Source organism: Mesorhizobium sp. M0968, from assembly GCF_040319065.1.
Taxonomy (GTDB): Bacteria; Pseudomonadota; Alphaproteobacteria; order Rhizobiales; family Rhizobiaceae; genus Mesorhizobium.
In genome coordinates this window covers 1-55,584 of the sequence record NZ_JAMYNL010000012.1, presented here as the reverse complement: position 1 = coordinate 55,584, position 55,584 = coordinate 1, and the positions used below count along the sequence as shown (strand labels likewise).

At 62.2% G+C, this 55,584-nt stretch carries 54 protein-coding genes and 1 tRNA gene; 27 read left to right on the top strand and 28 right to left on the bottom strand.

What is annotated here, in order from left to right; genetic code table 11:
- Positions 1 to 17: 17 nt before the first annotated feature.
- Positions 18 to 356, bottom strand: a complete 339-nt coding sequence (locus tag NKH67_RS20695; protein WP_352471004.1) for a co-chaperone GroES — start codon at positions 354 to 356, stop codon at positions 18 to 20.
- Between the two features lie 242 nt (positions 357 to 598).
- On the opposite strand from NKH67_RS20695, the gene NKH67_RS20690 reads away from it, so the two are divergent.
- On the top strand, positions 599 to 871 hold the full coding sequence (locus NKH67_RS20690) for a hypothetical protein (RefSeq protein ID WP_352471005.1): 273 nt from the start codon (positions 599 to 601) through the stop codon (positions 869 to 871).
- Positions 868 to 1,134, top strand: coding sequence for a DUF1488 family protein (locus tag NKH67_RS20685; RefSeq protein ID WP_254819951.1), 267 nt, complete (start codon positions 868 to 870; stop codon positions 1,132 to 1,134). The genes NKH67_RS20690 and NKH67_RS20685 overlap by 4 nt, the downstream gene beginning before the upstream one ends.
- Before the next feature lie 30 nt (positions 1,135 to 1,164).
- Here the strand turns inward: NKH67_RS20685 and NKH67_RS20680 are convergent, their stop codons facing one another.
- Positions 1,165 to 1,356 carry a hypothetical protein gene (locus tag NKH67_RS20680; protein WP_352501784.1) on the bottom strand — a complete coding sequence of 64 codons (192 nt, stop codon included), beginning with the start codon at positions 1,354 to 1,356 and terminating at the stop codon, positions 1,165 to 1,167.
- A 43-nt stretch (positions 1,357 to 1,399) separates the two neighbouring features.
- Entirely contained in the window at positions 1,400 to 1,615 is a 216-nt protein-coding gene (locus NKH67_RS20675; RefSeq protein ID WP_352471007.1) for a hypothetical protein, read from the bottom strand.
- Positions 1,616 to 1,891: 276 nt separating this feature from the next.
- Here NKH67_RS20675 and NKH67_RS20670 point away from each other — a divergent pair, with 276 nt between their 5' ends.
- The 14 genes from NKH67_RS20670 to NKH67_RS20605 all read left to right on the top strand — a co-directional run bounded on the left by NKH67_RS20670 (position 1,892) and on the right by NKH67_RS20605 (position 17,847).
- Positions 1,892 to 2,302 (top strand): DUF3168 domain-containing protein, encoded by a 411-nt coding sequence (locus NKH67_RS20670; protein WP_352471008.1) that lies wholly within the window; start codon positions 1,892 to 1,894, stop codon positions 2,300 to 2,302.
- 380 nt (positions 2,303 to 2,682) lie between these two features.
- Positions 2,683 to 2,982 (top strand): hypothetical protein, encoded by a 300-nt coding sequence (locus NKH67_RS20665; protein ID WP_352471009.1) that lies wholly within the window; start codon positions 2,683 to 2,685, stop codon positions 2,980 to 2,982.
- Positions 2,983 to 3,046: 64 nt separating this feature from the next.
- The gene (locus NKH67_RS20660) at positions 3,047 to 3,712 is read left to right on the top strand and encodes a response regulator transcription factor (protein WP_023718390.1); all 666 of its coding nucleotides are present in this window, start codon (positions 3,047 to 3,049) and stop codon (positions 3,710 to 3,712) included.
- A gap of 10 nt (positions 3,713 to 3,722) precedes the next feature.
- Entirely contained in the window at positions 3,723 to 5,150 is a 1,428-nt protein-coding gene (locus NKH67_RS20655; protein ID WP_352471109.1) for an ATP-binding protein, read from the top strand.
- 121 nt (positions 5,151 to 5,271) lie between these two features.
- Positions 5,272 to 5,706 carry an RT0821/Lpp0805 family surface protein gene (locus NKH67_RS20650; protein WP_352471010.1) on the top strand — a complete coding sequence of 145 codons (435 nt, stop codon included), beginning with the start codon at positions 5,272 to 5,274 and terminating at the stop codon, positions 5,704 to 5,706.
- Between the two features lie 279 nt (positions 5,707 to 5,985).
- Positions 5,986 to 7,122, top strand: a complete 1,137-nt coding sequence (gene ccmI, locus NKH67_RS20645; RefSeq protein ID WP_352471011.1) for a c-type cytochrome biogenesis protein CcmI — start codon at positions 5,986 to 5,988, stop codon at positions 7,120 to 7,122.
- 3 nt (positions 7,123 to 7,125) lie between these two features.
- Positions 7,126 to 7,569, top strand: a complete 444-nt coding sequence (gene ccmE / locus NKH67_RS20640; RefSeq protein WP_352471012.1) for a cytochrome c maturation protein CcmE — start codon at positions 7,126 to 7,128, stop codon at positions 7,567 to 7,569.
- 14 nt (positions 7,570 to 7,583) lie between these two features.
- Positions 7,584 to 9,572, top strand: a complete 1,989-nt coding sequence (locus tag NKH67_RS20635) for a heme lyase CcmF/NrfE family subunit (RefSeq protein WP_352501785.1) — start codon at positions 7,584 to 7,586, stop codon at positions 9,570 to 9,572.
- Positions 9,569 to 10,033 (top strand): cytochrome c-type biogenesis protein, encoded by a 465-nt coding sequence (locus NKH67_RS20630; RefSeq protein ID WP_352501786.1) that lies wholly within the window; start codon positions 9,569 to 9,571, stop codon positions 10,031 to 10,033. Before NKH67_RS20635 ends, NKH67_RS20630 begins: the two co-directional genes overlap by 4 nt.
- Positions 10,034 to 10,149: 116 nt before the next feature.
- A complete protein-coding gene (locus NKH67_RS20625) occupies positions 10,150 to 11,706 on the top strand; it encodes a Do family serine endopeptidase (protein ID WP_352501787.1) in 1,557 nt (518 codons plus the stop codon).
- A 399-nt stretch (positions 11,707 to 12,105) separates the two neighbouring features.
- On the top strand, positions 12,106 to 12,780 hold the full coding sequence (locus NKH67_RS20620) for a response regulator transcription factor (protein WP_254819962.1): 675 nt from the start codon (positions 12,106 to 12,108) through the stop codon (positions 12,778 to 12,780).
- Between the two features lie 6 nt (positions 12,781 to 12,786).
- The gene (locus tag NKH67_RS20615) at positions 12,787 to 14,256 is read left to right on the top strand and encodes a sensor histidine kinase (RefSeq protein WP_352501788.1); all 1,470 of its coding nucleotides are present in this window, start codon (positions 12,787 to 12,789) and stop codon (positions 14,254 to 14,256) included.
- Complete coding sequence (locus NKH67_RS20610) at positions 14,256 to 17,222, top strand: bifunctional [glutamine synthetase] adenylyltransferase/[glutamine synthetase]-adenylyl-L-tyrosine phosphorylase (RefSeq protein WP_352501789.1); 2,967 nt, start codon at positions 14,256 to 14,258, stop codon at positions 17,220 to 17,222. Before NKH67_RS20615 ends, NKH67_RS20610 begins: the two co-directional genes overlap by 1 nt.
- Positions 17,223 to 17,367: 145 nt before the next feature.
- The gene (locus tag NKH67_RS20605; protein WP_352501790.1) at positions 17,368 to 17,847 is read left to right on the top strand and encodes an EF-hand domain-containing protein; all 480 of its coding nucleotides are present in this window, start codon (positions 17,368 to 17,370) and stop codon (positions 17,845 to 17,847) included.
- Positions 17,848 to 17,897: 50 nt separating this feature from the next.
- Here NKH67_RS20605 and NKH67_RS20600 read toward each other — a convergent pair whose 3' ends face one another.
- Together NKH67_RS20600 and pepN are read right to left on the bottom strand one after the other, a co-directional pair.
- Entirely contained in the window at positions 17,898 to 20,225 is a 2,328-nt protein-coding gene (locus tag NKH67_RS20600) for a PAS domain-containing sensor histidine kinase (protein WP_352501791.1), read from the bottom strand.
- Between the two features lie 189 nt (positions 20,226 to 20,414).
- Positions 20,415 to 23,060, bottom strand: coding sequence for an aminopeptidase N (gene pepN, locus NKH67_RS20595; RefSeq protein WP_352501792.1), 2,646 nt, complete (start codon positions 23,058 to 23,060; stop codon positions 20,415 to 20,417).
- Between the two features lie 154 nt (positions 23,061 to 23,214).
- On the opposite strand from pepN, the gene NKH67_RS20590 reads away from it, so the two are divergent.
- Both NKH67_RS20590 and NKH67_RS20585 read left to right on the top strand, forming a co-directional pair.
- Positions 23,215 to 23,439 (top strand): hypothetical protein, encoded by a 225-nt coding sequence (locus tag NKH67_RS20590; protein WP_352501915.1) that lies wholly within the window; start codon positions 23,215 to 23,217, stop codon positions 23,437 to 23,439.
- A complete protein-coding gene (locus NKH67_RS20585) occupies positions 23,436 to 24,413 on the top strand; it encodes a DMT family transporter (RefSeq protein ID WP_502893780.1) in 978 nt (325 codons plus the stop codon). Before NKH67_RS20590 ends, NKH67_RS20585 begins: the two co-directional genes overlap by 4 nt.
- Here the strand turns inward: NKH67_RS20585 and NKH67_RS20580 are convergent, their stop codons facing one another.
- From NKH67_RS20580 to NKH67_RS20570, 3 genes are all read right to left on the bottom strand, one after another.
- Positions 24,414 to 25,229, bottom strand: a complete 816-nt coding sequence (locus NKH67_RS20580) for a helix-turn-helix domain-containing protein (protein WP_352471021.1) — start codon at positions 25,227 to 25,229, stop codon at positions 24,414 to 24,416. It lies immediately after the preceding gene.
- Between the two features lie 105 nt (positions 25,230 to 25,334).
- Positions 25,335 to 26,216 (bottom strand): uracil-DNA glycosylase, encoded by an 882-nt coding sequence (locus NKH67_RS20575; RefSeq protein ID WP_352501793.1) that lies wholly within the window; start codon positions 26,214 to 26,216, stop codon positions 25,335 to 25,337.
- Between the two features lie 37 nt (positions 26,217 to 26,253).
- Entirely contained in the window at positions 26,254 to 26,898 is a 645-nt protein-coding gene (locus NKH67_RS20570; RefSeq protein ID WP_352501794.1) for a hypothetical protein, read from the bottom strand.
- On the opposite strand from NKH67_RS20570, the gene NKH67_RS20565 reads away from it, so the two are divergent.
- The 3 genes from NKH67_RS20565 (at position 26,849) to NKH67_RS20555 (ending at position 29,524) form a co-directional block, all read left to right on the top strand.
- Positions 26,849 to 27,031, top strand: coding sequence for a hypothetical protein (locus NKH67_RS20565; RefSeq protein WP_198023574.1), 183 nt, complete (start codon positions 26,849 to 26,851; stop codon positions 27,029 to 27,031). The two genes, NKH67_RS20570 and NKH67_RS20565, sit on opposite strands and share 50 nt — an antisense overlap.
- Positions 27,032 to 27,136: 105 nt before the next feature.
- A complete protein-coding gene (locus tag NKH67_RS20560) occupies positions 27,137 to 28,816 on the top strand; it encodes an electron transfer flavoprotein-ubiquinone oxidoreductase (protein WP_352471023.1) in 1,680 nt (559 codons plus the stop codon).
- Positions 28,817 to 28,927: 111 nt separating this feature from the next.
- Complete coding sequence (locus NKH67_RS20555) at positions 28,928 to 29,524, top strand: DUF922 domain-containing protein (RefSeq protein WP_352501795.1); 597 nt, start codon at positions 28,928 to 28,930, stop codon at positions 29,522 to 29,524.
- A 30-nt stretch (positions 29,525 to 29,554) separates the two neighbouring features.
- Here the strand turns inward: NKH67_RS20555 and NKH67_RS20550 are convergent, their stop codons facing one another.
- The 5 genes from NKH67_RS20550 to NKH67_RS20530 form a co-directional block, all read right to left on the bottom strand.
- Positions 29,555 to 30,592 carry an endonuclease/exonuclease/phosphatase family protein gene (locus tag NKH67_RS20550; RefSeq protein ID WP_352501796.1) on the bottom strand — a complete coding sequence of 346 codons (1,038 nt, stop codon included), beginning with the start codon at positions 30,590 to 30,592 and terminating at the stop codon, positions 29,555 to 29,557.
- Between the two features lie 80 nt (positions 30,593 to 30,672).
- Complete coding sequence (locus tag NKH67_RS20545) at positions 30,673 to 32,175, bottom strand: AMP nucleosidase (protein WP_352501797.1); 1,503 nt, start codon at positions 32,173 to 32,175, stop codon at positions 30,673 to 30,675.
- 81 nt (positions 32,176 to 32,256) lie between these two features.
- Entirely contained in the window at positions 32,257 to 32,451 is a 195-nt protein-coding gene (locus tag NKH67_RS20540; RefSeq protein ID WP_352454349.1) for a hypothetical protein, read from the bottom strand.
- A 41-nt stretch (positions 32,452 to 32,492) separates the two neighbouring features.
- Entirely contained in the window at positions 32,493 to 32,645 is a 153-nt protein-coding gene (locus NKH67_RS20535; RefSeq protein ID WP_352501798.1) for a hypothetical protein, read from the bottom strand.
- A 210-nt stretch (positions 32,646 to 32,855) separates the two neighbouring features.
- Positions 32,856 to 33,200, bottom strand: coding sequence for a DUF2147 domain-containing protein (locus NKH67_RS20530; RefSeq protein WP_352501799.1), 345 nt, complete (start codon positions 33,198 to 33,200; stop codon positions 32,856 to 32,858).
- 459 nt (positions 33,201 to 33,659) lie between these two features.
- Between NKH67_RS20530 and NKH67_RS20525 the strand changes: the two genes are divergently transcribed.
- Both NKH67_RS20525 and NKH67_RS20520 read left to right on the top strand, forming a co-directional pair.
- On the top strand, positions 33,660 to 33,926 hold the full coding sequence (locus tag NKH67_RS20525) for an SEL1-like repeat protein (RefSeq protein WP_010915070.1): 267 nt from the start codon (positions 33,660 to 33,662) through the stop codon (positions 33,924 to 33,926).
- 391 nt (positions 33,927 to 34,317) lie between these two features.
- The gene (locus NKH67_RS20520; RefSeq protein WP_352471026.1) at positions 34,318 to 35,439 is read left to right on the top strand and encodes a branched-chain amino acid ABC transporter substrate-binding protein; all 1,122 of its coding nucleotides are present in this window, start codon (positions 34,318 to 34,320) and stop codon (positions 35,437 to 35,439) included.
- A gap of 99 nt (positions 35,440 to 35,538) precedes the next feature.
- Here the strand turns inward: NKH67_RS20520 and NKH67_RS20515 are convergent, their stop codons facing one another.
- The 11 genes from NKH67_RS20515 to NKH67_RS20465 all read right to left on the bottom strand — a co-directional run bounded on the left by NKH67_RS20515 (position 35,539) and on the right by NKH67_RS20465 (position 45,458).
- On the bottom strand, positions 35,539 to 37,524 hold the full coding sequence (locus NKH67_RS20515) for an acetyl/propionyl/methylcrotonyl-CoA carboxylase subunit alpha (RefSeq protein WP_352501800.1): 1,986 nt from the start codon (positions 37,522 to 37,524) through the stop codon (positions 35,539 to 35,541).
- A 529-nt stretch (positions 37,525 to 38,053) separates the two neighbouring features.
- Positions 38,054 to 38,434 (bottom strand): hypothetical protein, encoded by a 381-nt coding sequence (locus NKH67_RS20510; RefSeq protein ID WP_245274740.1) that lies wholly within the window; start codon positions 38,432 to 38,434, stop codon positions 38,054 to 38,056.
- Between the two features lie 29 nt (positions 38,435 to 38,463).
- On the bottom strand, positions 38,464 to 38,838 hold the full coding sequence (locus NKH67_RS20505; protein ID WP_352501909.1) for a hypothetical protein: 375 nt from the start codon (positions 38,836 to 38,838) through the stop codon (positions 38,464 to 38,466).
- A gap of 115 nt (positions 38,839 to 38,953) precedes the next feature.
- Positions 38,954 to 39,484: an O-acetyl-ADP-ribose deacetylase gene (locus NKH67_RS20500; RefSeq protein WP_352501801.1), complete on the bottom strand. Its 531-nt coding sequence runs from the start codon at positions 39,482 to 39,484 to the stop codon at positions 38,954 to 38,956.
- Between the two features lies 1 nt (position 39,485).
- Positions 39,486 to 41,093: a carboxyl transferase domain-containing protein gene (locus tag NKH67_RS20495; RefSeq protein ID WP_352501802.1), complete on the bottom strand. Its 1,608-nt coding sequence runs from the start codon at positions 41,091 to 41,093 to the stop codon at positions 39,486 to 39,488.
- A 4-nt stretch (positions 41,094 to 41,097) separates the two neighbouring features.
- The gene (locus tag NKH67_RS20490; protein WP_023677795.1) at positions 41,098 to 41,481 is read right to left on the bottom strand and encodes a type II toxin-antitoxin system VapC family toxin; all 384 of its coding nucleotides are present in this window, start codon (positions 41,479 to 41,481) and stop codon (positions 41,098 to 41,100) included.
- Positions 41,478 to 41,870: an AbrB/MazE/SpoVT family DNA-binding domain-containing protein gene (locus NKH67_RS20485; RefSeq protein ID WP_352501803.1), complete on the bottom strand. Its 393-nt coding sequence runs from the start codon at positions 41,868 to 41,870 to the stop codon at positions 41,478 to 41,480. Before NKH67_RS20485 ends, NKH67_RS20490 begins: the two co-directional genes overlap by 4 nt.
- Before the next feature lie 82 nt (positions 41,871 to 41,952).
- Positions 41,953 to 43,116, bottom strand: coding sequence for an isovaleryl-CoA dehydrogenase (locus NKH67_RS20480; RefSeq protein WP_352501804.1), 1,164 nt, complete (start codon positions 43,114 to 43,116; stop codon positions 41,953 to 41,955).
- Between the two features lie 47 nt (positions 43,117 to 43,163).
- Positions 43,164 to 43,826 carry a TetR/AcrR family transcriptional regulator gene (locus tag NKH67_RS20475; RefSeq protein WP_352501805.1) on the bottom strand — a complete coding sequence of 221 codons (663 nt, stop codon included), beginning with the start codon at positions 43,824 to 43,826 and terminating at the stop codon, positions 43,164 to 43,166.
- 150 nt (positions 43,827 to 43,976) lie between these two features.
- Entirely contained in the window at positions 43,977 to 44,255 is a 279-nt protein-coding gene (locus tag NKH67_RS20470; protein ID WP_352501806.1) for an acylphosphatase, read from the bottom strand.
- Between the two features lie 90 nt (positions 44,256 to 44,345).
- Positions 44,346 to 45,458 carry a pyridoxal phosphate-dependent aminotransferase gene (locus NKH67_RS20465; RefSeq protein ID WP_352501807.1) on the bottom strand — a complete coding sequence of 371 codons (1,113 nt, stop codon included), beginning with the start codon at positions 45,456 to 45,458 and terminating at the stop codon, positions 44,346 to 44,348.
- Between the two features lie 119 nt (positions 45,459 to 45,577).
- Here NKH67_RS20465 and NKH67_RS20460 point away from each other — a divergent pair, with 119 nt between their 5' ends.
- Both NKH67_RS20460 and NKH67_RS20455 read left to right on the top strand, forming a co-directional pair.
- Positions 45,578 to 47,230: a tetratricopeptide repeat-containing sulfotransferase family protein gene (locus NKH67_RS20460; RefSeq protein ID WP_352501808.1), complete on the top strand. Its 1,653-nt coding sequence runs from the start codon at positions 45,578 to 45,580 to the stop codon at positions 47,228 to 47,230.
- A gap of 80 nt (positions 47,231 to 47,310) precedes the next feature.
- A complete protein-coding gene (locus NKH67_RS20455; protein WP_352501809.1) occupies positions 47,311 to 48,963 on the top strand; it encodes a tetratricopeptide repeat-containing sulfotransferase family protein in 1,653 nt (550 codons plus the stop codon).
- 263 nt (positions 48,964 to 49,226) lie between these two features.
- Here NKH67_RS20455 and NKH67_RS20450 read toward each other — a convergent pair whose 3' ends face one another.
- From NKH67_RS20450 to NKH67_RS20440, 3 genes are all read right to left on the bottom strand, one after another.
- On the bottom strand, positions 49,227 to 50,378 hold the full coding sequence (locus tag NKH67_RS20450; protein ID WP_352471037.1) for a porin: 1,152 nt from the start codon (positions 50,376 to 50,378) through the stop codon (positions 49,227 to 49,229).
- 134 nt (positions 50,379 to 50,512) lie between these two features.
- Positions 50,513 to 50,755, bottom strand: coding sequence for a GIY-YIG nuclease family protein (locus tag NKH67_RS20445; RefSeq protein WP_023677785.1), 243 nt, complete (start codon positions 50,753 to 50,755; stop codon positions 50,513 to 50,515).
- A 262-nt stretch (positions 50,756 to 51,017) separates the two neighbouring features.
- A tRNA-Ser gene (locus NKH67_RS20440) sits at positions 51,018 to 51,108 on the bottom strand.
- A gap of 449 nt (positions 51,109 to 51,557) precedes the next feature.
- Here NKH67_RS20440 and NKH67_RS20435 point away from each other — a divergent pair.
- Both NKH67_RS20435 and NKH67_RS20430 read left to right on the top strand, forming a co-directional pair.
- A complete protein-coding gene (locus NKH67_RS20435; protein WP_352501810.1) occupies positions 51,558 to 52,766 on the top strand; it encodes a porin in 1,209 nt (402 codons plus the stop codon).
- A gap of 237 nt (positions 52,767 to 53,003) precedes the next feature.
- Entirely contained in the window at positions 53,004 to 54,062 is a 1,059-nt protein-coding gene (locus NKH67_RS20430) for a tyrosine-type recombinase/integrase (RefSeq protein WP_502893784.1), read from the top strand.
- Between the two features lie 313 nt (positions 54,063 to 54,375).
- Here NKH67_RS20430 and NKH67_RS20425 read toward each other — a convergent pair whose 3' ends face one another.
- Complete coding sequence (locus NKH67_RS20425) at positions 54,376 to 55,263, bottom strand: alpha/beta fold hydrolase (protein WP_352501811.1); 888 nt, start codon at positions 55,261 to 55,263, stop codon at positions 54,376 to 54,378.
- Between the last annotated feature and the right edge of the window lie 321 nt (positions 55,264 to 55,584).

Sequence of the window (55,584 nt, the reverse complement as noted above, 5' to 3'; positions counted from 1 at the left end):
GGCGCGCGGCCTTCCAATCAGGCGGCCTTCTTGGCAGCCACGGTCTTGTCGATGATGCCCGTCTCGCTTTTTTCGATGATGCCCATGATATCGGCCTCCTTCATGATCAGAAGGTCCTCGCCGTCTATCTTGACCTCGGTGCCGGACCATTTGCCGAACAGAATGAGGTCGCCGGCCTTGACGTCGAGCGGGATCAGCGCGCCGCTTTCGTCCCGCGCGCCCGGCCCGACAGCGATCACTTCGCCTTCCTGCGGTTTTTCTTTGGCATTGTCGGGGATGATGATGCCGCCCTTGGATTTGGTGTCGCTTTCGGCGCGCCGAATGACGACGCGATCGTGGAGTGGCCGGAATTTCATGGGGACTCTTTCTGGGGCCAGCTTAGGCGGCCGCCCCTCTCTATAGGCGCCCTGGCACTCGATTGATAGGAGCGCCAAAAAATATTCATAGGGCACATTAAATATTGAACGTATTATCTTGCCTGGTTATCCCCTGGTGTTCGGGCCTTGCCGAATATTAATGAAATTGAATTTCTATCTTTGAACACCTATTTTATGGTGAATTCACATTCACGACTTTCGCTGCAAGGGAGATTTTACCGATGGCCGAAGGCAATCAGAACATCATGGAAAAAGCTCAGGCCCGCTTCATGGAAAATCAAAAGAAGACGGCGGAGCGGAACAAAGCAACTGCCGAATATCTCTCGGAAGCCAAGGCGAGGAGCATCAAAACGGCAAGGCTGAGGGAATTGCGACTGGCCAAGGAAGAGGCGGACCGCGCGGCGGAAGCTCTGAATCCGGTCGCACCAAAGAAGAAGCGGGCGTCACGGGCAGTCAAGAAGGCCGTATCTGCATCGACGGAGGCGAAATCATGAGCCTGACATTTCCCAATCCCAGCCGCAGCTACGACGAGGCAAGCAAACGCATCCGCTTCGTCGGCCATGACGGGATGTTCCAGATTTCCTTCTCTGTCGCAACCGATGCCATCTCCAAGATGCAGCCGGGAACGGCGGCCTCAGAAGCTACCTACCTGGCAGCCTTCGACACGGCTTCCAACTCGATCCACGATGTCGCCAGGAATGCCTATGCCCGCACCCGCAGGAGCATATATGTGCTGACTGCGGCCGATTTTCGCTAGTCCGTCGCGATCCGTCCACAAGACGCTTTGTCAGGGCTTCCGGTCCGCCTTCGCTCGCCGCTTGACGTCGCGACCGTTCAGCCGGTCGACCATCGCGTCCGCATCGCGCGTGTTCAAACTGGCCGTGAGTTGCTGCTTGAGCTCGACCGGCTGGCCGGTGAAGACGTCGAAGACGGTCCAGCTGTGAGGATGTTCCATACGGAGCGCGTAGCGCTTTGCCATCTTGGGTCCTTTCGTTTCCGCCCAATCAATGAATGTCGCTCGATCAGGCCTGGGCGATGAAGAATACTGCCGCCACGACAAGCACCGTCCACAAAACGACGGACAGCTTCAGGGCCAGGCTACCGTACGCCGAGAGCACCTCCCGAGTGTGGTTGACCAGACTCTTGACGGTCATCGACATGGTCGACGCCGCAATCGCGACCGGCGGCGCCTTGGCCCCAAGCTTTCCGAAGACAGGCAGCAGCGACGGCTCGCGCACGAAAAACGACCTCGAATGTCTGGAAACCAGACATCGTCATAGCATCCTTTTTTCGAACTCCTGCATGCCAAATGACTTCGCGCAGGTTGGCATCACCCTCAAGGGTCCGTGGCGCGGACGGCCGGGGCGTCGCGCATTCCAGGAGCAGGGCTTATTGCCGAGATCATGAAGGTTCATAATCCGCATGAGACGCGCTGATTCGCGCTTTGGCGGGATGCCTTCATGCAACGCAGCTACGCAGCCGGGAGGTCGACGCGACGGACGAAGGGAAAGACGATGACCGCGCCGGCCGTCGAATTGCAGAAGGCCATATTCGAGGCAGTGAATGACGATCCCGATTTATCGGCGGCACTGGGCGACGCACGATTGTTCGACCGTGCGCCGGAAAATGTTGCGTTCCCCCACATGACCTTCGGCCGCACCAGCGTCTACGATTGGGCAACGGGAATGGAGAACGACGCAGAACAGTTGCTGACGTTGCATGTCTGGTCGAAATCAGAGGCCAGCAAGGAAACCAATGACATCATGGACCTTGTTAGCACCCGCCTGCGCGATACGGCTCTCTCGCTCGGCGAACATCGCCGCGCCTACCTCAAGCTCGAATTCGCCGAAGCCCGCTACGACGAGGACCTTTCGGCCCATCACGGGCTGCTGCGCTTCCGCGCCGTGATCAAGGACGAGGGCTGACCACCGGGCATTTTTTACAATCCGGCAATTTTGTTCTTGCTTTGTGCCGGCAGCTATGTTACTAATTCGCCTATGGTGCTGATGGCGCCAGCGACCCGCCGCAGAGGCGGGTTTTTATTTCCGGTCGGTTCGCCTGAATCTGCCTTCGGTTGCCGGATCGATTATCGAAGTCGGGGCAAACCTGAAGCGATTGCCTTTCACTGCCAAACGATGCCCGGTTGTCGGCGAAGGATCGGAGGGCTAGGTTAAACTTGGCAATTTCGCGGGATGGGCGGCGAAATGGCAATCCGGTAATCTCGCGCTTCAGGGGTGTGGCGGGCATGCATTCGAGCGTTCACCGTTCATATCACGTTCAGCACCGGCGCGTTAGAACGCTGACCATGAAAACCCTTCGCTCCCACTTCCGGACCGCGGCACTGGCGCTGTCAGCCGCCGGTCTGCTTGCGTCGCAGGCGATGGCGATCCCCGTTGTCGTGCCCGAGCAGCCCCAACCGGTCGTCCTCGCCGCCTCCGACTGCTATGCGATCGGCCAGCAGGTGGCCGAGCAGAATGGCGGCACCTTGGCCAAGGCCTCGCAGTCGACACGCGGCGGCCAGCCCGTCTGCGTCATCGTCGTGCTGGTTCCGGGCAAGGAAGGGCAGCGTCCGCGTCGCTCGGAGATCGTCGTTCCGCTGAACTGAACCGTGCCGTTTCCCAGACTGCCGGAATCGGCCTATATCTGAACAGCTTCAACAGGCCTTCCGCATGCGCGTACTCGTCGTCGAAGATGACAAGGATCTCAACCGGCAGATCGGCGACGCGCTGGTCGATGCCGGCTATGTCGTCGACCGCGCTTTCGACGGCGAGGAAGGGCACTTTCTCGGCGACACCGAGCCCTACGATGCCGTGGTGCTCGACATCGGCCTGCCGCAGATGGACGGCATCAGCGTGGTCGAGCGATGGCGGCGCGGCGGCCGCAAGATGCCGGTGCTGATCCTGACGGCACGCGACCGCTGGAGCGACAAGGTTGCCGGCATCGACGCCGGCGCCGACGACTACGTCACCAAACCCTTCCACATCGAGGAAATCCTGGCCAGGGTGCGGGCCTTGATCCGGCGTGCTGCCGGGCACGCTTCGTCCGAACTGACCTGCGGGCCGCTCCGCCTCGACACCAAGGCCTCCAAGGCCGACGTCGACGGCGTGCCGCTGAAGCTGACCTCGCACGAATTTCGCTTGCTTGCCTATTTGATGCACCACATGGGCGAGGTGGTGTCCCGGACCGAGCTGGTCGAGCATCTCTACGACCAGGATTTCGACCGCGATTCCAACACGATCGAGGTCTTTGTCGGACGGCTTCGCAAGAAGATGGGCATCGACATGATCGAAACTGTTCGCGGCATGGGCTACCGCATGCGTAAGCCGGAGGCGTAACGCGGAACCGCTGCCTACAAAACCCGCCGTCTCGAACACGCCGTCGCTGCGGTCATGGCCGCGTTCGGTGGCGTTTCGCGTCATCGCCTTTTCCACGGTCTGGGCGATCCTCACTCTGGTCGTCATCTTCACCTTGATCACCACGCTCTATCGCCAGGCCAGCGAGCGCGGTTTCGACAGCCTGCTTTCGGCGCATCTGTTCAACCTGATCGGCTCGGTCGGCGTTTCTGAAAGCGGCCAATTGACCGGCGCCCCCGACCTTGGTGATTTGAGGTTCTCGGAACCGAATTCCGGCTGGTACTGGTCGGTCGAGCCTGCCTCGGAAGGCGTGCACGGCGATCTCCATTCGTCGTCGATGACCAAGGCGATCCCGTCGCCAAGCGTTGCCGAGGTGCCCTTCAATGCCAGCTTCCAGCGCAGCTATTCAGCGGACGGCATCGAAGGCGAGCAGTTGGAGGTGTTCGAGAGCGAGTTCGTGCTCGATGCGAAAAACCGCGCCGCGCGCTTCCGCGTCATGGGCAACCAGACCGAGCTCGAGCAGGAAATCGCCACCTTCCAGCGGCGCCTTTTGACCTATCTGTCGCTGTTCGGCGTCGGCATGATCGCCATCAATGCGATTGCCATCCTGCTCGGCCTGCAGCCGCTGCGCCGGGTCAGGAATGCGCTTGCCATGGTGCGCGAAGGAACCGCGCAGCGCCTAGATGGCCGTTTCCCGGCCGAGATCGAGCCGCTCGCCAACGAGACCAATGCGCTGATCGAGAACAACAGGCGTATCGTCGAGCGGTCGCGCACGCAGGTCGGCAACCTCGCGCACTCGCTGAAGACGCCGCTTGCCGTGCTGCTCAACGAGGGACGGGCGCTGGGTGGCGCCAAGGGCCAGCTGATCGCCGAGCAGGCCGCTTCCATGCAAAAGCAAGTGGACCATTATCTGCAACGTGCTCGCGTCGCCGCGCAGCGCGACAGCGTCGTCTACCGTACGCCGGTGGCGCCGCTGGTCCAGCGCATGGTTCGGGTGCTGCAAAAGCTCAACCCGCAGACGGCGCTGTCGCTGTCGCTGCCGGCCACCGACATCGTCTTTGCCGGCGAACGCGAGGACCTGGAGGAGCTGCTCGGCAATCTGCTCGACAATGCGATGAAATGGGCAAGGAGCGCGGTCGCCGTTTCGGTCAAGCCAATCTCCAGCAAAGGTGGCGCTGGCACGGAAGGCGCAGCCAACCTGTTCGAGATCAGCATCGAGGATGACGGCCCCGGCATTCCCGACGACAAGGCGCGCGAGGTGTTGCAGCGCGGCCGGCGGCTCGACGAGACAAAACCGGGCAGCGGGCTCGGACTTGCCATTGTCGCCGACCTTGTCAACGAGTATGGAGGCTCTCTGGCGCTGGAACGATCCATCATGGGTGGATTGAAGGCGATGGTTCGATTGCGGAGCCTTCAGTAATGCTTTTCCAGATTGCTTTTCCAGGTGGCTGGCTGCGGCCAAATTTCCGACAAACATCGACATTATGGCCGCGCCAGCTGCTGACAGCGCGGCGGTCCAGCTCAAGAAAGCCGGTATTGGCATGAAGATTCGCGTCGCGCTCGTTTCCGCCCTGCTCGCCGTCTCCGGCTGCACGACGCTCGGCAAGGGCCCGGCCGTTACGGTGACGCCGGCCTTGACGCCCCCCAGCGGCGCCAAGGTGGCGACGACGATCATCTCCGCCATGGGCGGCGGCCTCGTCGGCGGCTCTATCGGCGCCGGCCTGAGCGAGACCGAGAAGCGCAGCGCGCTCGAGGCGGAATACAAGGCGCTTGAATACACGGCGAGCGGCCAGAAAGTGGCTTGGAAGAGCGACAGTTCGGCCCATCGCGGCGAAGTGGTCGCCGCCCAGCCCTATCGCGTCGGCTCGCAGGACTGCCGGCAATACACCCATACGGTGTTTACCGGCACCGCCGGCGCCACCGCGCGCGGAACCGCCTGCCGCAATGCCGACGGCAGCTGGACGCCGCTGACGTAGAGCAATTCCAGGAAAAGTGTGAAACGGTTTTCCGTCCGGAATTGCGCAAAAACAAAGACGCCCGGCCGTCGATCCGCCGATACCGGTCCGGCACTAAAGCGCGTCGCGTTCGACCGGCGTCATGCGACGCGCTATAGGTTCTTGTTTTGATGCATGGTCGTTATCGCAAAACCGCTGCACACTTTTGCGCGACATGCATTATCGATCGGAGCGGCCCCGCCAAAGCGTCGCAGCACGCTTGTGTTGGCAGGGCAAGGGTCTCGTTCTATTGGAAGAGCCATGCTGTTTTGGGTCATAGCCGCACTCCTGACGCTGGGCGCAAGCTTGGCGGTGCTGCTGCCGTTGGCCGGCGGATCGAAGAACGCGTCCGCTGCCGGCGATCACGACCTTGAAGTCTATCGCGACCAGCTGGCCGAGCTTGACCGCGATATGGCGCGTGGCCTGATCCGGCCAATGGAGGCCGAAGAGGCACGCGCCGAAATCGCCCGCCGCATCCTTCGCCTGAGCAATGCCGGCCACGCCGACGAGACGGCGACGCAGCCGTCGCGGTCGACAAGGCTGGTGGCGACGGCGGCCGTGCTGCTGGTTCCGCTGGTCAGCTGGGGCCTCTATGGCCAGCTCGGCTCACCCGACCTGCCGTCGCAGCCGCTCAGCGAACGCCTGGCCAAGAACCCCGCCGACAGCTCGGTCGACGAGCTGATAGCCCGCGCCGAGGCGCACCTGGCGGCCAACCCATCCGATGGCCGCGGCTGGGACGTGCTGGCGCCGGTCTATCTGCGCATGCAGCGATACGCCGATGCGGTGACCGCCTATCGCAACGCCATCCGCCTCGACGGCGACAGCGCCGCCCGCCAGGCGGGTCTTGGCGAGGCGATCGCCAATGCGGCCGGCGGCATTGTCTCCGCCGAAGCGCAGGCGGCTTTCGAGGCGGCGTTGAAGCTCGATCCGGCCAATCCGAAGGCCTCGTTCTATCTCGCCATGGGCATGGCACAGGAAGGCCGCATAGCTGAAGCCACGGCGGCCTGGCAAAAGATGCTTGCCGCCTTGCCGCAGGGCTCGCCGTGGCGCGGCGCCGTCGAGCAGGCGCTGGCCGAATCCGCCGCCCGCAGCGTCGCTTCTGAGGCGCCCGCGAAAGGGCCGAGCGCCGAGGATATCGATGCTGCCTCCTCGATGTCGCCGCAGGACCGGCAAGCCATGATCAGCACCATGGTTGCCGGCCTCGACGAAAGGCTTCGGCAAAATCCGCGCGACGAGGAAGGGTGGATGCAGCTCGTTCGTTCCTATGCCGTGCTGGGCAAGACAGATCAGGCGCGTGACGCGCTCAATCGCGGTATCGCCGTCTTTGGCGCGGACAGTGACCAGGCCAGGAAATTCACCGCCTTTGCCGCCTCGCTTGGCGTGACGGCGACGGAGTAGACGATGACGCGCAAGCAGAAACGACTGTCGGTGATCGCAGCGGGGCTGGGGTTTCTCGGTGTTGCCACGGGGCTGACCTTCTATGCGCTTGGCCAGAAGGCCTCCTATTTCTACATGCCGGCCGATCTGGCCACCGCCAGCCTTCAGCCGGGCCAGCGCATAAGGCTCGGCGGTCTTGTCGAAAAAGGCACGGTCGAGCGTGGCCAAGGCGCCACCGTCGCCTTTTCGGTGACCGACAACCAGAAGGACGTCAAGGTCACCTATACCGGCATTCTTCCCGACCTCTTCCGCGAAGGACAGGGCGTGATCACCGAAGGCTCGTTTGGCCCTGACGGAATCTTTGTCGCCGACAGCGTGCTGGCCAAGCATGACGAGACCTATATGCCCAAGGAAGTGGCCGACGGCCTCAAGGCCAAGGGCGTATGGCAGGAGAGCAAGAGTGACTAGCGGGTGCGGTGACAATGGTTGAAACCGGACATTTCGCCCTGGTCCTGGCGTTTGCGCTGGCCCTGGTGCAGACGATGGTGCCGCTGTTCGGTGCGCGCACCGGCAACCACAAGATGATGGCCGTCGGCGCACCGGCCGCGCTGACCGGCTTTGCCTTGACGGCGCTGTCTTTCGTGGCGCTGGCAACCGCCTACGCCGGCTCCGACTTCTCGGTTGAGAGCGTCTGGGAGAACTCGCATTCGCTGCAGCCGCTGATCTACAAGATCACCGGAACCTGGGGCAATCACGAAGGTTCGATGCTGCTCTGGGTGCTGATCCTGACCTTCTTCGGCGCGCTCGTCGCCGTCTTCGGCGGCAATCTTCCGGCGACGCTCCGGGCCAATGTGCTTGCCGTGCAGGGAGCGATCGGCGCCACTTTCTTCCTGTTCATCCTGACGACGTCGAACCCGTTCGTCAGGCTCAATCCGGCGCCTATCGAGGGCCGCGATCTCAACCCGATCCTGCAGGACCTCGGCCTCGCCATCCATCCGCCGCTGCTTTATCTCGGCTATGTCGGTTTCTCGATCTGCTTTTCCTTCTCTGTCGCTGCCCTCATCGAGGGCCGCATTGACGCTTCGTGGGCGCGCTGGGTAAGGCCGTGGACATTGGTTGCCTGGATGTTCCTCACCGGCGGCATCGCCATGGGCTCCTACTGGGCCTATTACGAGCTCGGCTGGGGCGGCTTCTGGTTCTGGGATCCGGTCGAGAACGCATCCTTCATGCCGTGGCTGGCGGGCACGGCGCTGCTGCATTCGGCGATCGTCATGGAAAAGCGCTCGGCGCTGAAGATCTGGACGCTGCTTCTGGCGATCCTGACCTTCTCACTGTCGCTGCTCGGCACCTTCCTGGTGCGCTCCGGCGTGCTGACCTCGGTGCACGCATTCGCCACCGATCCGACGCGAGGCGTGTTTATCCTCTGCATCCTGACGCTGTTCATCGGCGGCTCGCTGGCGCTGTTTGCCTTGCGCGCCTCCCGGCTGACGGCCGGCGGCCTGTTTCACCCGATCTCGCGCGAAGGCGCGCTGGTCCTGAACAATCTGTTCCTGACCACCGCCACCGCCACCGTGCTGGTCGGCACGCTCTACCCGCTCGTGGTCGAAGCCCTGTCTGCCGACAAGATTTCGGTCGGCGCGCCGTTCTTCAACCTGACATTCGGCCCGCTGATGGTGCCGCTCTTGGTCGTCGTGCCGTTCGGGCCGCTCCTCGCCTGGAAGCGCGGTGACATTTTCGCGGTCGCCCAGCGCCTGATGGCGGCTTTCGCGGCGGCGCTGCTCGCCGTGCTGGTGACGGCCCTGTTCATCGATGGCGCTTCGGTGTTGGCGGCACTCGGTGTCGGCCTTGCCTTCTGGCTGATCTGCGGCGCGCTCACCGATCTCGCCGTCAAATCCGGCTTCGGCACCGTCGCGCCCGCCACCATGCTCAGGCGCTTCGCCGGCCTGCCGCGCTCGGTCTTCGGCACAGCGCTTGCGCATCTCGGCCTCGGGCTGACAACGCTCGGCATTGTCGGCACGCTTTGTTTCGGCACCGAAAAAATCCTGTCGATGCATGCCGGCGAGACCGTCGAACTGTCCGGCCACAAGCTGCGCTTCGAGGGGCTCTACCCGGCCCAGGGGCCTAACTACAGTGAGGATCGCGGCCGCTTCACCCTGCTTGGCGCCGACGGCAGCGTCGCAGGCGAGATCACCTCGGCCAAGCGCTCATATCCGGTGCGCCAGATGACCACGACCGAATCCGGCATCAGGACGATCGGCTTCAGCCAGCTCTATCTTTCGCTTGGCGACGAGGGCAGCGATGGCTCTGTGGTCGTTCGTCTGTGGTGGAAGCCGCTGGTGACGCTGATCTGGGGCGGCGGACTGGTGATGATGGCGGGCGCGGCGATGTCGCTGCTCGACCGCCGCCTGCGCGTCGGCGCACCGTCGCGCCGCAAGGCTGCGGCCGGCGTGCCATCGGCGAGCCTGCAATGAAAAGGGCCACGCTGGCCTCGCTGGTCCTGCTGCTGGCGCTGTTGTTCGCCGGCGCCGCGCAGGCGGTCAAGCCGGACGAGGTGCTGGCCGACCCGGCACTCGAGGCGAGGGCGCGCGCATTGTCGGAAGGCCTGCGCTGCATGGTCTGCCAGAACCAGTCGATCGACGAGTCCGATGCCGACCTCGCCCGCGACCTGCGCATCCTTGTGCGCCAGCGCCTGGTCGCCGGCGATACCGACCGGCAGGTGATGGACTATGTCGTTTCGCGCTACGGCGAATTCGTGCTGCTGAAGCCACGCTTCAATCTGCGCAATGTTTTGCTCTGGGGGACGCCAGTTCTTCTGCTGCTCGTTGGCGGGACATTCATCCTGGTGGCCGCCCGCTCGCGTCGTTCGACGGTGACCGCCGCATTAACTGCCGAGGAACAGACGGCGCTGGACAAGATGCTCCGCCGCGATTGATCGATACATTACGAAAGTTTCATGTACCGGAAATGGCGCCGTAATGTGCGGCTCTCTATTTCCGTTGTCGAGGATGCCAATCAAGGGGCGTCCCTTGAAAAGAGGATACGAGAACCATGAATGTTGCCCCCAATTCATATCTACGCACCCGCAAACGCCTGCTGGCCGCAGCCGCATCCCTGGCCATTGCCGGCGCGATCGGCTTTGGTGCTGTTGCCACCGGGACAGCCCCGGTGCTGGCCGACGCCGTGCGTGTCGAGGCACCGCAGGTCCCGAGCTTCGCCGATGTGGTCGAGCGCGTTTCGCCGGCGGTCGTCAGCGTGCGCGTCAAGGCCAAGATCCAGCCGACGGCCGATGACGGTTCCGGCCAGATGGACGACGAGGACGGCTTAGGCAATCTTCCCGACAACCCGCAGCTGCGCCGGTTCTTCCGCGAATTCCGCGGCTTTGGCGATCAAGGCGGCGATCAGGGCCCGAACGGAATGCGCCGTTTTGGACACCGTGACCGCAACAACGACCAGCCGCGGCCAGTGGCGCAAGGGTCCGGTTTCTTCATCTCCGATGACGGCTATCTCGTCACCAACAACCATGTCGTCGAGGAGGGCACCGCCTTCACCGTGGTGACCAATGACGGCAAGGAACTCGACGCCAAGCTGATCGGCACCGATCCGCGCACCGATCTTGCCGTGCTCAAGGTCGATGACGGCAACAAGTTCACCTATGTCGACTTCGCCGATGATTCCAAGGTTCGCGTCGGCGACTGGGTGGTGGCTGTCGGCAATCCGTTCGGCCTCGGCGGCACGGTTACCGCAGGCATCGTTTCGGCCCGCGGCCGCGATATCGGCGCCGGTCCCTATGACGACTTCATCCAGATCGACGCCTCGGTGAACCGCGGCAATTCGGGCGGCCCGACCTTTAACCTCAACGGCCAGGTTGTCGGCATCAACACCGCGATCTTCTCGCCCTCGGGCGGCAGCGTCGGCATTGCCTTCGACATTCCCGCTTCGACCGCCAAGCAGGTCGTGCAGGATCTGATGAAGAACGGTACAGTCCAGCGCGGCTGGCTCGGCGTCGAAATCCAGCCGGTCACCCCCGAAATCGCCGAGTCGCTTGGCCTTGGGTCCGGCAAGGGCGCGCTCGTTGCCAGCGCGCAGGACAACGGTCCCGGCAAGAAGGCCGGCATCACCGCCGGTGACGTGATCACCCAGGTGGACGGCAAGGACGTTGCTTCGCCGAAGGAACTCGCCCGCCTGATTGGCGCTTACCCGCCCGGCAAATCTGTCGATGTCACGGTGTGGCGCAACGGCAAGAGCGAGGCGGTCAAGGTCGATCTCGGCAAGCTGCCGTCGAGCGACAAGCAGGCCTCGGCCGACCAGCAGCCTGCCCCCGCGCCGAAGACCGACACGCTCGCCGATCTCGGCCTGACCGTCACCAAGTCTGACAATGGCAAGGGCCTTGTGGTGACCGATGTCGACCCCGACAGCGATGCCGCCGATCGCGGCATCCAGCCCGGCGACGTCATCACCTCCGTCAATTCGGCGGAAGTGAACGGCGCCGGCGACGTCGACAAGGCGATGGCCGACGCGGTGAAGTCCGGCCGCAAGGCGGTGCTGATGCAGATCACCCGCGACGACAGCAACCGCTTCGTCGCACTGCCTGTCGCCAAGGGCTGAGCGCATGACCCCGAACACGTATTCCGTTTTCGGAAAGGCTCATGCGCCGATTCAAGGTGCTAGAGCGTCCTTTGCGCGTCCAAGAGGACGCGCGGCGCTCTAGTGGTCGACTTTTCCGGTGCGGCGGTTTTCAACACCCCCGAGCCGCCGCACGGGAAAGCACGGGGCCTGAATACGTTCGTCAGTCATCGTGTTCCGCCCCAGCGGCAGCGGGCTTCCCATCGCCCGCTGCCGCTCGAACATGCCGCTCAAGGCGTGAAGCGGTTTTAGGCTACGACATGCTAAAACAAAGACTTACCGCGTATCCCTGAATCAATTTGTTCGCGATACGCCATGGAGAAGGCCACGATGCATATGCCGGCCACTCAATCTTCCAGCGAAATCGCGTATAACGGTTCTATGAAGATTCTCGTCATAGAAGACGATCGCGAGGCAGCCGACTACCTGCAGAAGGCGTTCGCCGAGGCCGGCCATACCGCCCATGTCGCCGGCGACGGCGAAACCGGCTTCGCGCTCGCCGATTCCGGCGACTATGACGTCATGGTCGTTGATCGCATGATGCCGCGCCGCGACGGCCTGTCCGTCATTGCCGGGCTCAGGTCCCGGGGCAATACGACACCCGTGCTGATCCTGTCGGCGCTCGGCGAAGTCGACGACCGGGTCACCGGTCTGCGCGCCGGCGGCGACGACTATCTGACCAAACCCTACGCCTTTTCGGAACTGCTCGCCCGCGTCGAGGTGCTGAACCGCCGCGCCAGCGCCAGGGAAGCCGAAACCGTCTACCGGGTCGGTGATCTCGAACTCGACCGGCTGTCGCACTCGGTGCGCCGCGCCGGGCGCGAGATAACGCTGCAGCCGCGCGAGTTCCGCCTGCTCGAATATCTGATGCGCCATGCCGGCCAGGTGGTGACCCGCACCATGCTGCTCGAGAATGTCTGGGACTACCATTTCGATCCGCAGACCAATGTCATCGACGTTCATATCTCGCGGCTGCGGGGCAAGATCGAGAAGGGCTTCGACAAGCCGATCCTGCACACGGTTCGCGGCGCCGGCTATATGCTGAAAAGCGGCTAGAACCCCATGGCTCTTTCCGTGCCGGCCATCATGAAGACGACGGCAGCGCGGCTTTCGGCGCTCTACCTCCTGCTGTTCGCCATCTGCGCGGTGCTGCTCGTGTTCTACATGACCTCGCTGTCGGCGCGCATGCTGACCGGCCAGACCCAGGACACGATCAACGACGAGGTGCTCGGCCTCGCCCGCGCCTATCAGCGCGGCGGCCTCCCGCTGCTGGTCCGCGTCGTCGAGCAGCGCTCCCGCCAGCCCGGCGCCAATCTCTATCTGATCGCCGATGCCAACGGCCAGATCCTGACCGGCAACGTGCAGAGTCTGGAGCCGGGCGTGATCGAGGCCGAGGGCTGGACCACCGAGCCGTTCTCCTACCGCCGCTTCGGCGAGGGCGAGCTCGAGCGGCAGCGCAACCCGGTCTCCGACCCGAACGAGCCCGCCCAGAGCGAAGTCCAGGCCGAAGGCGAGAAAGGCCACAACGCCATTGCCCTGGTGCTGCGCCTGCCCAACCAGATGATCATGCTGGTCGGCCGCGACCTCGGCGAGCCGGAGCGCTTCCGCGCCGTCATTCGCCGCGCCTTGATGCTGGCGCTCGGCATGATGGGCGTCGGCGGGCTGCTGATCTGGTTCTTCGTCGGGCGCGCGGCGCTGAAGCGCATCGACAGCGTGTCGGAGGCGAGCCGCCGCATCATGGGCGGCGATCTTTCCGGCCGGCTGCCGGTCACCGGCGCCGGCGACGAGTTCGACCGGCTGTCGGAAAACCTCAATTCCATGCTGGCCAGGATCGCCACGCTGAACGAGGGCCTGAAGCAGGTCTCCGACAACATCGCCCACGACCTGAAAACGCCGCTCACCAGGCTGCGCAATCGCGCCGAGGCGACGCTTTCCGGCAAGCACAACACCAGCGACTACCGGCAGGCGCTGGAAGGAACGATCGCCGAATCCGATCAGCTGATAAAGACCTTCAACGCCATCCTGATGATCTCGCGACTGGAAGCCGGCTATTCCTCGGAAAGCACCACCAGGGTTGATCTGGCCGCTGCCGTGCACGACGTCGTCGAACTCTACGAGCCGGTAGCGGAGGAGGCGGGCGTGACGCTCGAAACTTCGGTGCAAGGTTCCTTCGCCGTCAACGGCAATCGCGAGCTGATTGGCCAGGCGCTGTCCAACATCGTCGACAACGCGATCAAATATTCGACCGACTCGACCTCCAGGCCTACGGTTCGCGTGACGCTGGAGCGTGTCGGTAGCGAGATCAGACTCGCCGTCTCCGACAACGGCCAGGGCATTCCCGACGATGTCGACCGCGCCAGGGTGACCGAGCGTTTCGTGCGGCTGGAAAAGAGCCGCTCGCAGCCGGGTTCCGGCCTTGGCTTGAGCCTCGCCAAGGCGATCATGACATTCCACAATGGACGGCTTGAGCTTCTGCCCGGCAATCCCGGATTGTCGGTCGTCATGAGTTTTCCCGGGCGGGAGGATCGCTGATGGTTGCGAGGATGGCAGTGCGACGCCTCGAAACGGACTGGCTGTTGAAGCCAGCGGTAGAGCTCGTTCCGCTGGATGCAAGCCGCGCCAGGCAGGAATTGTCGGAGATCGCCGACGCCGCGCGGCAAAAGGAACTGCCGCGACTGGCGAAATTTCTCGCCGGCAAGGGGGTCGTCCAGGATTTCCTCGCCGCCGTGTTCGACCTGTCGCCGTTCCTGCGCGATACCGCGCGCCGCCGGCCACGGATACTCGATGCGCTTTTCGACGGGAGCGTCGAGGCGCGGCTGTCATCGATCGGCGCCGCGGTCGACAAGGCAGCACGCGTAGAGGCCGTCTCCGAAAGCAGCCTGATGATGGAGCTGCGCCAATGTAAGGCGGAGGCGCATTTCCTGATCGCCTTGGCCGATCTCGCCGGCGAGGCCGAGACCTCGCTGACGGTGCGGCGACTGAGCGACCTTGCCGACGCCTGCACGCGTGCGGCTGTCGATTTCCTGCTCCGCGACGCGCATGAGCAAGGCAAGCTCCGATTGCCGGATGCCAAAAATCCGGCGCGACACTCGGGCTGGATCCTGCTCGGCATGGGCAAGCTCGGCGCGCATGAGCTGAACTTCTCCTCCGACATCGACCTCGTCGTCTTCTTCGACCCCGATGCGCCTGCCGTCGTCGATCCGCTCGATGCCACAGAGCTGTTTTCGCGCCTGACCCGCCGGCTTGTCCGTATCCTCCAGGACCGCACCGAGCACGGTTACGTCTTCCGCACCGATCTCAGGCTTCGTCCCGACCCCGGCTCGACGCCGCTGGCGATCCCGGTCGAGGCGGCGCTGCGCTACTATGAGGCGCGCGGCCAGAACTGGGAGCGCGCCGCCATGATCAAGGCCCGCCCGCTGGCCGGCGATTTTGCCGCCGGCGCCGCGTTCCTGAAGGAACTGCAGCCCTATATCTGGCGCAAATACATGGACTATGCGGCGATTGCCGACGTCCATTCGATCAAGCGCCAGATCCACGCCCACAAAGGCCATGGCGAGGTCGCGGTCAAAGGCCACAATGTCAAGCTCGGTCGCGGCGGTATCCGCGAGATCGAGTTCTTCGTCCAGACCCAGCAGCTTATCGCCGGCGGCCGCTTTCCCGAACTGCGCGGCCGCGAGACCGTGCCGATGCTGGGCGAGCTCGCCGCGCGCGGCTGGATCACCGCCGACGCGCGCGATGCGCTCACCAGGCAATACTGGTTCCTGCGCCGCGTCGAACATGCCATCCAGATGGTTGCCGACCAGCAGACGCATATCCTGCCGGAGGACGAAGAGGGGCTGGAGCGCGTCGCCCGCATGCTGGGCTTTGCCGATGCGGCAGGCTTTGCCGAAACGTTCCGCGCGGCGCTGCACCAGGTCGAGCGCCACTATGCAGCGCTGTTCGAAACCGCGCCGGAGCTTTCGGCCGGTATCGGCAATCTGGTCTTTACCGGCGACGTCGACGATCCCGATACCTTGCAGACCTTGCAGCGGCTCGGCTTCCAGCGGCCGAGCGACATCTGCCGGGTTATCCGCGGCTGGCACTTCGGCCGCTACCGCGTCACCAGGTCGGCGGAAGCGCGCGAGCGGCTGACCGAACTGACGCCGGCGCTGCTGCAAGCCTTCGGCCAGACGCGGCGGGCGGACGAGGCAGTGATCCGCTTCGACGAATTCCTTGCCGGCCTGCCTGCCGGCATCCAGCTGTTTTCGCTGCTGCAGTCGAATCCGGCTTTGCTGAAGCTGATGGCGACTATCATGGGCGCGGCACCGCGGCTGGCCGCCATCATCACGCGCCGGCCGCATGTCTTCGATGGGCTGCTCGATCCGGCGCTGCTGAGCGAACTGCCAAACCGCGCCTATCTGTCGGCGCGCCTTGCCGCCTTCCTCGAAGGTGACAGAGCCTATGAAGACGTGCTCGACCGGCTGCGCATCTTTGCTTCGGAGCAAAAATTCCTGATCGGCGTCAGGCTGCTTGCCGGGTCGATCGACCCGTCGCGCGCCGGCCGCGCTTTTTCCGATCTCGCCGACCTGACCATCGAGGCGGCATTGCAGGCGGTGATGGCGGAATTCGCTTTGCGTCATGGCTATATTGCCGGCGGCCGGGTCGCGCTGCTCGGCATGGGCAAGCTCGGCAGCCGCGAACTGACGGCGGGCTCCGACGTCGACCTCATCCTGCTCTACGATCACGACGCCGATGCGGAGGAGTCCGACGGCGACAAGCCGCTTGCCCCGTCGCATTACTACAGCCGGCTGACACAGCGGCTGATCGCCGCCGTTTCCGCGCCGACAGCCGAGGGCGTGCTCTATGAGCTCGACCTTCGCCTGCGGCCGTCCGGCAACAAGGGGCCGGTGGCTACCCATGTCGACGCCTTCAAGAAATATCAGCGCCAGGACGCCTGGACATGGGAGCACATGGCGCTGGCGCGCGCCCGCACGATCGGCGGCGATGCCGAGCTCTGCCGCGAGATCGAAGGGGACGTTGCCGCAGTGCTCGCTCTGCCGCGCGATCCAGCCAAGGTGATGGCCGAGGCATCCGAGATGCGCGCCATGGTCGACAAGGAGAAGCCGCCGCGCGATCCCTGGGACATCAAGCTGATCCCGGGCGGCCTCATCGATCTCGAATTCATTGCCCAGGTTGCGCTGATCACCGGAAAGATCGAGGCAGGCCGCAGGGCCACCGGCACGGCTGAGGTCCTGTCGCGCCTGGCGCCGGATTTCGCCAAGGCCCAGGTCAGGCAGGAACTGGTGGATGCCTATTCGCTCTATCTGGCGCTGACCCAGATGATACGGCTTTGCCTCACCGGCGCGTTCGAACGCGACGACGTTCCGCCAGGGCTTTCCGATCTACTTCTTGCGGTCACCGACCTGCCGGATTTCGGGGTGCTTGAAGCGCACCTCAAGGAGACGTCGCAGAAGGTCAGAAAGGATTTCGACCTTCTGCTTCGTGCGAAACAACCGTGACGGCAACCAGCCGTACGGGCGAGAGCATCGGGCCCAAAATTGCGACCTGCTTTGGGAGGTTCCGATGTTCAATCAAAGAGATAGAGCGGGGGATTGAAGGTCCGCCGCTCTAGCATCGGGGGTGACGATGCAACAGGAGAAGACCATGAGAAAGACAACCAGACTTGCACTCGTTTTCGCAGCCCTGGCCGGCGCCGTCGGCACCGCTGCCTATGCAGACGAGCACTCCGTGGCCGGGCCGCGCGACGGCATGATGATGCGCCTCGGCAAGGTCATGAAGGACAATGACGGCACCATCACCTTCGACCAGTTCTCCGACGCCATGAACGCGCGGCTGAAGAAGATGGTCGCCGACAATGGCGGCAAGCTGACCGTGGCACAGCTCGCCGACGCGCTCGAGAAGGCACGCTCCGAGCAGATGGCCAGGCGCATCATCGCCCGTTACGACACCAAGGGCAACGGCACGCTGACCGCCGATGACATCACCAGCCGCCAGAAGAAGGTCTTCGCCATGCTCGACCGTGACAATGACGGGAAAATCGAGAAGAACGAACTGCCGAAGGGTCCCGGCGGTCACCGCCAATGGGACGGCGAGGGCAATGATGGCACTGACGGCATGCAGTGAGAATTGATAACGCTCCGGCGGTGCGAGCCGCCGGAGCGTTATTTTGTCATTCAGGCAGCGGCCCTGACCGCCTGCGGGGCTTTCTTGATCGGGATGCGTACCGAGACGATCGTTCCGACGCTTTCGGTCGAGCGGATCTTCAACGCGCCACCCTGAAGCTCGGCCAGCGAGCGCGAGATGGCGAGGCCGAGGCCGGAGCCGGCATGGCTCTTGGAGAACTGGTTTTGCACCTGTTCGAATGGCCGCCCGAGCTTGCTCAGCGCCGCCTTCGGGATGCCGCAGCCATTGTCCTCGATCGTCAGGATCAGCGCGCTGGAAATGCTGCGGGCTCTGACCGAGATGTGGCCGCCTTGCCCGGTGAACTTCACCGCATTGGACAGAAGGTTGATGAGGATCTGCTTGATCGCCCTGCGGTCGGCGAACAGCGTCAGCGAATCGGCGATGCGGGTTTCGACGGTGATCGACTTTTCCGCCGCCTGCAGAGAAACGACGCGAACCGTCTCCCTGATGAGCGGGCAGAGATCGATTTCTTCCTGATCCAGGGCGAACTGGCCGGCCTCGATCTTCGACATGTCGAGGATGTCATTGATCACACCGAGAAGATATTTGCCGCTGCCGTTGATGTCGGTGGCATACTCTTCGTAGCGCGGCGAGCCCAGCGGCCCGAACAGCCGCCGTTCCATCAGTTCCGAGAAGCCGATGATCGCGTTGAGCGGGGTGCGCAACTCGTGCGACATGTTGGCCAGGAATTCGGATTTGGCCCGGTTTGCCGCTTCGGCGCGCTCGGTTTCCTTCATGTATTTGCGATTGAGTTCGACGAGCTCACGCGCCCGTTCTTCTTCCGCGCGGCGGGCAAGGCTGAGGTCATGGATTGTCGCCATCAGCCGGCGCTCGCTGTCGACCAGCTTCTCCTGGTGCAGCTTGATCTGGGTGATGTCGGAGCCGACAGAGACGGTACCGCCGTCCCTTGTCCGCAACTCGTTCACCTGCAACCAGCGGCCGTCGGCAAGCTGGCGCTCGAAGGTCACGCCTCCCTGCGGTCCGTTGGTGTTGGCAAGCCGCCGCTCCGAGGCGAAGGCCAGCATGCGTTCCTCCAGAACGGCGCGCGGAGCGCCCGGCATCACGTCGCGATCCAACAGGCCGTTGTCCTGCTGGTATTTGGAATTGCACATGATCAGGCGCTCGGACGAATCCCACAGCACGAAAGATTCGTTGATGTTTTCGATGGCCGTCCTCAGGCGCAGGTCCGCCGCTTCGGAGCGCAGCGCCAGATGCCGCTGCTCGGTGACGTCGACGGCGATGCCGATCAGCTGGATCTCCGGCGCTTCCGGGTCGATAACGTGTGCTCTTGCGCGCATCCAAACCCATTGCCCGTCGGCATGGCGCATCCGGAACACCTGGTCGATATGGTCGATCTCGCGTGCGACGATCCTGTTGGCGAGTTCGAACAAATCGCCGTCCTCGGGATGAATGATTTCATCGACTTCGCCGAACGACAGCATCGTGTCACAAGGCTCGTAGCCCAGCATGTCGTACATCGAGCGCGACCAGTACATCTTGCCGCGCACCATGTCCCAATCCCACAGGCCGCAGCGGCCGCGCACCAGCGCCATGTCGATGCGCTGGTGGGCTTCGAGATAGATGCGATCGGCGGCCTGGGCGCGCGCCGCCTGGCCGAAATAGGCGTAGAGGATGATGATCAGCACACCGGCCGTCAGCACGAACAGCGTGACGTTGAGTGAGACCGTCTTGCGCCAGGCGTCAAAAACTGCCTCCCGCGGCACGAACGCTGCCGCGGCACCCCTTCGGCCATTCGCCAGGCTCACTGCCGCGTACCAGTCCTGTCCGCCGATGTTGACCTCCATTACCCCGGCGCGGTCGCCGAACATGAACAGCGGCTGCCCGCCCTGCACGACGCCATCGAGCGATCGCCCCTCCCAGTGCATCGACTGCGGCGATACGGCAATGATCTTGAAGGCGCTATCGGTGATCGCCAGTACGTGGCTTCGGCCCATCGCGCCCTGACGACCGGTGCTCTCCAGCAGGTCCTGGATCGCGCCGGGCGTGGAAGCCATGGTCGCATCGGCAGCGATCGAACTGGCCAGTTGGCCGGCGGCCAGCGCAAGGATCGCCTTGGCGTCGCGCTCGATCTCGTCGCGCTCGTTCATCAGTGACAGAAAGCGCAGTACTGCGATGATCAACAGAAACATGATGATGAGGGCGGGTATCGATCGCCGCAACAGCGGCTCGGCTGCCAGCAGCCGTCGGTAGGCAGGTTCGGCGATGAGCCGCGTATTGCCCGCGAGACCGTCGCTTCGCGCCTCGCGCCGCCCAAAAGCCGTCCCACCGGGCGCGCCCCACGCGTCCGCCTTCGCCATAAATGGCACTCCCCGATTTTCTGTCCCGCTTGACGATCCGGCAACGCCGCACTTCCGAATCGTCACTAAAGAATCAAAGGTGATTCGCCTTGTCCAGAGGCGCGGCGAAAAAAGATTAAAAATCGACTAAAATAATGGGGTTTTCGGGTGGTCTTCCCTTTTTCCCACAAGGGGAGAACGGGAGGTCGCTTACGCCAGGGTGCGCTCGACGATGTCTCGCAAATCGGCCGACAGCTTCTCGGTATTGGCGATCGAAAGCAACGCCTCCCTTGCCTTGGCCTGCCGCACCGGTTCGAGCGAGCGCCACGACCTGAGCGCCGTCGCCAGCCTGGCGGCCACCTGCGGGTTGCGTTTTTCGACCTGCAGCACCGTTTCGACGAAAAGCCGGTAGCCTTGGCCGTCGGCGCGATGGAAGCCGGTCTGGTTGGCGCTGGAAAACGTACCGATGAGTGCCCGTACCCGGTTCGGGTTGGCCATCGAGAACGCCGGGTGGCTGGTCAAGGCGCGCACCGCGTCCACGGTTTGCGGGCTGGGCACGCTGGCCTGGGTCTGGAACCATTTGTCCATGACCAGCGCATCGGTTGCATATTTCGCCTCGAAATCGGCCAGTGCCTTGGTTGCCTCCGGTGAGCCGTGGTGACGGTGCGCAAGCACGGTCAACGCCGCGGCCCGGTCGGTCATGTTGGTCGCCGACTGGAAGTGCCGGGCAGCGAGTTCCGCACCTCCCGGCAGCAAGCACAGATAATCCAGCAGGACATTGCGCAGCGCCCGCCGCCCGGCACTGGCCGCATCCGGGCTGAACGGACCGTTGTCGGCGAGCCGATCGTAAAGTTTGGAGAATATCTCGCGGTTGGTCTCGGCGATCGCAACCGCCAGCGCCTCGCGCGCCGCGAAAATGGCGTCGGGGTCGATGTTCTTGCCGATGTCGCGGGCGATATCGGCCTCGCCGGGCAGCGCCAGCGCCAGTGCCCGATAGGCGGGTTCGAGCGCTTCGTCGCCGCCTATTTTGCCGGCAAGCCCGGTCAGCCGGGCGCTGAACTCGGGTTGCTTGTGGTCCAGGATCTGGCGGAAGGCTGCAATCAGCGCATCGGTCAAAAGCGAGTTGAACGACTGCCAGCGCGAGAAGGCGTCGCTGTCGTGGCCAGCCAGAAAAAACTGGTCGTCGGGCCGCTGCTCGACCGAAAGTGTCACCGGCGCCGAAAAGCCGCGGTTGAGCGACATGGCTGGACGCTCGGCAATCCCGGAAAACCTGACGACATGGCGGCGTTTGCGGATATGGATGACACCGTCCTCGACGTTCGCCCCTTCGGCGCCGCTGTGGGCTATCGCCTCGCCACCGGCGCCAACCAGGCCGAAGGCAAGCGGAATGTGCATCAGCCGCTTGCGGCTTTCCGACGGCGTTGGCGGCACCGACTGCTCGATTTCGAGCGTGAATTCCCGCGCTGCCGGATTATACGCCGAACTGACGGTCAGGTTCGGCGTACCGGCCTGATGATACCACAGCGAAAACTGCGACAGGTCGCGACCCGAGACGTCTTCGAACACTTTGATGAAGTCTTCGATCGTCGCCGCCTGGCCGTCGTGACGTTCGAAGTAGAGGTCCATGCCGGCGCGGAACGTCTCGGCGCCGAGGATGGTATGGATCATGCGCACGACTTCCGAGCCTTTTTCGTAGACCGTCGCCGTGTAGAAATTGTTGATCTCGCGGTAGCGGCGAGGCCGGACCGGATGCGCCAGCGGCCCTTGGTCCTCGGGAAACTGATGGGCGCGCAGCGTACGAACCTCGGCGATGCGCTTGACGGCGCGCGAGCGCTGATCGGCGGAGAATTCGTGGTCGCGGAAAACGGTCAGGCCTTCCTTCAAGCAAAGCTGGAACCAGTCGCGGCAAGTGATTCTGTTACCTGTCCAATTGTGGAAATACTCATGGGCAATGATGGCCTCGATATTGGCGAAATCGGCGTCGGTCGCGGTTTCCTGGTCGGCCAGCACATATTTGTCGTTGAAGATGTTGAGACCCTTGTTCTCCATTGCTCCCATATTGAAGTCGGACACAGCGACGATGTTGAAGACATCGAGGTCGTATTCGCGGCCGAATGCCTCCTCGTCCCATTTCATCGACCGTTTCAAAGCGTCCATGGCGTAGCCGGCGAGCCTCTCCTTGCCCGGTTCGACATAGATTCCGAGCTCGACCTTGCGGCCAGACAGGGTGACAAAACTGTCTGAGATCTTGCCGAGGTCGCCCGCCACCAGCGCAAACAAATAGGACGGCTTGGGGAAGGGGTCGTGCCAGACCGCATAGTGCCAGCCGCCGGCAAGCTCGCCGCGATCGGCCGGGTTGCCGTTGGACAAAAGCAGCGGCGCCTCATTGCGCTCAGCTTCGATACGCACCGTATAGACCGACAGGATGTCGGGACGGTCGAGGAAATAAGTGATGCGGCGAAAGCCTTCGGCCTCGCATTGCGTGCAATAGACGTCGCTCGAGCGATAGAGGCCCATCAGCGCTTCGTTCTGCGCCGGCGCCAACACGGTTTCAATTCTCAGCTGGAAGCGCCTTGTCGCAGGGGGGCTGATGATTGTCAGTTGATCGGGCGTGACGAGAAAATCCGCAGGGCTCGGCTCCTGGCCGTCCATGGCGATGCCGCGGAGCGTCAGCCCGTCGCCATCCAGCACCAGTGGCACCGACGCCGCAATCCCGTCGCGGCGTTCGACCGTCAGCACGGCGGTCACATGCGTTGCTTCAGGCGAAAGGCGGAAAGTCAGGCTGGTTTCCGGAATGAGATAATCACTGGGGCGATAGTCTTCGAGCTTGAAGACCTGGCCGGTATCTGTGCGCATTCCTTGATTTTTCCTGTCGATCCGGGTGCGGCGGGCGGGTCCGCTGGTCCAAATAATTTGAAGTCTGCGCTCTTTACACGAAACGCTCCCTCGACAAAACTGCAGCGACGTCTATTTCAGGCGATCATTTCCCAAGCATCACCGCGAGGCTTCCATGACCGTCGTCACGCCGAAATTCGGAACGAGCGCCTCTGTGTTGCGTCGCGAGGATGTGGCCTTCATCAAGGGCGCGCGGGAGGCGGGTACGATCGGGTCGACGCCTGCCGCGCTCAATGCGGTGACCGACGCGCTCTACCGCACCTACGGCATCAGGCATATCGACATGCCGGCAACGCCGGCGTGCATCTGGGCGGCGATCGAGGAAGCAAAAGGGGCGTGACAGCCAGACCGGATTTGCCAGTGCTTGCAGCTGGCGACCTTGCCGGCGAGCACAGCACGCTGACCGGGATCTTGCTCAAGATCGTATCGGTGGCGGTCTTCGTCGGCATGTCGTCCTGCATCAAGGCGGCAGGCACCGTGCCGGCGGGCCAGATCGTCTTCTTCCGCTCCTTCTTTGCCATTTTTCCGATCATCGCCTTCCTCGCCTTCCAGGGAAAACTCGGAACCGCCTTTTCGACAAAGCGCCCGCTCAACCACATTGCGCGCGGCGTCGTCGGTGTCTGTGCCATGGGGCTCGGCTTCTTCGCGCTGACGCGGCTGCCGCTGCCGGAGGCGATCACACTGAACTACGCGCAGCCGCTGCTGGTCGTGGTGTTCAGTTCGATCTTCCTCGGCGAAGCCATCCGCATCTATCGCTGGAGTGCGGTTGCCGTCGGCCTGGTCGGGGTGCTGATCATCTCGTGGCCGGAACTGACGCTGCTCAGTTCGGGCGCTGCCCTTGGCGATCAGGAGGTGCCTGGCGTCATCGCCGCCCTCATAGCCGCGGCGATCTCGGCCATCGCCATGCTCCTGGTTCGCAACCTCGTCCAGAGCGAGCGGACGGCGACCATCGTGCTGTGGTTTTCGGTAACCGCGAGCGTCATGGCGCTGCTTTCGCTGCCATTCGGCTGGCAGGCGCTGACGCCAGCACAGGCGGGGCTTCTGATTGCCGCGGGTTTTTGCGGCGGGCTTGGCCAGATTCTGATGACCTCGGCCTATCGCCATGCCGAGGCTTCCGTCGTAGCACCTTTCGAATACACTTCGATGATCCTCGGCGTCGTCGTCGGCTATCTGGTCTTTGGCGACGTCGCCACGATCAACATGCTGGTCGGCGGCATGATCGTGGTTGCGGCGGGGATTTTCATCATCTGGCGCGAGCGCCAGCTGGGTCTCGAACGCACCCGCACCCGCAAGGCCGTCGCGCCGGAAGGGTGATCAGCCCGCTGCGTCGGTCCGCTCTTTCGCCAGCCGCATCAGCACCGCCCGCGTCTGCTCGTCGGCGGGGAAAAAAGATTCGATCGCCAGCTCCGCCAGCGTCACGTCGAGCGGCGTGCCGAACACGGTGATGGTGCTGATGAACGACAGCACCGCGTCGCCATGGGCAAGCTTGAGCGGATGGACAATCGCGTTCGGTTCGACCGGCGCCGGCCGGCTGCTTTTAAGGCCGGACGGATAGGCCCGAAGCTCGCGCTCGAGCTCGACCAGAACCGGATCGGCGGCAGCGTCGTTCTGCCGCTTCAGCCGCTCCAGAAGATGCGTCCGCCATTCCGCAAGGTTGACGATGCGCGGCGCGATGCCGCCGGGATGCAGGCTGAGGCGCAAAACGTTGACCGGCGGCTTCAGCAGGGAGGCGTCGGCGACATTGGCGAGGAACGGGCCGATGGCGGCGTTCGCCGACACCAGGTTCCAATGCCGGTCGACGGCAAGCGCCGGGAACGGCTCGTGCGCCTTGAGCACGGTCTCGACCGCCGCCATCGCCGGTGCCATCGAGGCATCGTCAAGTGGTCGTTCGCTGAAGCTCGGGGCAAAGCCGGCGGCCAGCAGCAGCTGGTTGCGCTGCCTGAGCGGGATCGAAAGCTGCTCCGCCAGATGCAGCACCATGTCACGCGAGGGTGCGGCGCGGCCGCTTTCAACGAAACTCAGATGCCGCTGCGAGATCTCGGCCTCCATGGCGAGGTCGAGCTGGCTCATGCGCCGGCGTGTACGCCATTCGCGAATGAGACTGCCGGCGGAAATCTGGGCTGCTGTCATAACGAGATGACTAGGCCGGCAGTGGGCGCATTTCAATTACCTGCGAGATCATGATGCCGCCCTTCCTTCCTCGCAAGGGGAGGACGGAAGACGCGTTCTGCACCGTTACCCAAGTGCCCGCAACTTCGCCTTCACTTCGAGGAAATCCCGCCACGCCAGCTTCTTGTGCGCAGGCGTTCTCAACAAATAGGCCGGATGCAGGGTCGGCATGGCGGGAATGGCGACGCCAGACGGGGTCGTGTGGACGCGCCAGTTGCCGCGCAGCCGCAATATGCCTTCGGAGGTGTTGAGCAGGGTCTTTGCCGACGGGCCGCCGAGATTGACCAGCACCTTCGGATTGACCAGTTCGATCTGCCGCTCGATGAACGGCCGGCAGATCTCGGTCTCGTGCGGCGTCGGCGTGCGGTTGCCCGGCGGCCGCCAGGGAATCACGTTGGCGATGTAGGCAGATGTCCGGTCAAGACCGATCGCGGCCAGCATGCGGTCGAGCAACCGGCCCGAGCGGCCGACGAACGGCAAGCCCTCTATGTCCTCGTCGCGGCCCGGCGCTTCGCCGACCAGCATCACCGCGGCAGTCGGATTGCCGTCGGCGAACACCAGGTTCTTGGCGGTGAATTTAAGATTGCAGCCGTCGAATGCCGCCATGTGCTGGCGAAGCTCGTCGAGGTTTGCCGCCGATCTCGCCAGTTGCCGCGCCAATGCCGCCTGCGCCTCGTCGGGCACCGTTGACATGGCCGGGGACGTTCGCACTGCCGGTGCCGTATTCGGTCTCTCGCCCATTTCGCCGCGCGACACGCTCGTCGAGCGATGAGGCGATGCATTTTCACCGGCCGGCAGAGCGGCCGCCGCAGGCACCCGCTCCGGCGGCCTGGCTTCTGCAAACCTGTTTACCGGCTGTTCTTCAAGTGCCTCGTCGACGCCGGCGCTGGCGTAGAAGGCCAGCAGCTCGGCGAGATCGGCTCGGCTAGTGTGGGGGGCGGCAGTCATGGTTTCACATTCGGCCGCGGAGCTTGAATTTGCAAGTTCAGCTCGACGGTATGCGCGGATCCTGCACCAGATAGAACGTCCAGCGCGGCGTGTAGTCGGTGATCAGGAAATAGAAGCTGGCGGTCTTCAGCGGATCGATCTTGCCGTTCTTGAACAGCAGGCGGTCATACGGTTCGAAATTGCGGTCGAAATCGGCGTAGCTGCTCGACCAGATATTTTCGGGCGTTTTGTTGCGCTGGTCGAACGACAGGCCGTCGCCGAACACGCTCGGCTGGTCGAGGATCTCCTGGAGTTCGAACTGGAACTCGACCCAGGCTTGGCCGCTATTGTTGAGCACGTCGATGCGCATATACATCAGACCATTGGCGAAGTCTCCCGCCTTGCCGAACGGCTGGATCGGCCTTGTCGTGCGAATGGCCAGCGTTACCGGCGTCGCTGAATTCAGCTCTTCGGTGATGACCAGCGGATCCTCTTTCGTGCCGATGCCGGAAGCCCCGGTGATGCGGAAACCGCCGCGCTCGTCGGAAAAGGAATAGGCGCCGGTCGCCCAGACCAGTTGCTGCTCGGCACGGGCATCGAAGGCCGTCAGTGGCAGAAGCGCCAAGAGCGTCGCACGGCAAAACCGGCCGGGCGTGAAAAAAAAGCGCGTCGATGAAAAGCCAGCCGGCCCGAATATGCGCATGGCGGGAAGTATGGCCGATAAGCAAGCCGTCGAACAATTAAAAACATCAGTGCGACATATCTGTGCAAACGGAATAGGGTTGAAGATTGATGCTCGTCACCGCGAATCTGTGCGGCAGGACGCGACTTTTTGACGAAATCGGTATTGTCACGTCCGCGCCGGTTTCCCGTCGCTATTTGATGCGCTATGCAGCGCGTGAGCCAGCAAGATGCCGGAATTGCGAGCCAGTGAGGGATCGATGAGCGATATCGAACGCGAAAGCATGGAATTCGACGTGGTCATCGTCGGCGCCGGCCCGGCCGGCCTCGCCGCCGCGATCCGTCTCAAGCAGGTCAATCCCGAGCTTTCCGTCGTCGTGCTGGAAAAGGGCGGCGAAGTCGGCGCGCACATCCTGTCCGGCGCCGTCGTCGATCCGATCGGCATCGACCGGCTGCTGCCCGGCTGGCGCGAAGAGGAGGGTCATCCCTTCAGGACACCGGTCACCGACGACCATTTCCTGGTTCTCGGCCCCGCCGGTTCGTTCCGTCTGCCCAATATCCTGATGCCGCCGCTGATGAACAATCACGGCAACTATATCGTCTCGCTCGGCAATGTCTGCCGCTGGCTGGCGACCAAGGCCGAGGCGCTGGGCGTCGAGATCTATCCGGGCTTTGCCGCGGTCGGCCTGCTCTACAACGAGGCCGGTGCGGTCACTGGCGTCGTCACCGGCGACATGGGCGTCGAGAAGGACGGCACGCACGGTCCGGGCTTTGCGCCGGGCATGGCGCTGATGGGCAAATATGTCTTGATCGGCGAGGGCGCGCGCGGCTCGCTGGCCAAGCAACTGATCGCCAAATACCACCTTTCCGACGGTCGTGAGCCCGGAAAATACGGCATCGGCCTCAAGGAACTCTGGCAGATCAAACCGGAAAACCACCGGCCGGGCCTTGTCCAGCATTCCTTCGGCTGGCCGCTCGATTTGAAGACCGGCGGCGGCTCCTTCCTCTACCATCTCGAGGACAACCAGGTGGCAGTCGGCTTCGTCGTTCACCTGAACTACAAGAATCCCTATCTGTCGCCCTTTGACGAGTTTCAGCGCTTCAAGACCCATCCGGCGATCCGCGGCACCTTCGAGGGTGCCAAGCGGCTGGGCTATGGTGCCCGCGCCATCACCGAAGGCGGCTGGCAGTCGGTGCCGAAACTGTCCTTCCCTGGCGGTGCGCTGATCGGCTGCGCAGCCGGCTTCGTCAACGTGCCGCGCATCAAGGGCTCGCACAATGCCGTGCTCTCCGGAATGCTGGCGGCCGAGCATGTCTGTGATGCGATAGCCGCCGGCCGCACCAATGACGAGCTGGCCTCCTACGAGGCCGCCTGGCGCGCCACCGATATCGGCAAGGACCTGAAGAAAGTGCGCAACGTCAAGCCGCTATGGTCGCGCTTCGGCACCATTGTCGGCGTCGGCCTTGGCGGCCTCGACATGTGGCTGAACACGCTGTTCGGCTTCTCGCCCTTCGGCACGATGAAGCACGGCAGGGCCGACTATGCGACGCTGGAACCGGCCGCCGCGCACCAGAAGATCGCCTACCCGAAGCCGGACGGGGTGCTGACCTTCGACCGGCTGTCGTCGGTGTTCCTGTCCAACACCAACCACGAGGAGAACGAGCCGGTGCATCTGCTCGTCGCCGACATGGACCTGCAGAAGCGCTCTGAGCATGACGTCTATGCGGGACCCTCGACGCGTTACTGCCCGGCCAGCGTCTACGAATGGGTCGACAAGGATGGCAATGCCGCCGCCGATCCTGCGGCCAAGGATGTGCGCTTCGTCATCAACGCGCAGAACTGCGTGCACTGCAAGACTTGCGATATCAAGGACCCGAACCAGAACATAAATTGGGTGCCGCCACAGGGCGGCGAGGGCCCGGTCTACCAGAACATGTAAGTCACAAGGTTTGCTCCGGACTAAACAAGATGAGGAGCAGCGCAACCGGAGGATTGTTGAATAAACCGCCTGCCTGTGTTTCCTTTCTGCGGCGACAGGGAGGAAGGAAAAATGCGCCTGGCAGTTCTGACGAGCGTTGTGGCGATCGGGGCATTGTGCGCCCCTGCAGCCTTGGCCGGCACTAAGGTGCTGGTCAAGACACGAACTTACAACATTGCCGGAACCACCGGCGCGGCCCTGATCGAGGCCATGGATCGCAGTGGGCCGAAGCACGGCTTCATGACCCACGCCATCGCGCAGACCGGCTACAGCGTCGATGATTGGACCTTCGACGCCCAACGGGAAAACGGCGTCTGCCGCCTGCGCCAGGCCAACGGGACGCTCAATCTCTTCTATACCTATCCCAAACTAGTCTCAGCCACGTCGCCTGCGCTGCAGAAGCGCTGGAAGCGGTTCTTCGCTGGCGTTCGCGCCCATGAAGAGACCCATGGCCGCATCGCCAGACAGATGATGCGGGCCACCGAAAAGTCGGTTCGAGGGCTGACAGTCGGTGATGACCCGCACTGTTTCGAGGCACGTCGCGAGGCAAAGCGCCGGATCAATGCCATCTATGCCGAATACGAGGCAAAGCAGATCGCCTTCGATGCGCACGAGCATCGCGACGGCGGCCCTGTCGAGCACCTCATCCGCGCTTTTGTGGGCCAGTAATAAGCCAGGTCGAGATTGGACTGCGGATTTTCAGCTTCGCGTCCCGCCAGGCAGCGCCGCAAGCGCGGTCGCCGTCTGGTGCTCGTCGAGCGGCTTTTGTTCATCCGACCGAAGCGAAAACTCCACCAGCACCGGCAGATGGTCTGAGCCGGTGTCCTCAAGGGTCGACGCCGAATGGATAACAATGGCGCCCTTGCTGAAGACCTGGTCGATCGGCAGTCCGGCGAAGCGCAGGAAATCCGGCAGCCTTCTGTAGAGCCAGGTCGGCCCGACCGACGGCATTACAGTCAGCTTGCCAAGCGATGCGACGCGCCGGACGGCGGCGCTCCATGGCGCTGCGTTGCAGTCGCCTGCCAGGATTGACGTCTCGCCAAGCGAGGCGATTTCGTCAGACAACCCTCCAATCTGCCGTGATTGGTTGTGTGGCCATGGCCAGGTGAGGTGGATGGCGGCGACATCGACGTCGGTTCCGCCGAAATCGACCGTGGCGATCGCCATCGCGCCGCGGCTGTCGCAGTGCGGCTCCGTGCCCATGGCAAACGGTCGTCTGGACAGCAGCGCAACGCCGAACACGCCATTGGGATATGGGCAGAGGATCCGGTGGGGATAGGCGCCTGATAGCAGCCCAAGCTTTGCCTTCCACATCTCGGACACCTCGTCGAGGGTGATCACATCAGGCTGGGTCCGGCCGATCAGCGACAGCACCTTCTCAGGCGTTGGATTGTTGAACCTGAGGTTCATCTGCAGCAGGCGGTAGACTGGCTCGTCACCGGGTTTGGCTTCGTAGGCGGCCTGCACCTGCCATAGCCGCGAAAGCGGCAAGGCATTCGGCGTGGTAGCAAAGGAGGCTATCGCAAACAGCAATGCGGCCGCGGCCTGCAGGCGAAACGAGGTGGCGAGCAGCGGCAGCGCGCAAAGCGCCATCAGCACCGAAAAGTGGACGCGGAAATGAGCAAAGGAATCGAGGGCCGGATGCAGCGATCCGAAGAACCCGGCCACCAGCGCGGCCGAGAGTGCAAGCATTGCGACGAATGCCAGCGCAACCGTCATGTCCCGAATACGTGCCATCGCTTTGTCTATCGGCAGAAGTGCGGCTCAATCAAGATGACGAAATGTCCTGACCTGGACAGACACATGCGATTCGGCATTTACTGGAAGGCAGTTTCCGAAAAGCTCCTGAGTTTGCGCGAATGCAGTCGGTCCATCGGCATTTCAGCCAGCTTCTCCATCGCCCTGATGCCGATGGTCAGGTGCTGCGCTACTTGCCGCTTGTAGAACTCGGTCGCCATGCCCGGCAACTTCAATTCGCCATGCAGCGGCTTGTCGGATACGCAAAGCAGCGTGCCATAGGGCACCCGGAAGCGGAAGCCGTTGGCGGCGATCGTCGCCGATTCCATGTCGAGCGCGATCGCCCGCGACTGCGACAGCCGCTGGACCGGCCCGCGCTGGTCGCGCAGCTCCCAATTGCGGTTGTCGATAGTGGCGACGGTGCCAGTGCGCATGATGCGCTTGAGATCATATCCGGAAAGCCCGGTGACCTCGGCGACCGCTTCCTGCAGAGCCACCTGGATTTCGGCTAGCGGCGGGATCGGCACCCAGACCGGAAGATCGTCGTCGAGGACATGGTCTTCTCGTACATAGGCATGGGCCAGCACATAATCCCCGAGCGCCTGCGTGTTGCGCAGGCCGGCGCAATGGCCGAGCATCATCCAGGCATGCGGCCGGAGCACCGCGATATGGTCGGTGATCGTCTTGGCGTTGGAAGGCCCAACGCCGATATTGACCATGGTGATGCCGCCATGATTCGGCTTCTTCAGATGATAGGCCGGCATCTGCGGCAGGCGAGGCGGCGCGGCACCCTCACCGGGCGCGCCGTCCCCTGCTTTGGTCACGATGTTGCCCGGCTCGACGAACTCGACATATCCATCACCGCCATTGGCCATCAATTCGCGTGCACGGGCGACGAATTCGTCGATATAGAATTGGTAGTTGGTGAACAGCACGAAGTTCTGGAAATGCTGGGGGCTGGTCGCCGTATAGTGCGACATCCGGTGCAGCGAATAATCGATGCGTTGCGCGGTGAACGGCGCCAGCGGCCGTGCCTCGCCCAATGCCACTTCGAACGTGCCGTTGGCGATCTGGTCGTCGGTGCCGTCGAGATCCGGCACGTCGAACAGGTCACGGATCGGCCGTTTGATGCGTTCGGCAGCAGCGCCGTCGACATGGGTGCCTTCGAGGAAGGCGAAATGCAGCGGGATGGGAGTGGTCGATTCCGAAACCGTGACGGGAACGCCGTGGTTGCGCATGATTAGCCGAAGCTGTTCGGTGAGGTAGCTTTCGAAAAGAGCAGGCTGGGTGACGGTGGTTGAGAAATGCCCCGGCGTCGGCATGTGGCCATAGGCCTGCCGCGAGTCGATTTGCGTGAAGGAACTCGTGGTGACGCCGATCTCCGGATAGAAAGCCCGGTAGCGTTTGTTGTTGTCGCCGCCCGCGGCGAGCGCGGCAAACGAATCGCGCAGGAACTTGGTGTTGCGGTCGTAAAGCACCTGTAGGGCGGCGACGGCCTTCTTGGCGTCGTTGAAGCTCTGCCGGCCAAACGGCTCCGGCGTGACCACCGATTCAATGGCTTGGGGATAGATTCGCTTTTCCATGACCCAATATAGAGAGTTGGACGCGCGGTTGGGAGGGGGTAAGGCGGCCTCAATACGCGCTGTCGGCGTTTTTTCGGTCTGCTAACCGCGCTGAAGGCTAACCAGCAGCACAAAGCCGAGGCCTGACTTCCTCAACGCAGGCGCCTCGATCGTCGAGCCGGCATTGGTACGCATCGTCGGCACGGCCAGTACCGGTACCGAAAGAACAGTCAGGATGAGCGCCGCGCGCGGCAGCAGCCGAAGCGTCTTGAGCGTGTTGGCGGCGAGGCGGTTCATTGGCGTTTTGCTTTTCTCTAAAGGTTCAGCTCTTTGTCGTTTCAGTGGTGAAGATGGTTCAAGCAACCGAGTCGGCAGGAACTGGCGACGTTCCAGGAGCGGGACGGCCGGCCGGCTTCGGCGACAAGGACGGCGAACAACATGCCGAACAGGCTCATCAGCAGGCAGACGATGGTGAAGCGGCGGGCAAGCATTGCGCGGTGTCTCCTTCAACACGCATGACAATGCCTTGCCCCGGCTGAACCGGCTCTGATCCCGGCGTTCATCTGCGGTTCAAAAATGGTTGATGATCTCTGAGAGGGTCCGCCTTGAGTGCAGCGACCCATGGCGACGCCATGGCTGCGAGACCGATAACATGAAAACGGGGCCGACTGGCCCCGCTCACCCCGGCAGGAAGGGCACGATCAGAGCTTGTGCCAGGTCTGGCTCTTGCAGATCAGCCCGCCGAGCACGCAGCCGCTCATCTTGAGCGAACTGCCGGAAAGCGAAGCCTTGCCCGAATAAGTCTTGTCGGTTTCCGGGTCGGTTATGGTGCCGGCATATTTGTTGTCGCCGGCAATCTTCAGTGAACCGATGTTCTTGCCGGCAAATTTGCCGGATTTGAGCGTAATCGAAAATGCCCCGCCGCCACCCGAAATGGCGGCAGTCGATCCGGCTTGCGTTTTCCAATTGCCTTCGATCGGATCGGCCCATGCCGTGCCGGTCATCATTATTGCGGCCGCGAGGGCCAGGCTCACTTGTCGAAACATGTCTTTCCTCCCTCAGGTAAGTCCAATCGGGCTCCGTCCCGGGTGTCTGCCCCTTACGCAAACGTAAGCTAGTCCAGCTCCCGGAAAAACAAAAGCGGTGCCGCGACGGAAGGGTTGCGGGTTTTTGCCCGCTCCCGAACGGCCGCGCCGGCGAAAAATGAAACGGGCCGCACACGTCTTTGTCTTCTGTGGTTAGCGGAGTCTTGATCCGCGCCTCGCAAGTTTTCTTCAAATCTTGTGCAAACCGGCGCGATTGCTGGCTTTTTATCCTTAACGAATTTTCGTGTTTACCTCTTGTTTTAGCTTTGTTTTCCTCAAATTAAGCACGCCATTTAACGACGGATTCAAGCCTCCGGGGCATTCTCGAAAGCATCGAAAGAGCGGCCGCCCCCGACGGTAATCAAGGACACCGAGGGACATACGGAGACAGCTCTCGGGAGCCAGAACAGGGGATTTGAAATGGCACGTTTTGAAATGCTTGAAGCCGGCTTCGGCGCCATGGGGGCAACCGCCCAGGCCGATATTCTTTTCGAGTTGGGCATGATGTATGCGACTGGCCGCGATTGCGAGACCGACGTCGTCGCCGCCCACAAATGGTTCAACATCGCCGCGATCAAGGGTTCGGCCCGCGCCGCGGAACTGCGCTCCGAATTGTCTGCCGCCATGTCGAAGGTCGAGATCGCCAAGGCGCTGCGCGAAGCTCGCGAATGGATGACGATGCACTGAATTCGCCGGCATCGACCTCACAAGGGGTACTGACCTCACGACAGGGACGCTTCGGGTCAAGGCCGCGCAGAGGGCCGGGCCCGAAAAATCAAGGCCGCGCAAGACGGCCGGGCCAACAAGATCAAGAACACCGCGGACGAGCCGCGCCATAAACCGTACAAACAGAGAAGGCGAGCGGATCCTGGTGGGGATACGTCGGGAAGCTCGATGAGAAAAGCTGCGACCGGCCGGAACAAGGCTGGCGCGGCTTTGTCTTTGGAACAGCGCATTACAGGCCCAATCGAGCGCCGACGATGCGTCTAGACAGCTCCGGTGAAGGATGAAATTCTCCCGCCATTCTGGAAGAGGCGCGGCCGGGATGGTCGCGCGAGAGTGGAGGAGTTGTGTCACCATGAAGAAATTCAGTATTTTCAGCGCAGCCATATTTGGCCTGATGATGACCGCGCCGGTCGCCTTCGCCGATGACATCACCTTTTCGGTGGTCGGACCGATGACCGGTCAGCTTGCCAACATCGGCGATCAGTTTAAGCAAGGCGCGCAAGCCGCCGCCGACGCGATCAACGCGGCGGGCGGCGTCGACGGCCGCCAGATCAAGCTCGACATCGAGGATGACCAGTGCGATCCGAAGCAGGCGGTTTCGGTCGCCAACCGCATCATCGCCAACGGCGTCAAGTTCATCGATGGCCACGCCTGCTCGGGCTCCAGCATCCCGGCCTCCGCTGTCTACGCCGAAGCCGGTGCGCTGATGATGAGTCCGGCTTCCTCGAACCCGGTGTTGACCGACGCAGCGGCGAAAGCCGGCTGGCCGACGATCATGCGCCTCTATACGCGCGACGATGCGCAGGGCGCTTTCATCGGTCCCTGGATCGCCAAGAAATATGCCGGCAAGAAAGTCGTCATCCTGCACGACAAGAGCGCCTATGGGCAGGGCGTGGCCGATGCCGTGAAGGCAACGATGAACCAGAACGGTCTCAATGAAATCCTCTACGAGGGCATCAACGCTGGCGAGAAGGACTATTCCGCTCTTGTTACCAAGCTCAAGGAGCTGAAAGCCGACGTCGTCTATTTCGGCGGCTATCACCCCGAAGCCGGCCTGATCCTGCGCCAGTCGGCGGAGCAGAACCTCAAGTTCCAGTTGATCATGCCGGACTCGATCGCTTCGCCGGAATTCTGGCAGGTTGCCGGTCCGGCCGGCGAAGGCACCATGTTCGTCTTCCCATCGAATCCGCAGGCGAAGCCCGAAGCCAAGGAGGCCATCGCCAAGATCAAGGCCGGCGGCTTCGTGCCTGAGGGCTTCACGCTGTTTTCCTATGCGGTGATCCAGGCCTTCGCCGAAGGCATCAAACGCGCCGGCAGCGACGATCCGGCAAAAGTCGCCGAAGCGTTAAAGAATGGCCAGCCGATCAGCACGGTTGTCGGCTCGGTCACCTTCGACGAGAAGGGCGACCTCAAGAACGCGAGCTACGACATCAACCAGTGGCATGACGGCAAATACGCGCCGATCCAACCGTGATGGCCGCGGCGCCGCAAGACGCGCTGCTGTAATCGAACATGGCCGGGGGTCAAACCCGGCCACATTTTTTTTGGCGACGCCTTTGTCACGCGTTCGAGATCACTTCGTGGATAGGGAAACAGCAGTCAACTGAGGTTCCTCGACAAAGCGAACCAGCACGGTGCCGTCGGTTACCTGCGCGCCTTCGGCAGCAATCTCGGCGATAACCCCGTCATGGGGCGCGGCAATGGTGTGCTCCATCTTCATCGCCTCCAGGATCAGCAGCGGCTGGCCCTTGATCACGGACTCGCCTTTGCCTGCACGCACCAATTTGACCAGGCCGGGCATTGGAGCGCGCAGGCTGCCGGAAGCGGCGGCTTCGTCGGCTCGGGCCAGCGGATCCGGCACGGCAAAACCGTAGCCGATTGCACCATCGAAGACCGTGACGTGGCCCGGCCAGCGGGCGAGGCGAGGCGCCGCGCGAAGATCATGCGAATTGACGCTGTCATAGGGCGCATCCAGCGCCACCTCGAACCGTCCGTCCGGCCGCACCGACACGCGCGTGACGATCTCCTGCTCGCCAAACTTCAGCAGGGTGCGCCGCGCTACAGCGTGGAAATGCGCATAGCCGGCCAGCGACAACCAGGGATCGTCCGAGGACGGCAAGTCGCGCGCACCGGACGCGGCAAGTGCCGCGGCGGCAATCGTCTCACCGCTCGGCGGCGGAACCGCCGTCAACGCCTGCTGATGCCTGGCGATCAAGCCGGTATCGACATCGCCCGCCGCAAAATCCGCATCAGCGGCCAGCGCGGCAAGAAAGGCAGTGTTGACCGTCGAGCCGGCGATTTCGGTCTGCGACAGCGCTGCGCCAAGTGCCGTGAGCGCCGCCCGTCTGTCCTTGCCGTGGATGACCAGCTTGGCGATCATCGGATCGTAAAACGGCGAAATCGCATCGCCAGCGCGCACACCGGTTTCGACGCGCATGGTCGCACCCTCCGGTGCCGGCTGCGGAAATTTCAGATGGTGCAAGGTGCCGGTCGCCGGCAAAAACCCTCTTGCCGCGTCCTCGGCATAGATGCGCGCCTCGAAGGCGTGGCCGGAGAGCGCGATCTCGCTCTGGGTCTTCGGCAGTTTTTCGCCGGAGGCTACCCGCAACTGCCACTCGACCAGGTCGATGCCGGTGACCATTTCGGTGACGGGGTGCTCGACCTGCAGGCGGGTGTTCATTTCCATGAACCAGAAACGGTCGGCCTTCAGACCTTGCGAGGCATCGACGATGAACTCGATGGTACCGGCGCCGGAATAGTGGATTGCCTTGGCGGCTTTCACCGCCGCCTCGGTCATCGCCTTGCGCAGTGCCGGCGTCATGCCCGGGGCAGGCGCCTCCTCGATCACCTTCTGGTGGCGGCGCTGTGCCGAGCAGTCACGTTCGTGAAGATGCACGGCGTTGCCGAAATTGTCACCAAACACCTGCACTTCGATGTGGCGAGGCTTGTCGACATATTTTTCCACCAAGACGCGGTCGTCACCGAACGCGGCTTTCGCCTCGCGCCGCGCGCCCGACAGTGCTTCCGAAAAATCATCGGGATGCTCGACGCGCCGCATGCCTTTGCCGCCGCCGCCGGCGCGCGCCTTGATCAGTACGGGGTAGCCTATCTCGCGCGCCTTGGAGGCGAGCAACACGATCTCCTGCGCTTCGCCGTGATAGCCCGGAACGACAGGCACGCCGGCCTTTTCCATCAGCCGCTTGGCCGCGTCCTTCAGTCCCATGGCACGGATCGAGGCCGCCGACGGCCCAATGAAGATCAGCCCCGCCGCGACCACCTGGTCGACGAAATCAGGGATTTCCGAAAGAAAGCCGTAGCCCGGATGGATGGCCTCGGCACCTGTGGCCAAGGCCGCCGCGATGATCTTGTCGCCGCGCAGATAGCTTTCGTTGGCGGTAGAGGCGCCGATATGCACCGCTTCGTCGGCCATTTCGACATGCAAGGCGCGATCGTCGGCGTCGGAATAGACGGCGACGCTGCGCACACCCATCCTGCGTGCCGTGCGGATCACCCGGCAGGCGATCTCGCCACGGTTGGCGATCAGGATCTTGGCGAACATCGGGCCTCCACAGGCAGAGCTGCCGCCAACGGCGCGAATTCTCGTCACGCGAACTGCGGCAATGCCCTGCTTTGTAGTCTGGCGGTCAAAGGGTAGGCAAGCGAGGCCTGCCTACTTTGAGGCCGCGATTTCGCAAGCTCCCCCGGTCGTGACCCTGTAACGGTCGCGGGTGACCTGGCAGGATTTCATCGCCATATCCTCGGCAGCCTTTTGCGAGGGCGCATTCAAGCGCGAGCCGCACAGGATGTACAACGAACGCACCCGGGAATACGGAGTGGTCGCATAAGCTGAATGGCCGCTGGCCGCCACATAGGCCTTATATGCCTTGGTGCATGGCCGATCCGCGGTCGCGGGAAAATACGGGTAGAAGCGGACGTCGCCCTTGCTTCCAGCCAGCGATTCCGCCGCGCCGACAGTGGGGCTCGAGATTAGAAGCAACCCGGTTATCAGCGAGAAGACTGCTTGTTTGACGCTTATAGATTTCATTTTTCCTACCCATTGAATACGTCGAAGGCCGACGAGTGTCGGTCTATTTGGAGGCAGCTATGGCGCAGGCCCCTGCAGTCGTGACCTTGTACTTGCTGCGCGCGGACTGGCAGGATTTCAACGCCAGCGCCTCCGCAGCCTTCTGGGATGTTGCATTCAGATAAGCACCGCAAATAGTGAATTCGGTTGCCCAGTTGAATGGCGTCATCGCATAGGCCGAGTGACCGCCAGCCGCCACATAGTCCTTGTAATTCTTGCCGCAGCCTCCGATTGTACCCGGTGCAAAATAGACCGGAAAGCGGCTGTCGCCCTTGCTTCCCGCCAGCGATTCGGCGGCGCCGACATTCGGTGCAGAGGCCACAAGCAGTGCAAGTACCGACATGGTTGCTCGCTTGATTGATAAAGATTTCATTGCCAAACCCATTTGAACCCCAAACACTGAAATATATTCGCCTACTTGGAGGCAGCGATTTCGCAGCCGCCGCCTGTTGTAACTCTGTAACTGTTGCGGGCGGCCTGACAGGATTTCAACGCCAATTCTTCGGCAGCTTGCTGTGACGGTGCATTCAAGCGCGAGCCGCAGATGATGTACAGAAAACGCGCCCGGGAATACGGAGTGGTTGCATAGGCTGAATGGCCGCCGGCCGCTACATAGGCCTTGTAGGCCCTGGTACACGGATCCTTCGGGCTCTGCGGCAAATAGGGATAGAAACGGGTCTCGCCCTTGCTTCCCGCCAGCGACTCCGCTGCGCCGATGCCAGGCGTCGCTAATATAAGCAACGCCGCAAGTATATGCGCAGTTGTTCTCTGAAAAACCCGTCGCCTCATCTTCGCCCAATCCCCGTTGGTATTTGCGATGATCAATAGCCGTGATTCTTTCGTCTGGCCAGATCGAGAAGCAAAAAATAGTCTGGAGATGTGGTGAGTTGTCGCCCGCGCAGGGTCACACCCTACCGAGTGCAGCAACGACCCGCTGATACAATTCGGCCGTTGGCTTGTCGAAGCAGCAGAAAATGACGGTTTCCGGAACGATGTTCTGGCCGATGAAGGCACTCACGGTACCGACAGCAATTTGCGTCGCCTGATCCTTTGGGTAGCGGTAGACGCCGGTCGAGATCGCTGGAAACGCCACCGTCCGGCAGTCCTTTGCGGCGGCGATTTCGAGCGACCGGCGATAGCAGGAGGCGAGCAACTCGGCTTCTCCTTTGCTGCCGCCTTGCCAGACCGGCCCGACCGTATGAATGACGTAGCGCGCGGGCAGCCTGTAGCCCTTGGTGATTTTTGCGTCTCCGACCTTGCAGCCATGCAAGGTCCGGCATTCTGCCACAAGCTCGGGGCCGGCCGCGCGGTGAATGGAGCCGTCCACGCCACCGCCACCGAGAAGCGAGGTGTTGGCGGCGTTGACGATGGCGTCGACCGCCAGCTTCGTGATGTCGCCGGTTTGAATGCGAATCCTCTGGCCGGTATCGCTCATCTCACATTCTGAACACGCCGAATTTTGTCTCCTCGACCTCGGCGTTGAGCGCGGCCGAAAGGCTGAGCGCCAGCACCTCGCGGGTCTTGGCCGGATCGATGATGCCGTCGTCCCAGAGCCTTGCCGACGAATAGAGCGGGTGCCCTTCATGCTCGTACTTCATCAGGATTGGCTTCTTGAATTTCGCTTCCTCCTCGGCGCTCCATTCCCCGCCCTTGCGCTCGATGCCTTCGCGCTTGACCACGGCAAGCACCGTTGCCGCCTGCTCGCCGCCCATCACCGAAATGCGGGCATTCGGCCACATCCACAGGAAGCGTGGCGAATAGGCGCGTCCGCACATGCCGTAATTGCCGGCGCCGAACGAGCCGCCGATGATCACGGTCACCTTCGGCACCTTGGCCGTTGCGACCGCCATGACCAGCTTGGCGCCGTCCTTGGCGATGCCGCCGGCCTCGTATTTTCGCCCGACCATGAAGCCGGTGATGTTCTGCAGGAAAATCAGCGGGATCTTGCGCTGGCAGCACAGCTCGATGAAATGCGCGCCCTTCAGCGCGCTTTCCGAAAACAGCACGCCATTGTTGGCGACGATGCCGACCGGCATGCCGCTGAGATGGGCAAAACCGGTGACCAGCGTGGTGCCATAATTCTGCTTGAACTCATCGAACTCGGAGCCGTCGACGGTGCGGGCGATTACCTCGCGCACGTCATAGGGGTGGCGCAGATCCGTCGGCACGATGCCGTAGAGTTCATGTGGATCGTGAAGCGGCGGAATCGATTTCTGCAAGGCCAGGCTTACATTTTTGTTCCGATTCAGGTTTTTGACGATACGCCGGCATATGGCCAGCGCATGCTCGTCGTCGAGCGCATAGTGGTCGGCAACGCCGGAAAGCCTTGTGTGCACGTCGGCGCCACCGAGGTCCTCGGCGGTGACGTCCTCGCCGGTGGCCGCCTTCACCAGTGGCGGCCCGCCGAGAAAGATGGTTGCCTGGTTGCGCACCATGATTGTCTCGTCCGACATCGCAGGCACATAAGCGCCGCCGGCCGTGCACGAACCCATGACGCAGGCGATCTGCGGAATGCCGGCGGCCGACATGTTGGCCTGGTTGTAGAAGATGCGGCCGAAATGATCGCGGTCGGGAAACACCTCGTCCTGGTTGGGCAGATTGGCGCCGCCGCTGTCGACCAGATAGACGCAAGGCAGATTGTTCTGCAATGCGATCTCCTGTGCACGCAGATGCTTCTTCACCGTCAGTGGATAATAGGTACCGCCCTTCACCGTGGCGTCATTGACGACGACCATCACTTCGGTGCCTTCGACGCGGCCGATGCCGGCGATGAGGCCGGCCGAAGGGATGTCCTCGCCATACATCGACCATGCCGCGAACTGGCCGATTTCGAGGAAGGGCGAGCCTGTATCGAGCAATTGGGCTAGGCGTTGCCGCGGCAGGAGCTTGCCGCGGGAGACGTGCCGCTCACGCGCCTCTTCCGAGCCACCGCCCTCGATGGCGGCGGCTTTTTCAGCAATATCGGCGACCAGCGCCCGCATGCGCTCGGCATTGGCGCGGAAAATATCGGAGGCGGGCGACATCTGCGAGGTGAGGGGGGCCATGGCGCTACCGGATCAGCTCGATCTTGCAGCCGACATCGAGGTCGCCCCAATCGCGATCAGCGGTGACGGCAATGGCATTCTCGCGAATTGCCAGCGCCAGGCAAGCCCGATCGCCCAGCGACAAGCCGCGATGCCGCGTCAATTGGCGAAGCTGCCCGGCGGCGATGCCCATCGCGTCGTCGAAAACGGCGATCGGCATGCCGAGACTGGCGAGGTCGTCCGCAGCCTGTTCCATGCTGCGTCCCTTGTCGATCAGTTTGGCGATGATTTCGGCCGCATTGACCGAACTGCATTGTGCATCCGGCGCGAACCCCAAAGCATTATCGGTGCCTTGCTCGTTGAGCAGGATTGCGAGCGCCGCCGAACTGTCCATGACATAGGGCTTCATTTCGCCCGCTTTCCCGTTGTCCCTTCGGCGTGAAGCCGGTCGAGACGCTTGTCGCTTCGACTTTGCTCTTCCCGCCGCTCCTTCAGAAATTCGTCGACGACGCTTTGACCGGGCTGTTTCAACGCTGACAATTCGGCCTGGACGCGTCGCAGATTCTGCAGCCACGATCTTACCCGCAGTTCGCCGTTCTCGACATGCAGGATCATATCCTCGCCAGGCTTCACGCCCATCTCCTCGCGCATCGCGGCAGGGATGACGAAGCGCCCGCCCTCGCCAAGCTTGACACGCTCGCGTTTCGCCGGAGCACGAAGCTGTGGTTGGCGAGCACCGGCATCGAACCGTGCTTGCGGATCTTCGTCAAATCCGGACCTTCCCGTTCTGCCCGCCATGGTCCGCCTCGCCTGGATTGTGGCACATTAACCGAAGTATGCCACATCGTGCGGCTTCTGGCAAAAGCTCAAAAGAATGCCATCAGGCGCTCTCCGACATGATTTCTCGTCCGATCAGCCAGCGACGGATTTCGCTGGTGCCGGCGCCGATCTCATAAAGCTTGGCGTCGCGCAAAAGCCGGCCGGTCGGGTAGTCGTTGATGTAGCCGTTGCCGCCCAAAAGCTGGATGGCGTCGAGCGCCATCAGCGTTGCCTTTTCGGCGGCGAAGAGAATACAGCCGGCAGCATCCTTGCGGGCCGTCTCACCGCGATCGCAAGCGGCGGCCACGGCATAGACGTAGGCGCGCGCCGCGTTCATCGTCGCATACATGTCGGCGAGTTTGCCTTGCACCAGCTGGAATTCGCCGATCGGCTGGCCGAACTGCCTGCGTTCATGCACGTAAGGGATCGCCACGTCGAGGCACGCTGCCATCAGCCCGACCGGCCCGCCGGCCAGCACGGCGCGTTCGTAGTCGAGGCCCGACATCAGCACCTCGACGCCGCGCCCTTCCTCGTGCAGCACATTGTCGAATGGCACTTCGACATTCTCGAACACCAACTCACCGGTGTTCGAGCCGCGCATGCCGAGCTTGTCGAGCTTTTGCGCCACCGAAAAACCGGCAAAGGCTTTTTCGACGATGAAGGCGGTGATGCCGCGCGAATTGAGTTCCGGATCGGTCTTGGCGTAGACGACCAGTGTCTCGGCATCCGGCCCGTTGGTGATCCACATCTTGGTGCCGTTGAGCACATAGCGGTCGTTGCGCTTTTCGGCGCGCAGGCGCAGCGACACGACATCGGAGCCGGCACCCGATTCCGACATCGCCAGTGCGCCGACCTTTTCGCCGCTGCAGAGCGAAGGCAGATACTTTTCTTTCTGCGCCTGCGTTGCCCAGCGGTTGATCTGGTTGACGCAGAGGTTGGAATGGGCGCCGTAGGAGAGGCCGACCGAGGCCGAGGCGCGCGAAATCTCCTCCATCGCCACGACATGGGCGAGGTAGCCCATGCCGGTGCCGCCGAAATCGGGATCGGCGGTGATGCCGAGCAGGCCGAGCCCGCCGAGCTCCGCCCACAGATGCGCCGGGAATTCGTTCGAGCGGTCGATTTCGGCGGCGATCGGTGCGATCTTTTCCTGGGCGAAGCGCCGCACCAGGTCGCGCAGCGCCTCGGTGTCTTCGTCAAGCCCGAAGTTGAGCGTATGCGTGTACATGCCGTTCCTCCCGGCGCACGATCCCGAAATCGGGATCATGCGCGAAATCAAGTTGCTAGAGCGTCCTTTGCGCGCCCGAATAGAGGCGCGGCGTCGGAGCTCGTTGACGCGCCATCGCTCTTTGCTCCAACAAGGCGCATTGTCATTGCTAGATATGTAGCGGTGACTTCAGCGATCGACAGCCGTTCGCCCGGCCGGAACCAGACGATGACGCCGGTCATCATCTGGATCAGCGCCATGGCGGTGAGCCCGGTGTCTTCGATGCTGAATAACCCCGCTTCGACGCCGTCGCGCAGGATGGCGCGCAGCTCCTTCTCGTAGGCCGTGCGCATGCGCAGGATCTGCGTGAGTTTTTCATGCGACAGGCTGCGCAGCTCCATGTTCGAGACATGGGTGGAGTGGCGGCGTTCGATATGGAAAGCGATGTGGTTTTCGACATAAGCGGCAAGCCGCGCTGCCGGATCGGCGCCGACAGGGCGTGTTGCGCGCCACGCCTCGATCAAGCCTTCCATATGCTCACGCATCAGCATGAACAGAAGGTCCTGCTTGGTCGGGAAATAGCGGTACAGCGCCGCTGCCTGGACGCCGACCTTAGCCGCCAGCTGGCGCATCGACATCGCCTCGTAGCCGAGACGCGCAATCAGGCTGACCGCTGCCTCGCGGACCGCAGCTTCGGTCTTTTCGCCGTCGGAACCGGTCGTACGCGCCATGACAAGCCGCCTTTTCGCGGACAATAAAACAAACGTTCAATTAATTCAAGGACTGAGGCACGTCCGGGCAGGGCAATGGCTTCAGATTTGCTCTATCTGCACCCTGGAGAATGATGTGCGATGGCGGCGAATGAGCAGGACCATGCCTTGCTAGGCAACAATCCTGAAATCGGCCGACGTGTCGCGAGCCTCGATCTCTTCGACATCGACCTTCGAAACCGCTGCCCCTGGCGGCCCTTGCCAAAGCCGTTCGATCATTGTCGAGACCGCCGCACCGGTCCCCGCAATCAAGGCTGTCACCGAGCCGTCAACTTCGTTGCGCACCCACCCGGCAAGGCCAAGCGCCGACGCCTCGCGCCGCGCCCAAACCCGGTAGCTAACGCCTTGCACCTTGCCGTATATGCGTACCTGCACCGTACGATCGGTCATCGCGCTCTCCATCGTTTGAGTCGAGTCTGGCGCATCGCCGTGCAAATTCAACCGCGTTGCCGCCGGTCAGCCACATGGGGCGAAGGCTCTTCAATTTCCTCGCGCTGCCGCCAGCGCGCCAGGCAGTTCCTCGGCAAAGATGTCGAGCTCGTGGTCGAGGCCGACACTGACCCGGATGCAGCGGTCGAGAACCGGCACTATCGGCTTGCGGATGAAGACGTCGCGTGACAACAGCGCCTGCAGCACTTTCAGTGCGAAAGCGCCGTCGCGGCCGCAGTCGATTGTGACGAAATTGGTCGCCGAAGCCAGCGGCTTCAGCCCGTTCGCTTCGGCTATTGCGGCAATGCGTCGACGGCCGGCGGCGACCCGCGCCACCACGCTCTCCAGCCAGGCCTGATCGGCAAGCGCCTCGACACCGGCGATCTGCGCCATGCGGCTGACGCCATAGTGGTTGCGGATCTTCTCGAAGTCCCGAATCACCTGGGCCTCGGCCACCGCATAGCCGCAGCGTATGCCGGCCAGCCCATAGGCCTTGGAGAAGGTGCGCATGCGGATGACGTTCGGCCGCGCGACATCGATCGGCGGCAGCGCTGAGGCTGGCGCTAATTCGCCATAGGCTTCGTCGAGCACCAGCATTGTGGTCTCCGGCAAGGCTTCGATGAAGCGGCTGAGCTCGGCGGCTTCCCACCAGCTGCCCATCGGATTGTCCGGATTGGACAGGTAGACCAGTGGCGCCTTTTCCCTGGCCACTGCCGCCAGCAGGCCATCGAGGTTTTCCCGATCGTTCTCGTAGGGCACTGCGACCAGCCGGCCGCCGACGCCGGCAACATGAAAGTTGAAGGTCGGATAGGCGCCGAGCGAGGTCACCACCGCATCGCCCGGCGCCACATACATGCGCGCAACCAGGCTGAGCAGCCCGTCTATGCCTTCGCCAATGACGACGTTTTCGCCACCGACGCCGAGATGCCCGGCGGCGGCCACCCTCAGATCGTGATTGTCAGGGTCGCAATACATCCACATGTCGCCGGCAATCTCAGCCATGCGGGCAATGACGCGCGGGGAAGGGCCAAAACTGCTCTCATTGGCGCCGATGCGGGCGCGAAAGGCGCGGCCGCGATCACGCTCCTGCGCCTCCGGGCCGACAAACGGTACCGTGGAGGCAAGCGCGTCGATGAGCGGCGTAAGGGGAGGGCGCAGGCGCATGATAGGGCTCGTTCGAAAGGGGGCCTTCTTGCTAGCCTGCCCGCTTGGCCTGCGCAAGTTCCGCGGCAGGCGGGAACGTCAGGCTGGATTCTCCCGGATCATTTTGCTAGCGAGACATGATGAGCAACCGACTGCCACCCGCTTGGTCCAAGCACATAAAGTCCCGCCCGGCGCCGAACGTGCAACCGCCGAAAGCGAAACCGCCGTCGCGCGCGCAGGCCGACGATGCGCTGCTGCGACAGGCGTATGGCTTGCAGCAGGCCAAGCGGTTGGCCGAGGCTAAGGAACTGTGCCGTCGCGTGCTGGAGCGCACGCCCAACCATCCCTTGGCTTCGTATATCATGGGCACGCTATTCATCGGGCTCGACGATGAAATGGCGCTGCGATATTTGGCCCGAGCCGTCGGCGAGGAGCCTCAAAACCCCTTTTATCACCTTAGTCTGGGTGAAGTTTATCTAAAAGTCAGCGAATATTCGCCCGCAATCAGGCACATTCAGCAAGCATTGAAGTTGAAGCCCGATTTGCTGGAGGCGCTTTGCGCATTGGGACGCGCTTACGTCGAATTCGACAAGGCTGACATGGCTGTCCCGGTTTACGAGAAAGCGCTCAAGATCAACCGCGATCATCCTCGCGTTCGGACAGGACTGGCCAGCGCACTCACCGGTCTCGGTCGCGTGGACGAAGCCGAAGTCTATCTGAAAGAAGCGATCGAACGTCGCATCGCGATGCCCGCTGCCTATAACGAGCTTGTGCATACGCGCAAATTCACCGAAGAGCCGGCCGAACTTAAGTCCATCCTGCGCGAACTGGGTTACCCAAAGCTTGACCCCGAAAGTGCGATGAGACTTCATCACGCAGCCGGCAAGGTGCTGAACGACCTTGGGCGCTACGAGGACGCGATAGATCATTTCAAGAAAGGCAAGCAGGCCGCAGGCTATAAGTTTGATCTGGAAGCCTATCGCCGCTGGGTCGACTCTACGATCGAGCTCTTCAACCCGGACATGGTGGCTGCCAGTGCGGGTCATGGAAGCCCATCGGAAGTGCCCGTGTTTGTGTTGGGAATGCCCCGGTCGGGGACCACCCTGACCGAGCAGATTTGCGCGAGCCACCCGGATGTTCACGGCGCAGGAGAACTTAAAAAGCTAAGGCGAGCCGCAAATGCTACCGGCGTCACCAGGCATTCGGCACGGGCTTTGGGCCAATCGATCGTGCCGATCAACCCTGACCTGTCCAAAATCCTGGCCGAGGAGCACCTGTCCTACCTTCGTGAGCGTTCGCCGACCGCACGTCGCATAGTCGACAAGATGCCCCGGAATTTCGAACTGATAGGCCTCATAGGCCTTCTCTTTCCCAACGCGCGGATTATTCACTGTCGCCGCGACGCCATCGACAATTGCCTCTCGTGTTTTTTCCAGAATTTCTCGAAGGGACACAGCTACATCGCCGACCTGCAGACGCTCGGGCTGTTCTACCGTGAATACGATCGCCTGATGCGGCATTGGGACAAGGTTTTTCCAGGACGCATCTTCGAAAATCGCTACGAGACGCTGGTTGCGGATCAGGAGGCACAATCGCGCCGTCTTATCGATTATCTTGGATTGCCCTGGGACGATGCCTGCCTGCGCTTCTTCGACAAGCAGGGATCGGTCAACACGGCCAGTCGCTGGCAAGTCCGGCAGCCGATCTACAGGTCATCTGTCAAGCGCTGGAAAAATTATGAGGGCAAGATCCAGCCGCTGATCGACGCCTTGGGCGACCTAGCCGAACTTTGAACAAGGAGGGCGCCCGACAGGATAGGCCAGCCCTTCAGGCCAGGCTGGATTCTCCCGGACCATTTTGCTAGCGAGACATGATGAGCAACCGACTGCCGCCCGCTTGGTCCAAACACATAAAGCCACGTTCGGCGCCGAACGTGCAACCGCCGAAAGCGAAACCGCCCTCGCGCGCGCAAGCTGACGACATGCTGCTGCGACAGGCGCTCGAACTTCAGCAAGCCAAGCGGCTCCCGGAGGCGGAGGAATTATGCCATCGCGTTCTCGCCCGCACGCCCAACCACCCGCTTTCGCTCTACATCCTCGGCACGTTGGGACTCGGTATCGACGATGAGTTGGCTCTCAAATATTTTGCGCGGGCAGTAAGCCAGACGCCTCAGAATCCATATTTCCACCTTAGCCTGGGAGAGGCCGGTCTGAAGCTTGGCGACAGCTTGCTTGCGATCAGGCACCTGCAGCGCGCCTGCGAATTGAAACCCGATCTGGTGGAAGCGCTTTGCGGACTGGCGCGTGCCTACGTCAACTTCGACAAGGCCGAGATGGCTTTGCCCCTTTACGAGAAGGCGCTAAAGATCAACGGCGACCATCCCATGGTCCGGATTGGTCTGGCTGGTGCGCTCACCAGCCTCGGCCGCATGGACGAAGCCAGAGCCTATCTCGATCAGGCAATAGAACGTCGGGTCGATGTTGGGACAGCCTACAATTACCTGGTCGACACGCAAAAGTTCACCGAAAAACCTGCCGAGCTCGACTCTATCCTGCGCGAACTCTCCAATCCCAGGCTCGAACCCGTTGCTGCATCGCAGCTCCACCACGCGGCAGGCAAAGTGCTGAACGATCTTCAGCGCTATGAAGAGGCGATAGGTCACTTCAAGAGGGCGAAAAAGGCCGCTGGTCACGATTTCGACCTGGAGTACTACCGCCGAAGCGTCGATTCCATGATCGAGATATTCAGCCCGTCACTATTGGAAGCCAAGGCTGGCCACGGCAGTCCGTCTGAAGTGCCTGTGTTTGTGCTGGGCATGCCCCGGTCGGGGACGACGCTGACCGAGCAGATCTGCGCGAGCCATCCGGATGTCCATGGCGCCGGGGAGCTTACGAAGCTGCGGCGAATCGCGAACTCGATGGGCTTTAGAATACTGTCGGATGAGGACCTGCGCAGTTCGATTATGTCGATGACGAGGGATCAGTCGAGGGCGCTGGCCGAAGAATACCTGTCTTATCTGCGCCAGCACGCGCCTGCCGCGCCCCGCATCGTCGACAAGATGCCGCACAACTTCGAGTTTATCGGCGTGATTGGAATTCTCTTTCCCAACGCACGCATCATTCATTGCCGGCGCGATGCCATCGACAATTGCGTCTCCTGCTTCGTCTTGCATTTCACCAAGGACCACGGCTACAACGCCGACCTTGAGACGCTCGGGTTGTACTACCGCGAATATGATCGCTTGATGCGGCACTGGGACAAGGTCTTTCCCGGACGTATTTTCGAAAGCCGCTATGAGACGCTGGTTGCGGATCAGGAGACGCAATCGCGCCGTCTCATCGATCATCTCGGCTTGCCTTGGGACGATTCCTGCCTGCGCTTTTTCGAGAGGAGCGGATCGGTCAATACCCCCAGCCGCTGGCAGGTCCGGCAGCCGATCTATAGTTCGTCCGTCAAACGCTGGAAAAAGTATGAGAGCGCAATTCAGCCGCTGATTGACGCCTTGGGCGATCTGGCTGAAATTTGAACAAGTAGGATGCGCCCGATCGGCCGAGGTCGATCGTGACTTGCTGTCGAGATACATTGATCCGGTAGGCCAGCTCTTCAGATCGGCCCAAGTTTTTCTTTTGCACGAACAAGCGTGCGGAGCGAGCATTGCATTCGACCAGCCCTGCGATCGGCTGCTCAGCAGCAGCCTGCATTATGCATCGAGAGTTGACAGCTGCGTCGCGCCGATACGAAAAACCCGGCGGTTGCCCGCCGGGTTCAATCTCAATCTAGCTCGGACTGTTAGAATGAGCGCTGGAAGCGGAGCATCCCGCCGACGCTGTCCTTGTCGTCGGCATTGGTCCAGTTGCGATCGTAGGCTTTATCAAACTGGCCGTCGCGGGCCCAATCGACTTCGGCAGTGATCGTGAGACCGGGAACGATATCGTAGGCAATGTTCGCAGCGACGCCGTAGTTCTTGTCGTCGTCAGCCGAGGCCTGGAGATTGAACGAGGTCTTCTCGTTGATGGTGTAGGTGCCACCACCCCAGACTGCCCAGTTGCCGCCCCACTGCTTGTAGAAGTTGCGGTCGATGTTGTCGTCAGAGCCGTAGCCGGCCATGATGAACAGTGTCAGGTTCTGTATCGGCGTAACGTCGACGCGAACCTTGCCGGCCCACTCTTCCCAGGTGCTGTCATAGGCGGCGACACCGGTGATCGAGCCCCAGCCCTGCGTGTATTTGATACCGCCGACGACATACGGGACATAGCTGTCGATGGAATCATTGCCGCTGTTGCTGTCTTGGAAAATGCCAGGATCCGCGGCGGCACTGCCCGACCCGGTTTCCAACGAAGCCACGGCCGAGAAGCCGTTTCCGGCATCGAAGTAATACTGAACGACGTTGGTGTCGAAGCCGCCGTAGGGGACCAGCGTATCCTGGATGACGTTGCCGGCGTAGCCGATGAAGGTATCGAAGGCCGATTCGTCCTTACCGACGCGCAAACCACCGAGCTGGACCCAGGCAAAGTTCAGCGAAACACTCGTACCGCCATTGAAGTTGTCATCAAGGTAATCGTTGTGGTTACCCCAGTTGAAGCGGGTCTCGGTGTAGGTCTTCAAGGTGCCGAGCTCGGTTTCCTGGCCGGTCCAGGTCTTCAGCGTGAAGCGGGCGTGTTTGTAGTAGGTATCCTGCGAGTCGCCGTCCTGCTGATCGGTAGTCTTTGCACCGTCAAACGAGCCGACGTCACCGATGCCGATGTCATAGCGGACGTAGCCGCCGATGCGCAGGCAGGTTTCGGTGCCGGGAATGTAGAAGTAGCCGGCGCCGTAGACGTCGCAGATCTTGACGTATTCAGCGGGTTCCGGCTCGGCGACGACGACGGCGTCGGCGGCGCGCGCACCGGAAACTGCGATCAGTGCCGCAGCGGAGCCGAGAAGAAGGCTCTTGATGTTCATTTTCTGACCTCCAGTCAGAATCGAACGAAAGAGCGGAATTGGCGCCGTGTGTTTCTGTCGTAAGTAGCTGAGATTGCGTTATTATTTGGGAAAACCGTTGATTTTTGCACGATCACGTGAGGAGCGGCAGATGGTCACCAGAGGCGTTTGCTGGCAAAAGCATGCCCGGAACCGGATTTGAGATAACGCTCGAATGATGTCGCTTTGGCTTGGTTCGAGAAGGCGATGCAGGTCACGATCCGCCATGGCAGGAATTTTGAGGTATGGCTGGATTTTCCGGCGTTATGCTCGGCGATCCGTCGCTTCAGGTCCGAGGTCACACCGATATAGCGCTCGCCTTCCGCAGTCTTGCTTTCCAGCAGATATACATACCACACGAACCGGCCCTCCCTCGCCAACGCATTGGAGTGCATCCTCCTTCGCTACGGCTTCGGAGGGCATCCCGCTTCGCGCGGAGAGGGGATTCGCTGGACTTGCCCTGCGAAGCGGCAGCGGGGGTTTTCGGGGCTAGCGGCCCTCCTTCGCTACGGCTTCGGAGGGCATCCTGCTTCGCGCGGAGAGGGATTCGCTGGACTTGTCCTGCGAAGCGCGCAGCGCGAAGCAGGATGGCCTGCCACCCGAAGCCCGCAGGGCGTAGGGTGGCGGAGAGGATGGGATTCGAACCCACGAGAAGCTTTTGACCTCTACTCCCTTAGCAGGGGAGCGCCTTCGACCACTCGGCCACCTCTCCGTTGCGCCGGTGGATAAAGAAAAGCGCCGGCACAATCAACAAGCTGGCGCTATTATCCTTGAAAAATCGACCCTTCGCCAAAGCGCCGCCCAGCGATGTGGCGATTCTGCGGCAATTCCCTTGCTCGCGACTCGGGCCATGGTCACATTTCGGGCCGACCATCGCTGGAATCCGCGGTTTGCAGCGGCTTGCGAAGGGCTGTAGGTTAACGGGAGCTTTCGGAGTGAGGCCAAATCGTGTCATTTGTGCAACAACGCCGGGGTATAGCGCCAACACAAACCTTTTGCCGGTACGATCGTGGTTGAACGCCGCCGTCTCATGGGTAATGTCGGGTTTGAAGGAGCGGCGCGGTGCGCATCTTTTTCGGTAGTGGGGATGGGGCAGGGAACGCTGTCCTTCAGCAAAGAATACCCAGACCCGTTTTTTAACTTTTGACTGGAGGTCAGAAAATGAACATCAAGAGCCTTCTTCTCGGCTCCGCTGCGGCACTGATCGCAGTTTCCGGTGCGCGCGCCGCCGACGCCGTCGTCGTCGCCGAGCCGGAACCCGCTGAATACGTCAAGATTTGCGACGTCTACGGCGCTGGCTACTACTACATCCCCGGCACCGAAATCTGCCTGCGCATCGGCGGTTATGTCCGCTACGACATCGGCGTCGGCCAGGCTGGCTCGTTCGACGGCGCGCGATACCTTGACAGCAAGGATCTTCTGGACGGCGAAATCAACGAAAATGACGGCTACTACAAGCAGGCCCGCTTCACGCTGAGGACCTACACCGGCCAGGAAACCGAGATGGGCACCTTGAAGACCTACACCGAGACCCGGTTCAACTGGGGAACCGGTTATCACGACCTCGGGCTGGGCGTCGACGGCTCTCAGTTCGGCAGCAGAGGCGTTTCGCTGAACTTCGCCTGGATCCAGCTTGGCGGTCTCCGCGTCGGTAAGGACGAAACAGCCTTCAACACGTTCACCGGCTACGCCGGCAACGTCATCCAGGATACGATCGTTCCGTATGGCGGCTTCGACACCAATGTCGTCCAGTATTATTTCGATGCAGGCAACGGCTTCTCAGCCGTGGCTTCATTGGAAACCGGTGAAGGTTTTTGGATTAACGACGACAATACTGCCTTCAATTTCGGTCACGACTCGGTCGATAGCTTTGTTCCGTATGTAGTTGGCGGTCTCAAATACACGCAGGGCTGGGGCTCAATCTCCGGTGTTGCTGCCTATGACAGCAGCCTGGAAGAATGGTCTGCCAAGGTTCGCCTCGACGTGACCCCGATGCAGAACCTGTCGCTGTTCCTGATGGCCGGCTACGGCTCTGACGACAACGCTCCGCGCAACTTCTACAAGCAGTGGGGCGGCAACTGGGCAGTCTGGGGTGGTGGCACCTACACCATCAACGAGAAGACCTCGTTCAACCTGCAGGCGTCGTATGACGAAGCCAAGGAAGCTGGCGTCGCGGCCAATATCGCCTACGACATCGTTCCCGGCTTCACGATCACGGCCGAAGTGGACTATGCTCACAATGACCATGATACGAAGAACTACGGCGGCCTCATCGGCGTTCTGGGCCCCTACGAATACAACTGGACCGGCATCCCGGGTAACAAGAAAGACGCCGTTGGCGGCTTCCTCCGCTTCCAGCGCTCGTTCTAAGGGCTGGACTTAAGGCAGGTGAAATCCAGCCCGGGCGCTTTAGCGCCCGGGCTGTTTTGTTTTCGCGACTGGTCGCAAACAGAAGGAAAAGGGGGTTCGGTAGCTGAACAGGGTTGTGGAACGATGTCGTTGGGATCCGCCGCTGGTGGATGAAATCGGCCGCAACGCTTAAAACTCTTGAAAGGGCACCGCCAAGCAGGTAGGTCTAGGCCTATCCACTCGGGGGTGTGGCGAATAATGACGAACGATGCGATTCAAGAGGGAGGAACCTCTGATCATTTTTCGATGTTTTCTTCTCAAACTGCAAAAATAAAATACAGTTACAACAAGATACGAGAAGTAAAGTCGCACAGGATCGGAGAACTTTTTTCAGCATACCGGGACATACTTTGGGATGACGGGCGGCACAAATACAATGTCAGCTCCTTCATCGGCGAAATAGACGAGATCCTCCTTGGGGAGCGTTTCAGCGCCTTTGACCAAAGCACCCTCGACAATCTTATCGGCACCTTGCGCCAGCGCGGCAACAGCAACGCAACCATCAACCGGAAGATGGCTGCCCTCAGCAAACTGCTGCGCAAGGCTCACAAGATGGGAGATATCCACAGCCTGCCCGAGTTCCGCCGCCAGAAGGAGCGGGCGGGACGGATTCGTTTCCTCGAAAGGGACGAGGAAGCCAGGCTGTTCGCCGCCATCAAGGGCCGCAGCGAGGACGCTTATCGGCTTTCCGTCTTTCTCGTCGACACCGGCTGCCGCCTCGGCGAAGCGCTGGGCTTGATCTGGAACGATATCCAGGAGCACCGCGTCAGTTTCTGGATCACCAAATCCGGCCGCAGCCGTACCATCCCGATGACCGAGCGGGTGAAAGAGGTGATCAAGCTGCCGGCCACCGAGGGCCGCCGGCCCAAAGGCCCGTTCACCAAGCTCAGCCAAGCGCAGTTTCGCGCCATCTGGAACGATGCCAAGGCCGAAGTCGGGCTTGGCGCCGACGATCAGGTCGTGCCGCATATATTGCGCCATACTTGTGCCTCGCGTCTCGTCCAGGGCGGCATCGATATCAGGCGTGTGCAGATGTGGCTCGGCCACCAGACGCTGTCGATGACCATGCGCTACGCGCATCTGGCCACCAACGACCTCGATGGCTGCGTCACTGTGCTGGAGACGCCGCGGTGCAGTGGCGCGGACAGTGGCGGCGCAGGTGCTTTGTCTGCTCCACCTCCGGCAAGGCGAGGGCCAAAAAGCGAGCCGGCCGCAAGCAAGGCCCCAAAGCCAGCGAAGAGAAGCGCCAAATCCTGACGGATCTGACGTGAGGTATCAGCCAGCCGCTCAGGGTTGCGCTGCCCCTCATTGCCCTGCCGGGCATTTCTCCCCGAATAGCGACGGGGAGAAATGCGCTCTTGCGAAAGATTTCGCTAATCCCCAGCGTTGCAGATACCTCCCTTCTCCCCGTCGCCATACGGGAGAAATGCCGGCAGGCGGATGAGGGGCAGCGCCGACATCGATAAAATTATTACACCGCTAATTCCAACGGAACTGTCAACGGCCGCCTGAATGCTTTGACCGACGCAAAACCTGCGCGTGAATTACTTCGCTCGGTCGAGCTTTACTTCTAACCACCCCGCTGCTCCGCCCGATCGAAAAAACCAGCGATCCTGCCCGGCAGGATCCCGGACTCCAAAAACGGTGCATGCCCCTGGCCGTCGGCGGTGATCGTCTCGATATCGGTATGGCGCGTCCGCATCTGCTCGAGCGTTTCGGCGGACAGCAGCTTCGAATTGGCGCCGCGTATGACGAGCATCGGGATGGCCGCCAGTGCGTCGAACTGTGGCCACAGATCTGGCAGCGGCCGGCTGGGATCGAGCCCCGCCAGCGTCTCGACCAGTTTCGGATCGAAATCGGGCAGAAATCCCTCCTCGGTCTCGCGGTAGAGGGCTGATGCCATCCGCTCCCAATCCGCATCGGTCAGCGTCGAAAAATCCGCGCCATGGGTGCCGCGCAGGCCGCGGACCACCTCCGCGTACGCCGTTGGCCTGGGCGCGGGGTCGAGATAGGAGCGGATATGGGCGAGACCTTGCGCCTCGATCACCGGGCCGATGTCGTTGAGGACGATGGCCTTCAGCACGGCCGGCCGCATCGCCCCGAGCACATGGATGATCAGTCCACCGCGCGAGGTGCCGATGAAGGCAGCCTCGTCAACGCCAAGTGCAGCCAGCCCGGCGAGAATATCCCCCGCCTCGATGCCGATATTGTAATGGCCGATATCGGCATCGTAGGCGGACTGCCCGCGCCCGCGATAATCGAAGGCGACAACCCTGCGCTTCGCCTGCGTCGACAGATAAAGCGCCAGCTCGTGAAAATCACGGCAATTGCGGGTCAGGCCAGGCAGACAAACGACTGGCCAGCGGCCGGAATTCGCTTCGCCGTAGATGCGGGCGTGCAGGCACAGCCCGTCCGGCGCGGCGTAGAAGAAATCGGAAAAACCCTGCTCGATTGGCATGTAGACTCCGTTCCTCTCACCGCCGGATCGCTTCGACTGCTACAGGCGAGGGGCAGGTAAGGTCAAAATAGGGAAGGCGCCGGCGTTGGAGGTCCCTCAACGGGAAGATTGGCTGCCATCGTCGCTTTCGCCAGGTTTCGTAGGATGCAGAAAGGCACTGTCCCCGAAGCTGCCGATCTCCCACTTGGGGGCAGGGCTATTGCAGATGGAAAGTCGAGGCTTTCGCTCTACGACGGACCCCCACCCCTAACCCCTCCCCACAAGGGGGAGGGAGACTTCCGTTGGCACTGACCTCGGCAAATTGCCTGCCTTTCGGCGCCA

Excerpts from the sequence above, each read along its gene's own strand:
- NKH67_RS20680 (WP_352501784.1), bottom strand. The coding sequence starts at position 1,356 with ATGGCAAAGCGCTACGCGCTCCGTATGGAACATCCTCACAGCTGGACC.
- NKH67_RS20670 (WP_352471008.1), top strand. The coding sequence starts at position 1,892 with ATGACCGCGCCGGCCGTCGAATTGCAGAAGGCCATATTCGAGGCAGTG.
- NKH67_RS20485 (WP_352501803.1), bottom strand. The coding sequence starts at position 41,870 with ATGGCGGGCAGAACGGGAAGGTCCGGATTTGACGAAGATCCGCAAGCA.
- NKH67_RS20620 (WP_254819962.1), top strand. The coding sequence starts at position 12,106 with ATGAAGATTCTCGTCATAGAAGACGATCGCGAGGCAGCCGACTACCTG.
- NKH67_RS20590 (WP_352501915.1), top strand. The coding sequence starts at position 23,215 with ATGACCGTCGTCACGCCGAAATTCGGAACGAGCGCCTCTGTGTTGCGT.
- ccmI (WP_352471011.1), top strand. The coding sequence starts at position 5,986 with ATGCTGTTTTGGGTCATAGCCGCACTCCTGACGCTGGGCGCAAGCTTG.
- NKH67_RS20450 (WP_352471037.1), bottom strand. The coding sequence starts at position 50,378 with ATGAACATCAAGAGCCTTCTTCTCGGCTCCGCTGCGGCACTGATCGCA.
- NKH67_RS20520 (WP_352471026.1), top strand. The coding sequence starts at position 34,318 with ATGAAGAAATTCAGTATTTTCAGCGCAGCCATATTTGGCCTGATGATG.
- NKH67_RS20665 (WP_352471009.1), top strand. The coding sequence starts at position 2,683 with ATGAAAACCCTTCGCTCCCACTTCCGGACCGCGGCACTGGCGCTGTCA.
- NKH67_RS20615 (WP_352501788.1), top strand. The coding sequence starts at position 12,787 with ATGGCTCTTTCCGTGCCGGCCATCATGAAGACGACGGCAGCGCGGCTT.
- NKH67_RS20530 (WP_352501799.1), bottom strand. The coding sequence starts at position 33,200 with ATGTTTCGACAAGTGAGCCTGGCCCTCGCGGCCGCAATAATGATGACC.
- NKH67_RS20435 (WP_352501810.1), top strand. The coding sequence starts at position 51,558 with ATGAACATCAAGAGCCTTCTTCTCGGCTCCGCTGCGGCACTGATCGCA.
- NKH67_RS20630 (WP_352501786.1), top strand. The coding sequence starts at position 9,569 with ATGAAAAGGGCCACGCTGGCCTCGCTGGTCCTGCTGCTGGCGCTGTTG.
- NKH67_RS20470 (WP_352501806.1), bottom strand. The coding sequence starts at position 44,255 with ATGACCGATCGTACGGTGCAGGTACGCATATACGGCAAGGTGCAAGGC.
- NKH67_RS20560 (WP_352471023.1), top strand. The coding sequence starts at position 27,137 with ATGAGCGATATCGAACGCGAAAGCATGGAATTCGACGTGGTCATCGTC.
- NKH67_RS20500 (WP_352501801.1), bottom strand. The coding sequence starts at position 39,484 with ATGAGCGATACCGGCCAGAGGATTCGCATTCAAACCGGCGACATCACG.
- NKH67_RS20475 (WP_352501805.1), bottom strand. The coding sequence starts at position 43,826 with ATGGCGCGTACGACCGGTTCCGACGGCGAAAAGACCGAAGCTGCGGTC.
- NKH67_RS20555 (WP_352501795.1), top strand. The coding sequence starts at position 28,928 with ATGCGCCTGGCAGTTCTGACGAGCGTTGTGGCGATCGGGGCATTGTGC.
- NKH67_RS20460 (WP_352501808.1), top strand. The coding sequence starts at position 45,578 with ATGAGCAACCGACTGCCACCCGCTTGGTCCAAGCACATAAAGTCCCGC.
- NKH67_RS20540 (WP_352454349.1), bottom strand. The coding sequence starts at position 32,451 with ATGAACCGCCTCGCCGCCAACACGCTCAAGACGCTTCGGCTGCTGCCG.
- NKH67_RS20455 (WP_352501809.1), top strand. The coding sequence starts at position 47,311 with ATGAGCAACCGACTGCCGCCCGCTTGGTCCAAACACATAAAGCCACGT.
- NKH67_RS20650 (WP_352471010.1), top strand. The coding sequence starts at position 5,272 with ATGAAGATTCGCGTCGCGCTCGTTTCCGCCCTGCTCGCCGTCTCCGGC.
- ccmE (WP_352471012.1), top strand. The coding sequence starts at position 7,126 with ATGACGCGCAAGCAGAAACGACTGTCGGTGATCGCAGCGGGGCTGGGG.
- NKH67_RS20685 (WP_254819951.1), top strand. The coding sequence starts at position 868 with ATGAGCCTGACATTTCCCAATCCCAGCCGCAGCTACGACGAGGCAAGC.
- NKH67_RS20695 (WP_352471004.1), bottom strand. The coding sequence starts at position 356 with ATGAAATTCCGGCCACTCCACGATCGCGTCGTCATTCGGCGCGCCGAA.
- NKH67_RS20515 (WP_352501800.1), bottom strand. The coding sequence starts at position 37,524 with ATGTTCGCCAAGATCCTGATCGCCAACCGTGGCGAGATCGCCTGCCGG.
- NKH67_RS20510 (WP_245274740.1), bottom strand. The coding sequence starts at position 38,434 with ATGGGTTTGGCAATGAAATCTTTATCAATCAAGCGAGCAACCATGTCG.
- NKH67_RS20490 (WP_023677795.1), bottom strand. The coding sequence starts at position 41,481 with ATGAAGCCCTATGTCATGGACAGTTCGGCGGCGCTCGCAATCCTGCTC.
- NKH67_RS20690 (WP_352471005.1), top strand. The coding sequence starts at position 599 with ATGGCCGAAGGCAATCAGAACATCATGGAAAAAGCTCAGGCCCGCTTC.
- NKH67_RS20570 (WP_352501794.1), bottom strand. The coding sequence starts at position 26,898 with ATGCGCATATTCGGGCCGGCTGGCTTTTCATCGACGCGCTTTTTTTTC.
- NKH67_RS20495 (WP_352501802.1), bottom strand. The coding sequence starts at position 41,093 with ATGGCCCCCCTCACCTCGCAGATGTCGCCCGCCTCCGATATTTTCCGC.
- NKH67_RS20535 (WP_352501798.1), bottom strand. The coding sequence starts at position 32,645 with ATGCTTGCCCGCCGCTTCACCATCGTCTGCCTGCTGATGAGCCTGTTC.
- NKH67_RS20425 (WP_352501811.1), bottom strand. The coding sequence starts at position 55,263 with ATGCCAATCGAGCAGGGTTTTTCCGATTTCTTCTACGCCGCGCCGGAC.
- NKH67_RS20580 (WP_352471021.1), bottom strand. The coding sequence starts at position 25,229 with ATGACAGCAGCCCAGATTTCCGCCGGCAGTCTCATTCGCGAATGGCGT.
- NKH67_RS20575 (WP_352501793.1), bottom strand. The coding sequence starts at position 26,216 with ATGACTGCCGCCCCCCACACTAGCCGAGCCGATCTCGCCGAGCTGCTG.
- NKH67_RS20545 (WP_352501797.1), bottom strand. The coding sequence starts at position 32,175 with ATGGAAAAGCGAATCTATCCCCAAGCCATTGAATCGGTGGTCACGCCG.
- NKH67_RS20550 (WP_352501796.1), bottom strand. The coding sequence starts at position 30,592 with ATGGCACGTATTCGGGACATGACGGTTGCGCTGGCATTCGTCGCAATG.
- NKH67_RS20525 (WP_010915070.1), top strand. The coding sequence starts at position 33,660 with ATGGCACGTTTTGAAATGCTTGAAGCCGGCTTCGGCGCCATGGGGGCA.
- NKH67_RS20605 (WP_352501790.1), top strand. The coding sequence starts at position 17,368 with ATGAGAAAGACAACCAGACTTGCACTCGTTTTCGCAGCCCTGGCCGGC.
- NKH67_RS20600 (WP_352501791.1), bottom strand. The coding sequence starts at position 20,225 with ATGGCGAAGGCGGACGCGTGGGGCGCGCCCGGTGGGACGGCTTTTGGG.
- NKH67_RS20465 (WP_352501807.1), bottom strand. The coding sequence starts at position 45,458 with ATGCGCCTGCGCCCTCCCCTTACGCCGCTCATCGACGCGCTTGCCTCC.
- NKH67_RS20625 (WP_352501787.1), top strand. The coding sequence starts at position 10,150 with ATGAATGTTGCCCCCAATTCATATCTACGCACCCGCAAACGCCTGCTG.
- NKH67_RS20480 (WP_352501804.1), bottom strand. The coding sequence starts at position 43,116 with ATGTACACGCATACGCTCAACTTCGGGCTTGACGAAGACACCGAGGCG.
- NKH67_RS20660 (WP_023718390.1), top strand. The coding sequence starts at position 3,047 with ATGCGCGTACTCGTCGTCGAAGATGACAAGGATCTCAACCGGCAGATC.
- NKH67_RS20635 (WP_352501785.1), top strand. The coding sequence starts at position 7,584 with ATGGTTGAAACCGGACATTTCGCCCTGGTCCTGGCGTTTGCGCTGGCC.
- NKH67_RS20610 (WP_352501789.1), top strand. The coding sequence starts at position 14,256 with ATGGTTGCGAGGATGGCAGTGCGACGCCTCGAAACGGACTGGCTGTTG.
- NKH67_RS20505 (WP_352501909.1), bottom strand. The coding sequence starts at position 38,838 with ATGAGGCGACGGGTTTTTCAGAGAACAACTGCGCATATACTTGCGGCG.
- pepN (WP_352501792.1), bottom strand. The coding sequence starts at position 23,060 with ATGCGCACAGATACCGGCCAGGTCTTCAAGCTCGAAGACTATCGCCCC.
- NKH67_RS20430 (WP_502893784.1), top strand. The coding sequence starts at position 53,004 with ATGACGAACGATGCGATTCAAGAGGGAGGAACCTCTGATCATTTTTCG.